The 52,222-nt window shown below is 62.3% G+C and carries 48 protein-coding genes, 1 tRNA gene and 1 pseudogene; 24 read left to right on the top strand and 26 right to left on the bottom strand.

Features of this window, described 5'->3' with window-relative positions; all coding sequences use genetic code 11:
- Positions 1-563: 563 nt before the first annotated feature.
- From ACI94_RS09345 to ACI94_RS09370, 6 genes are all read left to right on the top strand, one after another.
- Positions 564-710, top strand: coding sequence for a hypothetical protein (locus tag ACI94_RS09345; RefSeq protein WP_286681358.1), 147 nt, complete (start codon positions 564-566; stop codon positions 708-710).
- Positions 711-761: 51 nt separating this feature from the next.
- A complete protein-coding gene (locus ACI94_RS09350) occupies positions 762-1,109 on the top strand; it encodes a hypothetical protein (protein WP_286681359.1) in 348 nt (115 codons plus the stop codon).
- Between the two features lie 174 nt (positions 1,110-1,283).
- Positions 1,284-1,799: a hypothetical protein gene (locus ACI94_RS09355; protein ID WP_066956083.1), complete on the top strand. Its 516-nt coding sequence runs from the start codon at positions 1,284-1,286 to the stop codon at positions 1,797-1,799.
- Entirely contained in the window at positions 1,796-3,016 is a 1,221-nt protein-coding gene (locus ACI94_RS09360) for an ABC transporter substrate-binding protein (protein ID WP_224732715.1), read from the top strand. The genes ACI94_RS09355 and ACI94_RS09360 overlap by 4 nt, the downstream gene beginning before the upstream one ends.
- 11 nt (positions 3,017-3,027) lie before the next feature.
- Positions 3,028-4,080: an iron ABC transporter permease gene (locus tag ACI94_RS09365; protein WP_066956086.1), complete on the top strand. Its 1,053-nt coding sequence runs from the start codon at positions 3,028-3,030 to the stop codon at positions 4,078-4,080.
- Entirely contained in the window at positions 4,080-4,868 is a 789-nt protein-coding gene (locus ACI94_RS09370; protein WP_066956089.1) for an ABC transporter ATP-binding protein, read from the top strand. Before ACI94_RS09365 ends, ACI94_RS09370 begins: the two co-directional genes overlap by 1 nt.
- 82 nt (positions 4,869-4,950) lie before the next feature.
- Here ACI94_RS09370 and ACI94_RS09375 read toward each other — a convergent pair whose 3' ends face one another.
- Positions 4,951-5,427 carry a PRC-barrel domain-containing protein gene (locus tag ACI94_RS09375; protein WP_066956939.1) on the bottom strand — a complete coding sequence of 159 codons (477 nt, stop codon included), beginning with the start codon at positions 5,425-5,427 and terminating at the stop codon, positions 4,951-4,953.
- Positions 5,428-5,653: 226 nt separating this feature from the next.
- Between ACI94_RS09375 and ACI94_RS09380 the strand changes: the two genes are divergently transcribed.
- From ACI94_RS09380 to ACI94_RS09400, 5 genes are all read left to right on the top strand, one after another.
- Positions 5,654-5,983, top strand: a complete 330-nt coding sequence (locus ACI94_RS09380) for a hypothetical protein (RefSeq protein WP_224732716.1) — start codon at positions 5,654-5,656, stop codon at positions 5,981-5,983.
- Positions 5,984-6,078: 95 nt separating this feature from the next.
- A complete protein-coding gene (locus ACI94_RS09385) occupies positions 6,079-6,573 on the top strand; it encodes a hypothetical protein (RefSeq protein ID WP_066956092.1) in 495 nt (164 codons plus the stop codon).
- Positions 6,574-6,973: 400 nt separating this feature from the next.
- Positions 6,974-7,657, top strand: a complete 684-nt coding sequence (locus ACI94_RS09390; protein ID WP_286681360.1) for a hypothetical protein — start codon at positions 6,974-6,976, stop codon at positions 7,655-7,657.
- Between the two features lie 20 nt (positions 7,658-7,677).
- Positions 7,678-8,571 (top strand): hypothetical protein, encoded by an 894-nt coding sequence (locus ACI94_RS09395; RefSeq protein ID WP_286681361.1) that lies wholly within the window; start codon positions 7,678-7,680, stop codon positions 8,569-8,571.
- A gap of 99 nt (positions 8,572-8,670) precedes the next feature.
- Positions 8,671-9,933, top strand: a complete 1,263-nt coding sequence (locus ACI94_RS09400; protein ID WP_066956104.1) for a hypothetical protein — start codon at positions 8,671-8,673, stop codon at positions 9,931-9,933.
- Positions 9,934-9,971: 38 nt separating this feature from the next.
- On the opposite strand, the gene ACI94_RS09405 is transcribed toward ACI94_RS09400, so the two are convergent.
- Both ACI94_RS09405 and ACI94_RS09410 read right to left on the bottom strand, forming a co-directional pair.
- Entirely contained in the window at positions 9,972-10,466 is a 495-nt protein-coding gene (locus tag ACI94_RS09405) for a GNAT family N-acetyltransferase (RefSeq protein WP_066956107.1), read from the bottom strand.
- Positions 10,467-10,617: 151 nt separating this feature from the next.
- On the bottom strand, positions 10,618-12,957 hold the full coding sequence (locus tag ACI94_RS09410) for a PAS domain S-box protein (RefSeq protein WP_066956110.1): 2,340 nt from the start codon (positions 12,955-12,957) through the stop codon (positions 10,618-10,620).
- 377 nt (positions 12,958-13,334) lie between these two features.
- Between ACI94_RS09410 and ACI94_RS09415 the strand changes: the two genes are divergently transcribed.
- Positions 13,335-13,484 carry a hypothetical protein gene (locus ACI94_RS09415; RefSeq protein WP_169795894.1) on the top strand — a complete coding sequence of 50 codons (150 nt, stop codon included), beginning with the start codon at positions 13,335-13,337 and terminating at the stop codon, positions 13,482-13,484.
- Positions 13,485-13,842: 358 nt separating this feature from the next.
- Entirely contained in the window at positions 13,843-14,397 is a 555-nt protein-coding gene (locus ACI94_RS09420; protein WP_066956113.1) for a DUF2115 domain-containing protein, read from the top strand.
- Between the two features lie 89 nt (positions 14,398-14,486).
- Here ACI94_RS09420 and ACI94_RS09425 read toward each other — a convergent pair.
- The 7 genes from ACI94_RS09425 to ACI94_RS09455 all read right to left on the bottom strand — a co-directional run bounded on the left by ACI94_RS09425 (position 14,487) and on the right by ACI94_RS09455 (position 23,727).
- Positions 14,487-14,569: transfer RNA gene (locus ACI94_RS09425), tRNA-Leu, on the bottom strand.
- A 52-nt stretch (positions 14,570-14,621) separates the two neighbouring features.
- Positions 14,622-15,449, bottom strand: a complete 828-nt coding sequence (locus ACI94_RS09430) for an alpha/beta hydrolase (protein WP_066956116.1) — start codon at positions 15,447-15,449, stop codon at positions 14,622-14,624.
- A gap of 6 nt (positions 15,450-15,455) precedes the next feature.
- The gene (locus tag ACI94_RS09435; RefSeq protein ID WP_286681362.1) at positions 15,456-19,319 is read right to left on the bottom strand and encodes a DNA-directed DNA polymerase II large subunit; all 3,864 of its coding nucleotides are present in this window, start codon (positions 19,317-19,319) and stop codon (positions 15,456-15,458) included.
- 95 nt (positions 19,320-19,414) lie between these two features.
- Positions 19,415-21,292, bottom strand: coding sequence for a PAS domain-containing sensor histidine kinase (locus ACI94_RS09440; protein WP_286681363.1), 1,878 nt, complete (start codon positions 21,290-21,292; stop codon positions 19,415-19,417).
- A gap of 27 nt (positions 21,293-21,319) precedes the next feature.
- Positions 21,320-21,856, bottom strand: a complete 537-nt coding sequence (locus ACI94_RS09445; protein WP_066956129.1) for a HEAT repeat domain-containing protein — start codon at positions 21,854-21,856, stop codon at positions 21,320-21,322.
- Positions 21,857-21,882: 26 nt separating this feature from the next.
- Positions 21,883-23,082: a HEAT repeat domain-containing protein gene (locus tag ACI94_RS09450; protein ID WP_066956133.1), complete on the bottom strand. Its 1,200-nt coding sequence runs from the start codon at positions 23,080-23,082 to the stop codon at positions 21,883-21,885.
- A 90-nt stretch (positions 23,083-23,172) separates the two neighbouring features.
- Entirely contained in the window at positions 23,173-23,727 is a 555-nt protein-coding gene (locus tag ACI94_RS09455) for a type 1 glutamine amidotransferase domain-containing protein (protein WP_066956136.1), read from the bottom strand.
- A gap of 181 nt (positions 23,728-23,908) precedes the next feature.
- Here ACI94_RS09455 and ACI94_RS09460 point away from each other — a divergent pair, with 181 nt between their 5' ends.
- Both ACI94_RS09460 and ACI94_RS09465 read left to right on the top strand, forming a co-directional pair.
- Entirely contained in the window at positions 23,909-26,644 is a 2,736-nt protein-coding gene (locus ACI94_RS09460) for an HAD-IC family P-type ATPase (RefSeq protein ID WP_273259153.1), read from the top strand.
- Between the two features lie 217 nt (positions 26,645-26,861).
- On the top strand, positions 26,862-28,145 hold the full coding sequence (locus ACI94_RS09465) for an SLC13 family permease (RefSeq protein ID WP_066956142.1): 1,284 nt from the start codon (positions 26,862-26,864) through the stop codon (positions 28,143-28,145).
- Positions 28,146-28,150: 5 nt separating this feature from the next.
- On the opposite strand, the gene ACI94_RS09470 is transcribed toward ACI94_RS09465, so the two are convergent.
- The 3 genes and pseudogenes from ACI94_RS09470 to ACI94_RS09480 all read right to left on the bottom strand — a co-directional run bounded on the left by ACI94_RS09470 (position 28,151) and on the right by ACI94_RS09480 (position 30,108).
- Complete coding sequence (locus ACI94_RS09470; protein ID WP_224732737.1) at positions 28,151-28,480, bottom strand: HEAT repeat domain-containing protein; 330 nt, start codon at positions 28,478-28,480, stop codon at positions 28,151-28,153.
- Between the two features lie 34 nt (positions 28,481-28,514).
- Complete coding sequence (locus ACI94_RS09475; RefSeq protein WP_066956945.1) at positions 28,515-28,778, bottom strand: HEAT repeat domain-containing protein; 264 nt, start codon at positions 28,776-28,778, stop codon at positions 28,515-28,517.
- 105 nt (positions 28,779-28,883) lie between these two features.
- Positions 28,884-30,108: pseudogene (locus ACI94_RS09480) on the bottom strand (glutamine synthetase family protein).
- Between the two features lie 123 nt (positions 30,109-30,231).
- Here ACI94_RS09480 and ACI94_RS09485 point away from each other — a divergent pair.
- Together ACI94_RS09485 and ACI94_RS09490 are read left to right on the top strand one after the other, a co-directional pair.
- Entirely contained in the window at positions 30,232-31,287 is a 1,056-nt protein-coding gene (locus ACI94_RS09485) for a glutamine amidotransferase family protein (protein WP_066956948.1), read from the top strand.
- Entirely contained in the window at positions 31,284-32,795 is a 1,512-nt protein-coding gene (locus ACI94_RS09490) for a glutamate synthase-related protein (RefSeq protein ID WP_066956152.1), read from the top strand. Before ACI94_RS09485 ends, ACI94_RS09490 begins: the two co-directional genes overlap by 4 nt.
- Positions 32,796-32,809: 14 nt before the next feature.
- Here ACI94_RS09490 and ACI94_RS09495 read toward each other — a convergent pair whose 3' ends face one another.
- From ACI94_RS09495 to ACI94_RS09510, 4 genes are read right to left on the bottom strand one after another with little or no spacing between them, the layout of a single operon-like run.
- On the bottom strand, positions 32,810-33,970 hold the full coding sequence (locus ACI94_RS09495; protein WP_066956155.1) for an aconitase X catalytic domain-containing protein: 1,161 nt from the start codon (positions 33,968-33,970) through the stop codon (positions 32,810-32,812).
- Positions 33,970-35,211 carry a UbiD family decarboxylase gene (locus tag ACI94_RS09500; protein ID WP_066956158.1) on the bottom strand — a complete coding sequence of 414 codons (1,242 nt, stop codon included), beginning with the start codon at positions 35,209-35,211 and terminating at the stop codon, positions 33,970-33,972. The genes ACI94_RS09495 and ACI94_RS09500 overlap by 1 nt, the downstream gene beginning before the upstream one ends.
- A complete protein-coding gene (locus tag ACI94_RS09505; protein WP_066956160.1) occupies positions 35,204-35,758 on the bottom strand; it encodes a UbiX family flavin prenyltransferase in 555 nt (184 codons plus the stop codon). The genes ACI94_RS09500 and ACI94_RS09505 overlap by 8 nt, the downstream gene beginning before the upstream one ends.
- A 15-nt stretch (positions 35,759-35,773) precedes the next feature.
- Positions 35,774-36,982 (bottom strand): HD domain-containing protein, encoded by a 1,209-nt coding sequence (locus tag ACI94_RS09510; RefSeq protein ID WP_066956163.1) that lies wholly within the window; start codon positions 36,980-36,982, stop codon positions 35,774-35,776.
- 35 nt (positions 36,983-37,017) lie between these two features.
- On the opposite strand from ACI94_RS09510, the gene ACI94_RS09515 reads away from it, so the two are divergent.
- On the top strand, positions 37,018-37,938 hold the full coding sequence (locus tag ACI94_RS09515; RefSeq protein ID WP_224732717.1) for a 2-phospho-L-lactate transferase CofD family protein: 921 nt from the start codon (positions 37,018-37,020) through the stop codon (positions 37,936-37,938).
- A 72-nt stretch (positions 37,939-38,010) separates the two neighbouring features.
- Positions 38,011-38,913 (top strand): 2-phospho-L-lactate transferase, encoded by a 903-nt coding sequence (cofD, locus tag ACI94_RS09520; RefSeq protein WP_286681364.1) that lies wholly within the window; start codon positions 38,011-38,013, stop codon positions 38,911-38,913.
- A 5-nt stretch (positions 38,914-38,918) separates the two neighbouring features.
- Here cofD and nifU read toward each other — a convergent pair whose 3' ends face one another.
- From nifU to ACI94_RS09540, 4 genes are all read right to left on the bottom strand, one after another.
- A complete protein-coding gene (gene nifU / locus ACI94_RS09525; protein ID WP_150468676.1) occupies positions 38,919-39,308 on the bottom strand; it encodes a Fe-S cluster assembly scaffold protein NifU in 390 nt (129 codons plus the stop codon).
- A 146-nt stretch (positions 39,309-39,454) separates the two neighbouring features.
- Positions 39,455-39,814 (bottom strand): DsrE family protein, encoded by a 360-nt coding sequence (locus ACI94_RS09530; protein ID WP_066956173.1) that lies wholly within the window; start codon positions 39,812-39,814, stop codon positions 39,455-39,457.
- 111 nt (positions 39,815-39,925) lie between these two features.
- A complete protein-coding gene (locus ACI94_RS09535; protein ID WP_066956176.1) occupies positions 39,926-40,177 on the bottom strand; it encodes a sulfurtransferase TusA family protein in 252 nt (83 codons plus the stop codon).
- A gap of 9 nt (positions 40,178-40,186) precedes the next feature.
- On the bottom strand, positions 40,187-40,429 hold the full coding sequence (locus ACI94_RS09540) for a sulfurtransferase TusA family protein (protein WP_083524760.1): 243 nt from the start codon (positions 40,427-40,429) through the stop codon (positions 40,187-40,189).
- A 430-nt stretch (positions 40,430-40,859) separates the two neighbouring features.
- Between ACI94_RS09540 and ACI94_RS09545 the strand changes: the two genes are divergently transcribed.
- From ACI94_RS09545 to ACI94_RS09555, 3 genes are all read left to right on the top strand, one after another.
- The gene (locus ACI94_RS09545; protein WP_273259086.1) at positions 40,860-41,402 is read left to right on the top strand and encodes a pyruvoyl-dependent arginine decarboxylase; all 543 of its coding nucleotides are present in this window, start codon (positions 40,860-40,862) and stop codon (positions 41,400-41,402) included.
- A gap of 144 nt (positions 41,403-41,546) precedes the next feature.
- The gene (gene aspS / locus ACI94_RS09550; protein WP_066956187.1) at positions 41,547-42,836 is read left to right on the top strand and encodes an aspartate--tRNA(Asn) ligase; all 1,290 of its coding nucleotides are present in this window, start codon (positions 41,547-41,549) and stop codon (positions 42,834-42,836) included.
- The gene (locus tag ACI94_RS09555; RefSeq protein WP_066956190.1) at positions 42,833-43,735 is read left to right on the top strand and encodes a methionine synthase; all 903 of its coding nucleotides are present in this window, start codon (positions 42,833-42,835) and stop codon (positions 43,733-43,735) included. Before aspS ends, ACI94_RS09555 begins: the two co-directional genes overlap by 4 nt.
- Before the next feature lie 48 nt (positions 43,736-43,783).
- Here ACI94_RS09555 and ACI94_RS09560 read toward each other — a convergent pair whose 3' ends face one another.
- From ACI94_RS09560 to ACI94_RS09570, 3 genes are all read right to left on the bottom strand, one after another.
- Positions 43,784-44,368 (bottom strand): ATPase domain-containing protein, encoded by a 585-nt coding sequence (locus tag ACI94_RS09560; RefSeq protein WP_286681365.1) that lies wholly within the window; start codon positions 44,366-44,368, stop codon positions 43,784-43,786.
- Between the two features lie 75 nt (positions 44,369-44,443).
- The gene (locus ACI94_RS09565) at positions 44,444-45,988 is read right to left on the bottom strand and encodes a class I adenylate-forming enzyme family protein (RefSeq protein ID WP_066956196.1); all 1,545 of its coding nucleotides are present in this window, start codon (positions 45,986-45,988) and stop codon (positions 44,444-44,446) included.
- Positions 45,989-46,177: 189 nt separating this feature from the next.
- Positions 46,178-48,598 (bottom strand): CDC48 family AAA ATPase, encoded by a 2,421-nt coding sequence (locus ACI94_RS09570; RefSeq protein ID WP_286681366.1) that lies wholly within the window; start codon positions 48,596-48,598, stop codon positions 46,178-46,180.
- Positions 48,599-48,644: 46 nt separating this feature from the next.
- Here ACI94_RS09570 and larC point away from each other — a divergent pair, with 46 nt between their 5' ends.
- Both larC and radB read left to right on the top strand, forming a co-directional pair.
- Complete coding sequence (gene larC, locus ACI94_RS09575) at positions 48,645-49,838, top strand: nickel pincer cofactor biosynthesis protein LarC (RefSeq protein WP_066956202.1); 1,194 nt, start codon at positions 48,645-48,647, stop codon at positions 49,836-49,838.
- Complete coding sequence (gene radB / locus ACI94_RS09580; RefSeq protein ID WP_066956206.1) at positions 49,835-50,512, top strand: DNA repair and recombination protein RadB; 678 nt, start codon at positions 49,835-49,837, stop codon at positions 50,510-50,512. The genes larC and radB overlap by 4 nt, the downstream gene beginning before the upstream one ends.
- Here the strand turns inward: radB and dapF are convergent.
- Both dapF and ACI94_RS09590 read right to left on the bottom strand, forming a co-directional pair.
- On the bottom strand, positions 50,499-51,317 hold the full coding sequence (dapF, locus tag ACI94_RS09585) for a diaminopimelate epimerase (RefSeq protein WP_066956950.1): 819 nt from the start codon (positions 51,315-51,317) through the stop codon (positions 50,499-50,501). The two genes, radB and dapF, sit on opposite strands and share 14 nt — an antisense overlap.
- Positions 51,318-51,610: 293 nt before the next feature.
- On the bottom strand, positions 51,611-52,222 hold a 612-nt coding region (locus ACI94_RS09590; protein WP_286681367.1), incomplete at its 5' end, for a DUF4367 domain-containing protein.

A 52,222-nucleotide genomic window follows, 5' to 3' on the forward strand; every position in this document is an offset into this window, starting at 1 on the left:
TGATGGCCCGGGAGATCCGGGCGTTCTTCCGCCCGCTCCGGGATCTCCCGGCGTCTGCCTGACGGGCATGGGGGTTCAGCGCCGGCGGGCGTACCGGAGCCTCCGCTCTTCAGCGCTCGCACACCCTCATCGAAAAGTCTTGTTCGTCCGGCAGGGTTACTTAGCCCAGGGGGACCGACCCGATACCAGGAGCCTCTCCGACCCGCGCCCCTGCGTCTCTGTTGCCGCCCGGCACTCGGCGCTACAGAAAGGCACGCCTTCGCGCGTGTTTCGCTCTTCCACCAGGAATGCGCGCCCGCAGTGTCCGCAATAAACCGTCTCAGGCATATGACCTCACCTCGAGGTAGAGAGGGTATGCCTGACGATAAACTTTTCTAGACACCTCAGAAGACTGCTTTTAGGGATCCGGTCTCAGACGTTCTCCTGATGGGCCCGGAGACGGCGCCGTGAGGGTTGGCTGAACTGCAGCAGCCGGATCCGGCGGAGCCATCCCGCCACCGGCACGAAACCAAACCTTCCTAACCCCGGGGACCAAATTCCATTCATCGACGGGGATGGTTGAGGTGCCGAGGCTGGTACTGATCGACGTGGAGACCGGGACCCGGGTCCGGCACCGGATCCGGAGCATAAAGCAGGCCTTAAAGCAGCAGGAGTGGTACGAGACGGTGCTCGGGCGGCGCGTCCGGATCGAGAAGGTGTTTGAGCGGTAGCGCTGCTCCGGGCGGGAAAGACTGATACTCCCGACCGGCGCACCTGATACCATGCGCGGAGAGGCGACGGAACCGGTCTCGATCAGGGAGGCTATTGCGGCCGCGGAGGTCTCNNTTGGTCAGGCATACAACGGGCAGTTCGCACGAGGCGTCCTGGTGCTGCTCGGGAGCCTCCTTGGCCTCTTTGTTCTGATCGTTCCGGGCGTGGCGATCTGGATCTGGGGCGTCTACGATGCCTACCGGACGGCGAAAGGGATGAACGAAGGGCTCATCCCCTACCGGGAGACGAGTCCCCTCATGATCGTGGCGTTCGTGGTCGTCTGGGCGGCGACGATCGTTCTGCTCTCGGCGGCTTCGGCGATGCTGCTCGCCGCGCTGGCGCTGCGGGGGATGCTGTAATGAGGCCCTTGCGTTCAATATCCTCAGCGATGGGACGAAAGGATAAGGAGATCTCGACCCTGCGTTGCATCACTCCGTCCAGGCTCTCGTCCCGATATACTCCCCACCCCTATTCTTCAGACTTGTTAGCACAATAAGAAACGTTCATATTACCAGATCGACAATAAAAGACCCATGATTGGTCTCCCGGCGAATCGCCTCTTCTGCATTGCTCTCCTGTTTCTTTTCATCCCGGCTGCGGTCTGCGGCGTCCCCGTCACGCGCACGCTCTCGACTGCGGAGCCCGGGGCTGGCGAGGTATTCACCGTCTCGCTCTCGATCGACGGCATCCCCCTCGGCGGGGTTGTCGAGACGCTGCCGCCTGGTTATGCCTTCGCAGGAACCGATCACCCGGAGGACCGGGTCATTCTCCGGGGGCAGCAGATAGGATTTGCCGTGATGAACGATACCCGCATAACCTACTCTGTTGCGGCCCCCGCCTCCGGGAGCGGGGATATCACCGGGACATGGGAGGACTTCCTTGGCGAATCGTACGGAGAGGTGGCCCCGTCGCACGTTGCAGTGGACGGCATCGAGACGGTGGCAATGAGCGCCGGGGAGAGACCTGCCTCGCAGGAGGCCGCCCCACCGTTTGCGGTTCTTGCAGCGATTGCCGCCCTCCTCATCGCCGGGTGGGGTGGTCGGCGGTGAAGCCCATTCCCATCCTTGCTCTTGCCCTCCTCCTGGTCCTCGCCGTCCCGGCGTCGGCCTCGACTGGTGGGGGCATCGTGGGGGACGCCGATGGCGACGGGGTTCTTACCAGCGCCGAGTACGCCTCGGCGACCCTCGCCTACCTCGACGCCGCCTATATGGGCGGCACCGGAGTTCTTGACCGGACCGATATCCAGGACGCCGCCTGGGTCTACACCTACTGGGATGGGAGACCCCTCACGATCACCGACTCGTCCGGGAAGACGATGACTCTCTATCGGCCCCTGCGCCGGGTCGTGACGTTCAGCGGCGAGTCTCTCGAGACCCTGCGGTCGCTCGGGTTCGATATGGAGAAGGTCGTCGCCGTCGACAAATACAGCCACGAGAAGAAGACCTTCTTCCCCGAGTGCCAGGGTAAAGCGAACGTCGGTTCGGTCTGGTCGCCCGACATGGAGAGGGTCCTCTCCGTCCGGCCGGATGCAGTCTTCCTCTACGCGACGATCAGCGTCTCCGCCTGCGACGATATCCAGAAGCGGCTCGAGGCGAGCAGCCCCAATATCCGAGTCTTCCGGTTCGACTGCTTCAAGCCTGCGACCTATGCAGGCGAGATCCGAACAATCGCATCGATGATCGGTCGCAAGGATCGAGGCGAGGAGTTCGCATCGTTTTACGAGTCGACGATGGACCGGATCCGGGACGGCACGGCGGGCGTCCCGGACGGCGAGAAGACCAGGGTCTACTTCGAGTACTGGTACGACTACACGACGGTCTCGGCCGGGTCGGGCTACAACGAGAAGATCGGACTTGCCGGAGGAGTAAACCCCTTCTCCGTCGGGACCACGGAGTACCCAACCGTCGACCCCGAGGCAATCCTCCTTGCGGACCCGGAGGTCGTCGTCAAACTGGCCGGGCAGGGTCTGGCCGTCGGCGGATACGCGGGGCACGATCCTGAGGCACTCGGTGCAATCCGGTCGACGCTCATCGAGCGGCCGGGGTGGTCGAGCATCTCCGCGGTGAAGGACGGCCGCGTTTACGTCATCCACTCCGACATCCTCGGCGGCGCCCAGCACTTCATCGGGACGGCCTACCTCGCGAAGTGGTTCTACCCCGACCGGTTCGCCGACCTCGACCCGCACGCCATTCACCAGCGCTACCTCACCGAGTTCCAGGGGATCGATTTCGACCTCGCATCCAAAGGGACATTCGTCTACCCGTGACCGGTGCAGCCATGGAGCAGAACGTCACCATTCAAGAAGGATATGCCCGGCTGAAGAAGACCCGGGCCCTCTTCATCGGCGGACTCCTCATCGCCCTCGTCATCCTCATCGGCGTCGCGGTCACGCTCGGATCGGCCGACTACACCATGGCCGAGTCGTACATTGCGATCCTTGCCGGGCTCTTCCCCGGGAGATTCACCGCCCCGGAGATGGCCGAGATCATCGTCTGGGACTACCGGCTCCACCGGGTGCTCTTTGCGGTCTGTGCCGGGTTCGGGCTTGCGGTGGCGGGCTCGATCATGCAGGGGATTCTTCGAAACCCGCTCGCGAGCCCCTTCACCCTCGGGATTGCTTCAGCAGCCACGACCGGCGCCTCGATCGCGATCGTCCTCGGCGCCGGGGTTGTCGGAGGGGAGTACCTCGTCATCGGCAACGCCTTCCTCTTTGCCCTGCTTGCCGCGCTTGCCATCTACGGGATGGCCCGTTACCGCGGGATAGGATCCGAGACGATGGTCCTTGCCGGTATCGCCATTATGTATCTCTTCTCGGCGGTGACGTCGCTCTTGCAGTACGTCGGCAGCGCTGAACAGCTCCGGGCGGTGGTCTTCTGGACCTTCGGTTCGGTCGACAAATCCACCTGGCCCAAACTTGCCATCGTCAGCCTCGTCCTCGCCTGCACCATACCCTACCTCCTCTACCGCGCCTGGGACCTCAACGCCCTCGCCGAGGGAGACGAGGTGGCGGCAAGTCTCGGGGTGCCCGTGGAGCGCTCGATGATCCTCTTCATGATGATCGCCTCCCTGATCACCGCGGTGATCATCTGCTTCACCGGGACGATCGGGTTTATCGGGCTTGTGGCTCCGCACATCACCCGGATGGTCATCGGCGGGGACTTCCGCACGCTCATCCCCGCCTCCGGTCTCGTGGGAGCTCTCCTCCTCCTCGGTGCCGACAGCATCGCGCGCAGCATCCTTGCGCCGCAGGTCCTCCCCGTCGGGATCGTGACGGCGTTTCTCGGGGTGCCGTTCTTCATCTACCTCTTCATGCACCGGAGGAATGCCTGATGGCCCGGCTCTCGGTCGAAGACCTCTCGTTTGCCTATCGTGACCGCCAGGTGCTCCGGGGGATCACCTTCTCGGTCGACGCGGGCGAGGTCCTTGGGCTCGTGGGGCCGAACGGGTGCGGGAAGACGACGCTCATCCGGTGCATCGACGGCATGCTCACCCCCCGGAGCGGCAGGGTGGTGCTCGACGGTCGGGAGACCCGCGGGATGCACCGGCGGGAGGTCGCGCAGGCGATGGCCTACGTGCCGCAGTCGGCCGGGAACCAGACCGCAGCGACGGTCTTTGAGACGGTCCTCATGGGGAGGCGGCCTTACCTGAACTGGACGGTGAGCAAGACCGACGAGGAGAAGGTGATTGCCGCGCTCGATGCTCTGGATCTCGGGGGGCTTGCGCTCCGCAGAGTCGGCGAACTCTCCGGCGGGGAACGCCAGCGGGTGATGATCGCCCGGGCCCTCGTGCAGGAGACGGGGGTGATCCTCCTTGACGAGCCGACGAGCAACCTGGATCTCTGCCACCAGATGGGGGTCATGGAGGTCCTCCGAGGCCTGGCTGAGAGGACGGGTCTTGCGGTCGTCATCGCAATCCATGACCTGAACCTTGCAGCCGCATACTGCCACCGTCTCATGGCGCTCAAGGCCGGCTCGGTCTACAGTTACGGGACGCCGGAAGAGGTGCTGACCGAGGAGATGCTCCGGTCCGTCTACGGCATCGAGGCGGTGGTGAAACGGGATCTTGCGGCGCCCTATGTGGTTCCTGTCCGGGGAGCGCGCCTGCAAAAAGAGGTGTAGGGTCGCCCCTCCCCGACAGAAAATCGATCCTTCCGTCTGCTTGCAAAAATAGAGTGGTTTTCCAGCCCGTCGGTATTCTGGTTTACCTCGGGGGTGTCCGCCGCTCGACCCGTTCTGTTGTGACGATCTCGGATGGTGGGGGCTCTTCCCTCCTCATGGCCTCCGCTTCCTCCCTGGTCGGGGGAGTCATCGTCCCGGCCGACTGGATCAGGCTGTAGTCCGCTTCCTCTGGCCAGTTGTCCTCCTCGAATCCTGGCTCATTGTCCAGCCGCTGTTTGTCGATGTTCACGACAAAGTTGTCCTCCCCCGGGCGGTAAACCACGGACTCGGGTGGGACCGCAAACCTCTTTGCCGCCATGCCGAGGATGCCGCCGTACCTGAGGACCAGGTACTGGACCCGGCCTTCGGGGAACCCGATCCGCATATCGGATATCTCTCCAAGGTCCTCGCCCAGCTGGTTGACCACGTTCTTTCCCAGGATGTCGTCAGCCGACATGAACCATCGCTCTCCGGCTGCCCGAGTCCTGCGCTCAAGAATAACTTCCGAACGTTCCTGCATCTTCCTCATCTCCACTGCCCCACTCTCGGTAAGGCTGATATGCCTCCAGATCTTGGGCGTGCACTGAGTGCCCGTCCCCCATAAAATGATTACGCTGTAAGTACGAGATCCGCCGGCAAGGGCTAATCCGGCGGTATGGGCAATGATGCGGGCTCTCATTCCAATCAGAGTTATCAGCCCTGTCAATTGCCAAAATAATGTTCAAATTGGCCCTGGAGTCAAATGGATGAAGTTATGTAGTGCTTACATCAATCCCCTCTCCATGGGACCAACCGTCAGATTGAATCTTACCAAGATTCTCGAGGCAACAGGTGAGTTGCAGAACTTTCTCGACCTTGGTAACGCCCGCCTGAAGGCGGAGGGAGCGTTATCGCAAGAAAGTTCTGAGGCTTTGATCTTTGGCATGGCTGACGAGCTTGAGGATCACCTTCGGGCGATGCGTGACAGACAGGGGTCTGCCAGCATCAAGGATCTCCGGATCTGGACCCGGGCCTGGATTGACGAGCGTCGGGAGATGCTCTCGAAGGGTTCTCCGCCGCAGGAGGACCGGGGATAGGCATCCTGGGTGATATCCGCCGGTGTTCAGGGGTTGGTTGACCCGGGCTAGGGATGACATTACCCTTTATTATTTCCCGGATCAATGCGGCCCCGATGCCTCACTTCGAACTCTTCTTCAAAACCGAGGAACTGCGGCGGAGGCTTGAGCCGCACTTGAAGATTATCCCGCCTTTCTTTCAATTCACGGTCCGGACCGGGACGCCGCAAGTCCGCTACTTCGATCAGAAGGATCCGATGTGGAAGGGCTTTCCCTTCCCGGTCCCTGATGGAACCGTCTATGTCTTTGACGATGACATCCCCGCAAGAGCCCTCGGGGGCGGGATGCAGAACCGGGCGAGCATCCGGGTCACTCCGGAGGATAAGGATGACGAGGCGATCGTCCTTCGCATCTGGCACGAGCTCCTGCACGCTATCGGGCAGCCTGCAGACGACATGGTCCGGCGGGCGGACGAATGGCAGAGCATCTCCGATCGACTGATCTGGGCGGCCTGGCAGTCGCTCTCGCGGCCGCTCGACGTGCCGTACTGGCATCGGAAATTTTACTCGTGGTTGACGGATCGGGCGGCCGCAGGTGCTGGGGGCAGGTAGAGCCGCGGGCACTGCCCCCCGTTACTCCTCCCTCAACTCGGAAGCGGCTCCCGCGGTGTGTGCCCTCTTGGGGTTCCGTTGGCCAGCCGGGAAGATGGGCGACGAGATCCCCGGTCGTTCATGACACCCTCTTCATCGCCCGGGTCTTTCCGCGTGGTTCGCATCGGACGGCAGCATCCTTCTCTCCATTGGAGTTCTCCGGGGAGATTGAACTGGATTCCCAACTCCCTGGCGATCATTTTCCCCCCGCCTCCGTTACAGTATCGGGTGTGATACCATAATTGCCTTCTAAAGTCCTATGCTGTCTCATCTAACCGAATTTCTGTATATTTCCCGCAATTTGTAGAAATGTATTCCGAAATCCTCAAAACTCCAGAGGAAAACCTATACTGGTTTCTGGATGACCATTGAACTTCTGATTATCCTGCTGTACCTCGCAGCGATGCTTGCCATCGGTTTCATCGTCCAGCGTCGTGGCGGCGTCGATACGTCGAGGGGTTACCTGGTTGCCAATAAAAGCGTCGGCCCCCTTCTCATCGGCGGGACGCTCTTTGCCACGTTCTGGGGCGGCGGCACCCTTCTCGGGGGCGCCGGAGCGGCCTACAGCGGCCATATGCTCGCCACCATCGCGGATCCGTGGGCCTCGGGCGTCACGCTTATCCTGATGGCGATCTTCTTCGTGACGATTCTCCGGAAGTTAAAGATCGCATCTCTCGGTGAGATGTATTTCCTGCGGTATGGGACGCGGGGCGCACACCTCGCCTCGCTCCTCTCCCTCCCCACGCTCATCTTCTGGACCTCGGTGCAGATCCTTGCCATTGGTAAGATCCTCAACGTCCTGGTTGGTCTACCCGGTGTCGAGAGCGCCATCCTCGCGGGGCTGATCGTGATCATCTACACCTACCTCGGCGGGATGCTCGCTGTCATCATCACCGACAATATCCAGATGGTTCTGATCCTCCTCGGCCTTGCGATCTCATACCGACGGGTATCACATTCGTCGGCGGCATCGATGTCATCGCCGAGAACACCCCGACGGACTTCTGGTCGATCCTCCCTAGCGACGCTTCCCCGAGTGGTCTAGGGTGGACCTTCACCGGTATCATGGCCTGGTTTGCTGCATGGTGCGGCATGGGGCTTGGCAGCCTCGCATCGCTCGATATCTCCCAGCGGGTCTTCTGTGCACGCGACGACCAGGCCGCAAGGCAGGGTCTTGTCCTTGGCGCGGGGCTCTACTGGGTCGCCGGCCTCGGGCCCATATTCCTTGGCCTGCTCGGGATCGTGATGGTCAACACCGGCATGATCGACGGCGCCATCCTGGCCGAGGACCCCGAGCTGATCGTGCCCTTCCTGGCAAAGACCCTGCTCTCCCCCTGGATGATGGCCCTCTTTGTTGGCTCCCTGATGGCGGCGATCATGTCCACGGCGAGTTCCGCCATCTTCGCGTCGGCCGCCGTGATCTCGACCACCATCGTTCACGGGGCGGTCTCCGATCATGCCCGGGACGACAAGAAGGTTCTGAGGCTCACCCGTGCTCTCGTCGTCGTCATCGGGCTCTTCAGCATCGGGATCAGCTTCGTTGCGCCCGGCCTCTACGACCTGATGATCTTTGGGTTCACCCTGCTCTTTGCCTGCCTCTTCTGGACGCTCGTCTGCGGTCTCTTCTGGAAGCGGGCGAACGCACCCGGCGCCATAGCCTCGATGGCGGGCGGTTTCCTCACGACGGTGGCGGGCGTCGTCGTTCTCTCGGTGCAGCAGGGGACGCTTACCCTCGTTCCGCCGGATAACGAGTGGACGGTCTTCTTCACCTTCGTCCCGATGGTCGTTGGCGGGATCCTGATGTACACGGTCTCGATGCTGACGCAGAAGATTCATCCCCCCGTCCCGCTGAAGGATACGGATGGGGTCGTCCTCAAGTGGCCGGACCTCGAGGAGACGACGATCGTGACGGAGAAGGGGTATCCCGTCGCCCAGGTGGCGGCCGGCGATGAGGATTGAGGGTCTCCCCTCGCCTCATGACGGCGATCGGGGTGGTTCGGGCTCTCGGCCCCCGATTCACCTGCTTTTTTATAGATAATCCTGGAGAAATTATGATCGATGAGACTGCCGCGTGGGAGCCGGTCCGGGAAGGATAGCGAGGCGGGGGTGCCGGCGATCTCGCCGGACGAGTTCTCGCAAAGGCTTGCATCCACCCGGATCGAGGCGGAGAAGGTCATCGCCGCGGCAGAGAGCGACCTGGTCACCCTCAGTCGGGTGAAGTGGAGCCTTGAGTACACCTCGCCCATCCTCGGAGCGGCGCTCCTGATCAACCTGGGGCTTTTAGTCGCATACACCGGGGAGTATCTCTTCTACTGGATCATGGCGTCCTTTCTATTCCTGATGGTAAACCCCTTCCTCCTCCTGCTTCCGACCGATACGGAGGCTCTGAAGTCCTACATCAGGTATCTCATCGATCTTGGGAATCGAAAGAGAACGAGTCTTGAAGAGATCATCTCATGGGAGCGCCTCGGAAAGGGCGCCGCCATCCCTGCCGAGGCGATAGAGACGGCTCGGAGGCTCACGCAACAGAGGAATTCCCTCTACGAACTCGGCTGGAACCTCTTCTTCATCAACTGCCAGCCGCTCGCCCCTGGCTTTCTCGTGCTCTTTTCCCTCTCCTCGATCTTCTCACTTGCAGGCTGGCTTGTGAATGGAGAGTTTACGCCGCACTCCGCCGTGATCGTCACCGTCCAGTCCGCCGCAATCATCGTCTTCTATCTCGCTATCGTGTATGTGCAGCCGTACTCGCGGGGCTTTTTTGCCGGGATCCTCGGCATGCAGTCCCGCATCAAAGAGCGGTATAACGAGGCATGGACCAAGGGACTGAAATACGCGCTCACCGTCGCCGTCGTGACGACCGTTGCCGGCATCATCACCATTGCGGCGATCGTCCTCCCCGGGGTGACCTACGCGAGTTTCATCTCCGCCGAGGCCGATATCGAGTTAGGGGCCGGCATGTTCGCTCTTATCTTCCTTTCGCAGATGATCGTCGTGCGGCACCTGCAGGGAGGTTACAGCCGCACGCTCGTCGACTCCCTCCTCTCATCCAGGATCGAGACGATCCGCAAGGATGTGCTCCAGGCCGTCGAAAACCTCGCCCCAGCTGTGCGGGGCGGCACCGTGACAGTGCAGATGGTGCAGGACCTCGAGAGGATCACCCTTGACCTCGCCCGGTACCGGGCGCTCAAGATCGATTACGCGTCGCTCTTCGGTTACTTCCCCGTCTGTATGGTGACGCCGGACGTCGGTGCCATCATGCGTATCGCCTGGACGATGGACGTCGACCGCAATAGATCCCAGGTCGAGGTGGCGGCAGCGTAGGTTTCCGCGGCGACGGACCAGAATCACCGCCGGGTGGATTACCCTTGAGAACTGAGAGCCCGGCTCATTTGTCGACCTTCTGCAAACCTTCTCGCCTCATTGGGCGTGAACGCATACTCCGGTTCATGCGACCCCGCTCGTTGACGAAAGCGCATCCCGATCCGGCAAAAGAGGCGTTGCCCCTCGGCCGTTGGGAGTGCGACGACCCCCTGACCTTTATCGGCGGCGATCTTTGCCACTTCCCGCATGAGTCGTTGCCCGTACCCGCAGCGCTCCCGGATGACCCCTATGCGGGAGACATAGATGTTCTTCTCATCTCCGTAGCGCGTGCAGAACGATAATGCTCCAAGGAGTTTCCCATCCGGTGCCTCAAGTACTAACAGGTCTTCGTTAGCATCTGCGATGGCGTCCCACGCGTAACTTGCTCCGCTGCTCGAGTGAATTATCTCGGCCCACTCTCGGTTGGCTCTCTCTAAAATTGCCTCTCTCTCCTTACTATCGCCGCAAATGAATTTAATCGTCACATCGTCCATATTTACTGATAAAGAGTATTCTCTGCTTCTTCTTTTTAAAACAGGCCCCCGATGCCGTTGTGATACGAAATATTCTTGATTGCCGCTTTATTCTTGAATCCTTAACGCCGATCGGCCTTGATGCATTCTCGGCCGGGAATATCCCTCTCGCTCATTCATCGACCTTCTTGAGCGTAAAGCGAAACGCAGCTCCCTTTTCGGGGTGACCGGCCACCCGATCTTCGACCCAGACGCTGCCGCCGTAGCGCTCAACAAGGATCTGCACGAGGTAGAGCCCGAGCCCCTCGCCGACACCCCGCTTCTTCTTCTCGTAGCGGCGAAAGATCTCGCTCTTCTCAGCGTCCGGCACACCGGGGCCCGTATCCTCGACCGTTACCAGCACTTTGTCGTTCTGCTCCTCGGCCTTGACGGCGATCTCGACATCCGGCCCTCCGAACTTGACGGCATTGCCGATGAGGTTGTCAAAGATCACCGAGAGGAGGTCATCCGCCCAGACCTGGCAGCGAACTGCGTTATAGTGGATGGCACTGCCCGGGAAGTTCTCGATCACTCTGCTGACTGCCGCGTCGAGATCCAGTGGTTTGAGTTCGCGGGATGCCTGATGAATCCGGCGGATGGTGGAGACGGTGCCCAGGATCTCGATGCTTTTTTTGATGCTCCGCCGAAGGTTCTCTGCGTATCTGCCGGCCTCACCATCCAGAACATCGGCGAGCAACTCGGCGTAGAGGTTCGAGACGTTCTCCGTGTTCTTGATGTCGTGCGTGAGGATATCCAGATAGAGGTTTGCTTCTCGGTTCGCAACCACCAGGTCGTGATGGAGCCGGGCCCTCTCCTCCTCGATTCGCTTGCGCTCGGTGATGTCCTGCGCGAACTCAATGAGACCGATAAGTTCCCCCGCTTCATCGATGACGGGATACCCGCGGAGGAAGAAGACCCTCCCGTTGGGTGCGGTGATCTCGGCCTCTTGAGGCTGCCCGGTCTCCCGGGCAATGACAACCGGGCATATGTCGCAGACACTTGTACGGTTGTGCCATATCTCGTAGCATCGGTATCCGACCAGGTCCGCCGGTTCTCTGCCGATGAATGCGGCGGCGGCGCGGTTGACCCAGATTACATTGAGATCTCTGTCGTAGTAGGTGAACATCTCGACCGTCGAGTCGAGGACAAGGGCCTTTTCCCGTTCTGCCCGCCGCAGGGCATCTTCTGTCCGCTTCCGCTCCGTGATGTCCCATGCGTTTACGACAAAGCCCCTGATATGGGGGTCTCCCAGGAGGTTGGTCACGATCGCCTCGATCACGTGCGTGCCGCGCGGGCCCCTGAAGCGAACCTCGACCTGCATGCTTCCTCCCGGCCTCCCTGTCAGGGTCGATACCACCTCCTCCACCAGCGGGAGGTCCTCGGGCTGGATCATATCGAACGCATGCCGGCCAACCAGCGCCTCGGGCGGGAAACCGTCTATCTGCTCGATAGGCGGGCTTGCAAACCGGATCGTCAACTGCTCGTCGATGATGAGGATGAACTCTGAGCCCTTCTCGATGAGGGTCCGGAACGTCTTTTCGCTCGCACGCAGTTCGGCCTCCGCCCGGTGCCGCTGGAGGGCGATCGAAGCGAGGTTCCGGAGGACCTCGACGGCCCGGAGATTGATCTCTCCTTCCTCCAGCCGGGTGAGGATCACGGCGGTCCCAAAGATCTCGCCTTTCCAGGTAAACGGAATGCAGTAGATCGGCCCGAACCCGGCAATTGCCTCGAATTTCCGGCAGGCTTCCTGGAAGATCCGTTCGGGGATGATCTCCTGCAGGCCCCCCTTCACCTCCTCGATCTCGCCGCTGATCATGATCTCCCTGATGTACGGCGGGATCTCGACCGTGATCCCGGTGAGGTTCTCCCCGAAGACCTCGATGATCTCCGGCAGGAACGGCTCGATACCGAAGAACGCCCGCGGGCTCAGGGTCCCCGCCTGGATGTCGGCGGCGCTCACGACGACGATGGAACCGGGCGCGAGTTCATGGAGGTGGGCGCCGATTGCGGAGAAGACGTCGGCTTCGGGCGGCATCCCGGCAAGTTCGGTCGCCGCCCGGGAGAGGAGAGCCTGATCGGCCGATATCCGCCGCACCTCTTCTTCGGCGATCGTTTGACGGGTGACGTCGCGGAAGCGGATGATCCAGTCGCCGGTCTCCGGCACCTGCCGGGAGGAGACGGCGTACCATCGCTCCCCGGCCTGGACCGTGACTTCCCCGGACCCTGTGCGGGTGGAAAGTAGCGCGAGGACCGGCCCTCGCTGGCCGGTGTCCGGGAGGATTCGGTTGGCGACGATATGGGCCGCATCCGCACCACGGACGCCGTCGGCGGAGATCCCGGCGAGGCGCTCCATGGATGGGGTGATGGTCCGGATCTTCATCCGGGAATCGGCAAGGATGATGCCATCCTCAATGGCTTCCAGTATCTGCAGTACCTCGGGTCGCACCTCCATGTTCGGCTCAGTGGTCTGCATACGGCCCAGCCCCGTCCGGGCAGGAGCGCCATAGGGAGATCCTCGTTGCAGGGCTCTTCATGAGGAGAACGTCATGGATGATATATATAATAGTCTGTCGGCTCGTCCGGGCTCCTTCCTCGTCCGTATTGCGCATCGCAATGGTCTTGCCGGGGCAGGAGGTTCGCTCCGCCGAAATTCCACTGTTGCCCGGCAGGTGATGGTTGGGCATTCATGACTGCACGGCTTTGCCCCTCGGATCTGTCCACCGGGATTTGCACTCCGTGGAACGCTTTGAAATGAGTCGATTTTTCACGTATTTGAGGCTATTTCGGCCGGTACGACGATAGAGGATATATAGAAAAACGGCAAATAGAATCAATCATAGTCACAGTGAGATGACTGACTGTATGGCAATGAGCAAGAAACAATTGGAGAAACATAACAGAGAGAAGAAGGCCAAAGCAGAAGAACTTGCAGCGCAGGCGGCCGCCGGCAACCAGGCCGCCAAGAAGAAACTCAAGAAGCTTGAGAAGAAGATCAAGTGAGTTGCCCTGGGCTTTCAGGTGTTTTCTTTTTTAGTTTAGGGTCGATAGAGCACGTAGTCATCCGTATCACCATCTACTGGCCCTCTAGATCACGTTTTCAATATCTATCAGAATGTAACAAACTGATAGATAGTGATAGGAAGTACCTGCCAAATCAGTATAGTAGTTGAGGGCTCGGGACCCTGGCCCCGCTCCCCGGAAGACCGCCCCTGATCTACCCGGATCACATCCTCTTGCTTGTGATGGACTGAACGCCGGTCTCTAACCCCCGCCAGATTAATGGAATATTATCAATAATTCATACTGGAGGGGGTTCGATCCGATCACGGCAGAGGGCGAAGCGGACGCAATCCATCAAATGGCCCGGCGGATGGCGGCCGCGGCGACAAAAGGCGATCTCGGGTTGATCCTCGGCGAAGAAGTCAGTCGTTACTCGCTTGCGGACCTCCAGATCATCGGAGGACGGCTGCACGCGGAGATGGTCCGGCTGCCTGAGCCCTACCGAAAACAGGTGCACCCCTACATCACCGAACAGCTGTTCGGCGCTCATCACCAGCTTCTTTCCATGTACCGGTCGGGCCGATTCCTCTCCATGACCGAACCGATCACCGATTGTGCAACGTTCGTTGAGTTCTGCAATATGATCCCCGACGGATGCCTCCGGTGGGATGAATCCACACAACGGCTCCCGTTTCGGTATACACCCCGACATCGGGCCTTTTATTACCTGATCTCGGCTTTTACGATCTTCGTGCTCGACCGCCCGGGCCACCCGGTGGGGACGCCGTTTCCGGGAGGGTTCCGGGTCGAGGAGCGCAACGGGTCCTACTATTGCATCATTCGCGACCGCGAAAAGGACGTCCCGTTCTCGATCTGCAACTTCTGCCCGGCTCTGCAGACCGAGGAGGGGTAGGTTCCGGGCGGGCTGAATGAGTGTGGTGGTGACGTCTGCGTAATGGATGGGCGCAGGGCAAAGCGGGGCAGATTTTTCGAAAACCAGAATGCGAGGGGAGGGATTCGAACCCGCGAACTCCTTCGAGAGTCGATCTTGAGTCGACCGCCGTTGACCGCTTGGCTACCCTCGCGCCTGTACTGATTGGACCTCCGGGGTAATGAGCTTGATGGCGGCCTGCCTCTTTATCCCTCATCCGGCACGTGCCGCCGGATGAACGCACCGACCCGCTCGACCGCCGCCGCGCCCTCGGGGAGGACCGCGGCGAAGACCTGCCAGCAGTGAAACATCCCCTCGACGCAGTCGAAGGCGACCGGCACCCCCTGGAGCCGGGCGGCGCTCACGAAGGCCTCTATCCCGTCGATCAACACCTCCCCGCCCCCCGCCTGGACCAGGAGGGGCGGCAGACCGGCGAGATCCGCATAGAGCGGCGAGGCCAGCGGGTCTGTCGGATCGCGGTCGGGGAGGTAGGCGTCCCGCATCGCCGCGAGGGTCTTTGGCTCAAGCCAGTCCGTCTCCTGATTGAATATGACCGAATCGCCGAGGAAGAGCATATCGACGGCCGGGGAGAGGCAGACCCCCGCCGCCGGCATCGGGAGCCCCGCATCGCGGGCGGCTAGAAGCATCGAGACAACAAGCGTCCCCCCGGCCGAGAGCCCGGCCGGCACCACACGCTCGGGAACGTAGCCGCTCGTGAGCAGGTGGCGGTAGGCGAAGAGAGCGTCCTCGACCGCCGCCGGGAAGGGGTGCGCCGGGGCGAGCCGGTACTCGACCGAGATGATCTCGGCCTCTGCAGCATCCGCGATCCGGGCGCAGAGGTCGAGGGAGTCGAATGTCGAGCCGCCGGTGGACCCCCCGCCGTGGAAGAAGAGGACCGTCCGGTCGGGCCGGGAGGCCGCCGTCGTCAGCCGGTATGCCGGGATCCCGGGCAGCGGCTCGACATCCGGCCGCCGGCAGTCTCCCGCAACGGGGCGGCCGGCCTTGATGGCCGAGAGGATCTCTCTGGCCTTCATCGCGCCTCACATAAAGTCCGCGAGCCCGAGCTGCCGCTCCGGGGGCTCGCCGAAGGTCGACTCGATCTGCATGAAGAGCACCTCAACCCGCTGCTTCGTATACTCCGATATCGCGTAGGTTGCGCAGATCTCGCGCGACATCTCCAGATACTTCTTCACCGAGCCCTCGTGAACCGTCGGGATGATGTTCCCCCCGCAGCGGGTACACTTCCCGGCAAGCGGCATCCGCCGGTACTTCGCGTTGCACTTCATGCATCGCACTTTCTGCTTTGAGAATGCGTTGAGATTGCCCTGGAGATCGCGGATGAAATGGGTATTTAAGACCCGTTCGGCGACATCATCCTCGTCCACCGCCCGGATCCTCTTTGCGAGGTCGAGTTCCGCCTCGAGTTTCTCAAGCATCGACCCGAGTTTCGTGTACGTGGACTCAAGCGGCCCCGCCGAGATGTCCGATGTCTGGTGGGTGAAGAGGAAACCCTCGCACTGCGCCGGGGTTCCGAGCCGCCGCTCCACCCGGTCGACGTACTCGTCAAGGTCTTTTGGGTGGGTGTAGGCAAGGCAGCCGTTGTAGACCTCGAGGGGGTAGTGATCGCAGACATCGACGTTGAGGCACTCCTTATCGACCTCCGCCGGGTCGATCCGGGTCGTCAGGACGAGCGGCGCATCCATCGACCCGCCCCGGGTCTCGGGGAGATAGGAGCGGGAGAAGTTGATCAGCCCGTCCAGGAGAAGCATCACGCAGTCCTCATCACCGTCGCACTGCCCGCAGAAGATACCGTTTGCGATCAGAGTGTGGTTATCCGCGACCGTTAGACAGTAGACCCGGTCGTCGAGCGCCTGAACGATCTCGCGGGAGACGACCTCGTCCGCAATGACAAGCCCCCCTTCCTCCGCCGGAACCCGGTCGCCTATCCGAACCTCGAGCGCCCGGATCTTCCTGAGATAATCGGTGTCCCAGACGAGCATTGCGTGTTCAGGCGTCACCGTGAGGATCTTCCCCCGCCGCGTCACGAACCGGATCAGGTGCGCCGGAGCCCGGTGGACGGAGACGGACGTCACCTTCTTTAGGCTGACCCTCCCCTGGGTATCGATGCTCTGGACGTAGAACGGCTGCCGGGGGTCCGAATAGAATGTTCCCACGTGATCGATCCCGGGCTTCGATACATCGAAGTTCTCCACCACGAACTGCCGGATCGGGACCGTCATCCATCGCCGTCCGTCCGAGACGGTTATCTCCGTGTCGCCTGCAAAGCAGTTGCGCCGTTTCGCTGCGTGGAAGAACGGGTGGCCGTATCCGACCGGGGCCTTCGAGAATCCGATCAGCCGGGCGAGAACCCCGGCGCTTGTGTGGGGAGCAAGCCCTATCAGGAGCTGGCCGACGAGATCGAGCGGTCTCTCCGCACGGTAGAACGGCTCAAGTCCGTAGACCTTCACGAGGAGTTCGTCGACGAACTTCGCCACCCGGACCAGCCACTCGCCGCAGTCCTGAGAGACCAGGATATCCTGCGGACGGAGTTCCAGCACCTGGTCGGCGCTGACGAGCTCCCGGCCGTAGGTGTCGTGGGTGTAGCCGAGTTCCCGGAGCCGCTCGACCGGGACGCCGACCTCGTCCGGCCGGAAATGAGTCAGGGGAAGGTCAATCATATCGTAGCGGACTGTCCCGTCTTTGAAGACATAAAGGTTCTGCAACGCCCGGAGAATTCCCTTCTCGATCGGCTCCACCGGCCGCTCGCGTGAGATCAGCCCTTTGACCCCCTTGAGGAGCGGGACTGCCGTATCCCGGACACCAAGGTTCGCGAGCGCTGCCATATACTCGTCTTTTACGTTGATCTTGATCTTCTGGAGGCAGACCGTCGAGACACCGCACCGGGGGCAGAGGTCTTTCCCGATATCCTGCCCGCACTTCGGGCACCGGAGGATCGGGACCGTGTGCGTCCCGCACGTACAGAGGTTCTTATAGGTGTGTGCGCCGCAGGCGGGGCAGCGCCGCTCCCCGACCTCAACCTCAATCACTCCGCCGTCGGTGTTGGACCGTGGTTTTGAGGTGCAGGCGGCCTGGAACGATCGGCGTGCGCCACCATCGTCGCCGATCGGAAAGAGCGAGTGCGGCGGCGGTTTCATCTCCCGCGGCTTTGACTTCCCCGGCCGTCCCATCCGCCCGCCGACCCGGGTGCCCGCCCTCGATCGCAGGGTAAAGCCCGAGAGGTGCATCACGAGGTCCATGGAGTTCTCCATCGGGGCGTCCTGCCACGTCGGCCGCTTTTCAAGTTGGAGCGTGAGCCCCAGACACGCAAGGAGGACAAGATACTCCTTGATTGCGATGCAGTCGCCAGAGAGGTGGTGGGGGACCAGGAGTTCCTCGAGGATCGCTTTGACCTCCACGCTGTTAGGGACCAGCAGCACCCCGTCCTCGATCCTCCCTTCGGCGCTGATCCGGTCGGCAAGGAGGGCGATATCGGCCGGGGCGATATCGTCCCACATGTAGGTATAGTCGGGGTGGAGCGGAATCCCGTCGAGCGCGAACTCTATCGCCTCGAGTTCGTTTTCGGGGTGGCGGGGGCCGCCTTCAAGCCGCCACCACTCCTCGCAGTAACTGGGAGGCATCAGCGGGTGGTTGTTCTCCATGAACTCCCCGAAACTGATCAGGATCTCGCCGACGTCCAGGATCTCCTCGACCTGATCAGCGATCCGCTTCGCCTCCTCCTCGTCGTCCACCCGGCGGACCTCACCGCTCCGGAGTTTGACCGTCGGACCCTGGATCGAGTCCACCGGTACGATCCCGGCAGCCTTTCCCGGGCGTTCGACCTTCATCTGGGTCCCGACCGCGAGGAAGTCCCCGAGGATGTGCATCGTCGCAGGGTTCAGGCCCGCGGCCGCAAACCCGGTGTTTCGCGCCCGGCCGAGGCGCAGCCGGAACCCGCCCTTGCGCATCGGATACGAAAAGACCGGGCGGCCGCCGATCAGGTCGCGGATGTACTTGTCTTTCGGCTTGATCGCGGCGCTCGCATCATCGTCCCCGCTCTTTGCCGATGCGCCGCCGCTGATCAGGTCCTCGAGCCAGTCCCAGCCCTGCATCTTCATCTTCCGGACGTTCTTTAAGATCTTCGGGGCCTTCAGGGCCAGCCCTTCCGCGACGACGAGCGCCATCCCGCCCCGGACGGTGTTCGTCTCCACCCGCTCCAGGTTCCGGTAGCCGCTCACCTCCTGCTGCTCGGTCGGTTCGCCGTCGATACAGACCGGGCAGTTCTCGATGATCATCCGGAGTTCCTTTTCGCTCGGGAGATACTGCAGGCTCATGATGCTGTTATACTGCCGGATCTCCTCGATGTAGCGCTCCACCTCCTCAGGGCGGGGGATGTAACGGTTGATCCCGAGGGCCTGGCGGACGTAGTCGCCCACCAGCACGGAGAGCGCCTGCGCCGTCCCTCCGGCGCTCCGGATAGGGCCTGCGTAGTAGATCTTCAGATACTCCGTCCCGTCGTCGTTCTTCCCGAGACCGACCTTCGCGATCCCCTCCGTCGGCGCGGCCACCACACCCTCGGTCAGGAGTGCCATCGCCGCCCGGATAGCGTGATCGAGGATCTCCTCAGGCGTCGTCTCGCCGAACTTCCGTGCCACAAAATCGTCGCCGATGCGGAGCGCCACCTCTTCCCGGGACATCTCCTGCTCGAGTTCCCGTATCCTCGCTGCAATTCCTTTGTAGCCGAGGAGCGCCTCCACGCGGTCGGCGAGGTCGCTTGCTATCGGGATCTCGATCTCCGTTCTCGGGTCGAGTCCGCGAGCCCGCGCGGCAGCGGCGATCTGCATCGCAGACTCAAGCCCCGCCTCGAGGTTGGCGAGGTATTGAGCGATAGCAGGTGAGACCTCCATACATCACTGTATGGGCCCTTCATGCATTTAGAAGGCTCGGGGTCGAGTGAGATGGTCGGTCAGAATGTAACTTTTGCCGGATCATCGATCCCCTCTTATACATCCTCCGCCGCTTCCAGGGCGAAGAGGATGGCTGATCCCGATCCGTCTCCCGCATTCCAGGCCCAGACCTGCCCTCCATGCCGCTCGACGATCCGTCTGCAGATGGCGAGGTCAAGACCGGGGGTCTCGAGGTCGCGGTGGGAGGAATCGGCAGTGAAAACCTCATCAAAGACGCGTTCGAACTGATCCCGGGTCAATCCGGCTCCGGTGTTGCTTACCGCGACGATCACGACCCCGCGGTCGCGGGCGGCGGTAATGCTGATGGTCCCTGTCCCGTTCGGCATACCCCTGACGGCGTTGGCGATCAGGTTGTCGAAGACCTCGGTAAGGAGGACCCGGTCGGCCCTGACGGTGATCTCCGCCGGGATGCTGGTGTCGACCGTTATGGCCTTCGCCCCGAAGGGGACGGTGTAGTTTCGGAGAATCGTGTTCAGTTCGGTGCGCAGGTTCAGCGCCTCAAGTTCGAGCTCGATATTCGAGGTGTTCATGCGGGCCAGTTTCAGTGTCTTCTCGACCAGGTCTTTCATGTAGTTGACGTTGCCGCCGATGATCCCGAGGAGGCGCCGGAGAGCCGGGTCCTGCTCAAGCTGGAGGATCCGGGGCATGAGCGCGACCAGGGAGACCAGCGGAGCCTTGAGGTCGTGGCCGAGTTGCGATATGAACTCGTTCTTCTGGTCAAGAAGCCTCTCCACATCGGCAGTCCGTTCTCTTACCGCGGCGTCGAGGTCCCGGTTGATGGTGGAGAGCTCGTCCCGCAACATCTCCAGTTCCTGGTTCTTCGCCTGGAGGTTCTTTGCAAACTCTTCAAGCGCTTTCTCCGTCTGCACGCGCCCGGTGATCTCGACACCGAGCTGCAGCATCAGGTTCGACCCGTCCGTATCGGTGAACGGGTAGGCGTGAACCTCGTAGACCCTCCCGTCCGAATGCCTCCACGTCCACTGTTGTGGAATCTTACGGGAAAAGACCAGCGAACCACGGCAGGGATCGCATGGCACAAGAGAGGCTTGCTGCACCATGTAGCAGGGCCGCCCCTCCGGCTCGCCGAACGTCTCTCGAAACGCCCGGTTGACGAACTGGAACATGTGGTCCTCTCCCTGCAATGTGACATAGGCGGGAAGGGTGTCCAGGACCGAGAAGAGGCGGGAGCGTTCAGCGTTCAGGATCGCTTCCATCTCTTTGTATCGGGTGATCTCTGAGATCCGGCAGGCGACTGTGGCGCGATCGAGGCAGAGTCCCGATATGGCGAACCAGCGGGAGACGCCGTTCCGGTCAAGAAACTGCGTCTCGATGACCGCGACCTGCTCGCCAGGTTCCGCCATGGCAATGAACCGCTTGCGGTCTTCGGTGCAGGGCCAGATCCGCGATATCGGCATGTTCTTGAGTTCGTCGTGCGTATAGCCCAGTGCCTCTGCGAACTCACGGTTCGCGTCTGCAATTGCACCGTCTTTACGCCTGAGAAGGAACGCTCCTCCGGCCCCCCTCACCATGCCTTCCCGCCGCCGGGCCCGTTCGCGGGTCGAGTACCCGAGGGTTGAAGCGATCGAGGCGAGAGCAATCATGCCGACGAAGGGGAGGAGCGCCGCGAAGATAGGTGCAGCCGTCTCGGGGTATGCACGGAGCGACCCGACACCGAGCGAGGCGAGCCCGAGCAGGGTGGCTGCGATGATTCCCTTCTCATGGTAGTGGTAACCGGCAAGTATGGCGGAGATGAAGAGGAGGGGCCAGAGGATGAGGCTTGTTGCGGGGGACTCCACGAGGGCGGCGGTAATGACCGAAGTAACCGAGATCCCTACAATCAATACCGCCCGGGGGTTCCCGGAAAGCCCCTCCCACAGGACCCGGATGGGCTGTTCAACCGCATGAGGTGCCATCAGACTCAGTGTCTGAGGGCTTTTGGATCATTTATGCTTCGCGGATCGCCCCGTACCTCTGCTCTTCTCCAGAGCTTCGGTGAGGGGCCCGGCGCCGGGCTCTCCCATCTTCCAGAGAAGAAGGGCTGCTCGCTCCTGCGTCTCCGGGTCAGGGCTCTTCATCAACTGGAGGAGCGGCTCAACTGCCGGCTCACCAATCCGGCAGAGGGCAACTGCGGCGAACGGCTGGAGATCCGGATCGGCGTTCCTGACGATATCGATGAGGGGATCTACCGCGGCCTCCCCGATCGTCACCAGAGCTGCTGTGGCGTAGCGCAGGAAGTCCCGGTCTTTCTCAGCGCGCAGGGCTGCGAAAATGGGGCCGATTGCAGGTTTGCCGATCTGTGAGAGCGCGCGAGCGGCGTACCACCGGAGATCATTGTCCCCCTCCTTCATTGCGGCGATGAGCGGCTCGACCGCCGCTTCTCCCATCATCCCAAGCTCGGCGGTCGCCGCCCGGCGTCTTTCGAGAGGGCCCCGCCGGAGGTCGGCGATCAGTTCATCAATCCGGGTATCAGCAGTCATAGCGTTCATGTGTTCCTTCGCGGGTGTTAACTCTTCCTGATGCTGCCAAGCGCCTCCCGGGCCGCCTCGCGCACTTCCGTTCGCTCATCCTGCAGTGCCATGATCAGGCCATCAACAGATCTGGCGTCACCTATCTCCCCGAGGGCCGTTGCTGCTCCCGCACGGATGCGCCAGTCATCATCCCGGAGCGCCGCAATAAGCGGGGCCGTGGTCCCCTCCCCAATCCGGCCGAGCGCGGCGATCCCCCCCTTGCGGAGCAACTCGTCGTCCGTCCGGAGCGCGGCAAGAAGCGCGGGGACGGCGGTCTCCCCGATATCCCCAAGTGCACTCGCGGCCCGCTCCCGAACCCCCTCATCGGGGTCAAGAAGCGACCCGATGAGGACGGCAACGGCCTCTTCACCCCCGATCTTTCCAAGCGCCAACGCCGCCCCCTGCCGGACGCGCCCGTTTTTGGAGCGAAGAGCCGTGATAAGCAGATCCCGTGCAGGCTCGCCGATCGCAGAGAGCGCGAGGGCCGCGCGGCTCCGGACATAGGAGTCCTCGTCGTCGAGCGCCTCCATCAGCGCCGGGACCGCCGCAGGATCACCGATATCCCCGAGAGCGACTGCAGCCATCCACCGAACATCGACGCTCTCGCTTTTCAGGCTCTCCGTGAGCGGCCCAACGGCGGGAGGACCCAGTTTTCCGAGCGCCTCTGCCGCCTTCCAGCGGACGCCGCTCTCGGGATCCGTGAGGAGGGCGGCAAGCGGTCCGACCGCTGCCGGATCTCCGGCATCGCCGAGGCATCCGGCAGCCTGATAGCGAGTATCCGGGTCTCTGCTTCTGAGTCGGGCGATTTGTCGTTGTATGTTGCGGTTGCACGCGGGTGTGCCCGGCTCGCCGATGCGGAAGTGCAGGCCGTCGGCACGCCGTTGCGCGGCGAGATCGAAGAGGTAGCCAAGGACGTACGAGACGACGACGAGGAGCCCCGCACGCACGAGAGTACTTGCCCCTGCGTCCCCGATGATGTAATCGAGGGCGATATGGAGGGATGCAATCAGGATCCCCAGGTATACTGCTTGCCTCCGATACCAGAACGCGGCAGGGATGAGCACGAGGTAGAAGAGATCGGCGTACTCAAGACCGTTCCCGGAGAGCAGGTGTGTCGCTGTCTCAAGGATGACGATGATCCCGGTGGCAAGGACAATGATCGCAAGTCTGCCCCATGCCGTTTCTGTGAGCCTCATCCCTCATGAAAAGAGGTGCCGGCCGCCCTGATAAAATCATGTGATGGGCGGTTATGGGCGGCCGGGAGGCTGCATCCCGCCCGGTTAGCCTTACCGCTGCTCTGCCGCCGCAGTTTTCGCTTTCCCGCCGCCGACCTCTTCGAGTTTGGCTAGCGAGGCCTCAATGAACGCGGGAATATCGTCCGGCTTACGGCTCGAGACCAGGTTCCTATCCACCACGACGTCCCGGTCGATATACTCCGCACCGGCGTTCTTGATATCCTGGATGATGGACTTCCAGCCGGTGATCTTTCGGCCCCTGATCACCTGTGCGGTGATCAGGAGCTGCGGCGCGTGGCATATGGCAAAGACTGGTTTGTCGCTCTCGACGAACCGCCGCACGAACTCGACGGGCGCATCGTGGGCCCGGAGTTTGTCGGGCGAGTATCCGCCGGGTATGAAGAGCGCATCAAACTCGTCCGGCGATACATCCGAGGCGGCCCGGTCGATCGTGACCGGTGTCTGCTCCTTCTTCCCGTGCACGGTCTCGCCCTGGGTGAGGCCCACATGGACAAGGTTATGTCCGGCCTTCCGAAACGCCTCCGCCGGCTGCGTATACTCGACGTCCTCAAACATATCCGTGATCAGGACCGCTATCCTGCTCATCACCTTTCCTCCTTGGGCCGGGCAGATGCCCGGCACCGGATCAACTCGGCCGTGAGATAATAAGTTTGCCGGGCTGGATGCCGATCCTGGAGTTCCCCGTCATAGCCGTCGTTGCGGTCTTCTTGGTGATACCGAAACGATCTCTATACTTTTTTATAGACCGGCACAAAATCGGGAATATATGGGCGTGTTGGACCGGGAGGCGGGAGAGGCTTCGATCGCCGAAGAAGGGCCTCTGCCCGACTGGCACACTCTCATGAGAGAGGAGATCGAGCAGCGACTCGGCACCGGTCCATCCGGCTTGAGCACCGAGGAAGTGGAGGCGCGACTGGAGCGCTACGGCCCAAACGTCCTCCAGAGAGAAGCCCGTGAGACTCGTCTTACGGTCTTTCTGCGGCAGTTCAAGAGCGTCTTGATCATCATCCTGATCATCGCCGCAGCGGTCTCGTTCCTCGTCGGCGAGGCAATCGATGCATTTGCTATTCTCATTATCGTTGCATTGAATGCCGTACTCGGTTTTTCCCAGGAGTGGCAGGCAGGAGAGGCGATCGAGGCGCTCAAAAAGCTGCTTGTCCAGCATGCCGTGGTCGTTCGCGGTGGAGAGCGGCGGGAGATCGATGCCTCCGGGATCGTTCCGGGAGACATCGTCGTCGTTGAGATGGGGGAACGGGTGCCTGCCGACCTCTTCATCATCGAGGCGACGTCGCTCCAGGTGGACGAGGCGCCATTGACGGGCGAGTCATCCCCGGTCAACAAAGCGCCGGGGTCGCTTCCTCCCGAGACTCCGCTTGCCGAGCGGAGCAACATGGCTTTTGCGGGCACGACGGTGGTCAACGGCCGTGGATACGGGATCGCGGTCGCCACGGGGATGAAGACCGAATTCGGGAAGATCGCCGGCCTCTCCCAGCAGGTTGCGGATGTGACGACGCCGCTTGCACGGCAGATGGACCGGCTCGGCCGCGACCTCGGGCTGATTGCCATCGGTATAGCGGTTCTCGTCGTCATCGTCGGTCTCCTGCAGCAGCGTGGGTTCCTGGAGATGTTTTTGATCGGCGTCTCGCTCGCGGTGGCGGTGATCCCCGAGGGTCTCCCGGCGGTCGTGACGCTGACGCTCGCTCTCGGCATCAAGAGTATGATGCGGAGAAACTGCCTGATCCGCCACCTCCCCGCGTCGGAGACGCTCGGTGCGGTCTCGGTGATCTGCACGGACAAGACGGGAACCCTCACCCGGAACGAGATGACGGTCGTCCGGGTGAGGACGCCGGGGGAGGAGGTCACGGTGACCGGGGCCGGATATGCCCCGGAAGGCGAGTTCCTCGTCGGGGAGAGAACCATCGACCCTCTTGCGGATCCGGGGCTCCGGCAGTATCTCCGCACCGTCCTCCTCTGCAACCACGCGACCCTCGCTCTCGAGGAAGGCGGGTGGCGGATCTTTGGCACCCCGACCGAAGGGGCGCTCGTCGTCGCGGCGGCAAAGGCCGGCCTCTCCCGGGATGACGCCCCGGAGACGGTAAAGGAGTTCTCGTTCAACTCCACCCGGAAGCGTATGACGATCATCTACCGTGAGGACGAGGGTGACGTTGCCTATGTGAAAGGAGCGCCGGAAGTGCTCCTCTCCCTCTCGTCCCGGGCTCTCCTGGCCGGTTCGGTCGTGCCGCTCACAGAGGATCTTCGCGCCAAACTTCTTGCCGAGATCGAGGAATACGCATCGCAGGGGCTCCGATTGCTCGGAGCGGCATACCGCCCGCTCCCCGCGGGCCTTGAGTGGACCGAGGATTCGGTTGAGCAGGACCTGATCTTTCTTGGGTTTGCCGGGATCGTCGATCCACCGCGCCCGGAGGCGGCGGAGGCGATCCGGCTCTGCAAGAGCGCCGGGATAGACGTGATCATGATCACGGGCGACAACCCGCTGACCGCGTATACCATCGCCAAGAACCTCGGCCTCTCGAGCGAAGGAGCGCTGACCGGGGCCGATCTCGAGTCTATGAGCGATGAGGACCTTGAGCGGCGTCTCCGGACGACGAAGGTCCTCTCCCGGGTCACGGCGGAGCATAAACTCCGGGTGATCGATGTTCTCTCCAAAGACCAGGCGGTCATCGCCATGACCGGCGACGGCGTCAACGATGCACCAGCACTAAAGAAAGCAAGCATCGGGATAGCCATGGGGATCAAGGGAACGGACGTGGCGAAGGAGTCAAGCGACATGGTGCTCGTGGACGACAACTTCGCAAGCATCGTCGCCGGCGTCGAGGAGGGACGGCGGGAGTACGACAACATCTCCCGGTTCACCCGCTATCTCCTCTCCTCGAACGTCGGGGAACTCGTCGCGATCGTCGGGGGGATCCTCCTCGGCCTGCCCCTCATCCTCATCCCCGTCCAGATTCTCTGGATAAACCTCGTCACCGACGGCCTTACAGCCCTTGCTCTCGGCCTTGAGCCTGCCGAGCGGGACGTCATGCAGAGAAAGCCGCGCGATCCGGGAGAGGCCATCCTCACACGGAGCGCATATCTTGTCATCTCCATCCTCGGGATATGGCTCGGTCTTCTGACCATCTATGTATTCTCCGGCCTCTATGAGATCGACCTCGACCGTGCACGGACGATGGCGTTCACCGGGCTTATCATATTCGAACTCTACAACGTGCTGAACTTCCGGTCGTTTCGGTTCCCGCTCCACCAGATCGGGTTCTTCTCAAACCCCACCCTGCTCCTTGCGATCCTCGGGAGTCTCGCTCTCCAGGCAGTGGTCGTCTACGTCCCTATCTTCAACACCTTCCTCGGGACCGCGCCGCTCACCCTGGCCGACTGGGGTCTGCTTGCACTCCTCGGCCTGCCGGTCCTGATCGCGGGAGAGGCCTACAAGGTCATCCGGCTGCGGGCCGGAAAGGGGGCCGAAGCCCCTCCCGTTCCGGCCTGAGCCTATTTACTTAAAAATCCTGCCGAACCCGGGTTTTGCTCTTCCGGAATGGCGGGTTTGCCTTTACGAGGGCAGAGCAGACCGGCATGATTATAGGAAGACCGTGCCTACTTGAATTTTACAGTCTGACCTTCTTGGGGAGTTCTATGTTTGTCCTTCAGTCTCTCTCAACGTGTCATGCCAAACTGGGTTCCTACCGTTGCCGGGGTGGCGGATCATGATCGTCGGCCCGGAATTGATCGCCATCGCGGTCTTCCTCTTCACTTACGCGCTCATCATCGACGAGCGGATCCACCGTGCGGTGGTCGCGATGCTCGGCGCCTCGATCGTCGTCCTCCTCCACATCGTCCCCTGGGAGATGATTCCGGAGTACATCGATCTCGGAACCATCTTCCTCCTGATTGGAATGATGATCATCGTCAATACCGCCCGTGGAAGCGGTCTTTTTGAGTATATCGCCATCAAGACCGCAAAACTTGCAAAAGGGAGCCCGATGCGGGTGCTGATCCTCTTCTCGATCGTAACCGGCCTTACGAGCGCGTTCCTCGACAACGTCACGACGGTCCTCCTCATCACTCCGATGCTCCTCTACGTCGCAAGCGTCATGAAGACCAGCCCCATGCCCTTCCTGATCGCCGAGATCTTTGCTTCCAACATCGGCGGCGCGGCGACCCTCATCGGTGATCCCCCGAACATCATGATCGGTTCGGCCGCCGGTCTGACGTTCAACGAGTTCATCATCAACATGGCGCCGATGATGGCCGTCAACCTACTTGTCGTCCTTGGGCTCCTCGCCCTGATCTATCGAAAAGATCTCCACGTCTCTCCCGATGAACGGGAGAGTATCGAGAGGACGTTTGCGGAGTTGAAAGATCGGGAGGCCATCCGCGACTGGTCGCTCTTTAAAAAGTCGGTCATCGTCATCGCGCTCGTCATCGGGATGTTCTTCATCCATGACCAGCTTGGTCTTGAGCCCGCTCTCGTCGCCTTGATCGGTGCATCGATCCTCCTCTTCTGGAGCAGGCAGTCGCCGGAGGAGATCTTTGAGAAGATCGAGTGGCCTGCCCTCTTCTTCTTCGGCGGGCTCTTCGTCGTCGTCGGGGCCCTCGTCGAGACCGGGGTCATCGCGAGTGTCGCCCAGTTCGTTGTCGAGAACGTCCACTCGGAGGGCGAGGCCATCCTGATCATCGCTTGGTTCTCGGCGATCGCTTCAGCAATCGTCGACAACATCCCGCTCACCGCCACCCTGATCCCCCTGATCCAGGATATGAGCGTGGCGATGGATATCTATCCGCTCTGGTGGGCGCTTTCGCTCGGCGCCTGCCTGGGCGGGAACGGCACGGTCATAGGGGCGTCGGCAAACGTCGTCGTCCTCGGGATTGCCGCACGGAATGGTTACTCCATCTCGTTTATGGAATTCTTGAAGATCGGAATGCTCGTGCTCTTCATCACGGTTGCCATCGGGACGGCATTCCTCTGGTTCAACTACGTCGTCCTCTGATCCGATCAGGTCCTCGGGGGCCTGGACTCCAGGCTCCCCCGGGCGGCCTCAACCTCCTGGATCCGGCCGACGACCCACTTATACGCGGTCGAGGCCGCCTCCCGGGCTGAGGCGCTCGGGTCCTCTTCTCTCATCTTCGCGAGCGGCTCTCTTGCCTTGGGGTCTGCAATCGTCCCGAGGGAGAGGGCCGCCTGCGCCCGAACGAACTCGTCCGGGTCCTGGAGTGCACGGATCAGCCCGTCGACGTCCCGGGCATCCCGCATGGTGTCGATATCATCGATGGTCGCCATGAGAACCTCCTGGTCGTTTCGTCTAGGCGTCCCGGCGGTATATATGCCTTACCGGGTGGAGCGCAGGTTGCCCGACCGCTTACTTCAGGCCCCCCACTGCCCTCTGGCCGGCAAGCCTCGCCGCCACCTGGGTGTGCGCGAGAGACGCCGCCCGCCGGACACCCGCGTCCGGATCCAAGAACTTCAGCCTCGCCAGCGGTTCGATCGCCCGTTCGTCTCCGACGAGTCCGAGGGCTTCGGCGGCTGTCTGCCGCACGATCTCTTCGGGGTCCGAGAGGGCGAGAATGAGTCCATCGACATCCCGGCTCCTCCTCATTGCATCGATATCTTTCCTCTGCGCCATGATCATCACCAGCTCTCTGATACGGCGCACTTTGGGCACTTCGTGTTATGAACGTTGCGAAAGAACCGCTTTCAGGGCAATCCTGAACAGCCGGCCAAAAAGGGGTTAGTATGTTGCGAGGTAGCGGTCGATCTCCCAGGGGTGGACCGCCGTCCGGTAGGCATCCCACTCAGCGTTTGCGACGTTCGTGAGGGCCTCGACGACGTGGGACCCGAGCGCCTTGCAGATGAGTTCGTCGGCGAGCAGGGCCCGGTGCGCCTCGGCGAGATCGCCGGGCAGAGTCTCAATCCCGTTGCTGCCCCGCTCGGTGGTCGTCATGTGGAAGATGTTCTTGTGAACCTCGGCCGGGGGCTCGATCTTACGGCGGACTCCATCCATCCCGGCGGCGAGCATCGCGGCAAACGTGAGGTAGGGGTTGCAGGTGGGATCGGGGCTTCGGAACTCGACCCGGGTGCTGTTGCCGCGCGGCGCCGGAATCCGGATCAGGGCCGACCGGTTGCTCGTGCTCCAGCTGATGTAGCAGGGGGCCTCATATCCGGGGACGAGCCGCTTGTAGGAGTTGATCGTCGGGTTCGCGACCCGGGTGATCGCCGGCGCGTGTTCGAGCAGCCCGGCGATGAAGTGCATGCAGGTCTCTGAGAGCTGGAGGGGNNTGCAGGCCGCGCATCAGCGCCATCGTCTTGACCGCGAACTTGAACGTGATGACGTTGTCGGCGGTATGGAGAGCGTCGCTGTACTTGAAGTCGATCTCGTGCTGGCTCTCGGCGACCTCGTGGTGGGAGGCCTCGATCTCGAACCCCATATCGGTGAGCGCGAGGATGATCTCACGCCGGAGGTCCTCGGCAAGGTCGGTTGGGGCCAGGTCGAAGTAACCGCCGGCATCCTGGAACTGTGTCGTCGGCCGCCCATCGAGCATCTTGAAGAGGAAGAACTCGAGCTCCGGCCCGGTATTGAAGACGTAGCCATCTTTCGCCGCATCCTCCATCGCCCGTCGGAGGACGTAGCGTGGGTCGCCCTCGAACGGTCTGCCGTCCGGTTTGCAGACGTCGCAGATGAACCGGGCGACACTCTTCTCCCGGGGCCGCCAGGGCAGGAGCGTGTAAGTCGAGAGGTCGGGTTTGAGCACCATGTCTGACTCCTCGATCCGGACGAACCCCTCGATTGACGACCCGTCAAATCCAATGCCGTCGGTGAGAGCTTTCCCGACCTGTTTGGCCGGGATGGCGACGTTTTTGGGCATGCCAAGGAGGTCGGTGAACTGCAGTCGGAGGAATCGGACGTTGTCTCGTTCGATTCTCTCGAGCATCGCCGAGATGTTGTCTGGTGTCATGTAGAAGGAAACTTCCTTCCAATAGTATTTATACTTGTCTGATCTATACTGATCAGAGCGTTCCCTCACCCCTCCGGACCACGAGGGTATCGGATGGGGGGGAGCGGGTCGACCGTGATGGTTATGTGCGGTATAATTGGCGTAATGGATAGATCTCGCCGGACGATGGACGGTTCCGGCATCCGAGAAGCCCTCTCCATAATGAACGAGCGCGGCAGCGGCGAGGGGGCGGGCTACGCAGCCTACGGCATCTACCCCGATTACCGGGACTGCTACGCCCTCCATGTCTTCTTCGACAACCCTCGTGAGAACAAGCCCTTCCTTGACGCGGCGCTCGCGCAGTGGGGGACGATCGAGCACGATGAGCCGATCCCGACCTACGACCGGCCAAATCTCCGGGCGGTTCACACCCCCTGGCGCTATTTCTTCCGACCCGATCCCTCCCTCGCGGTGCCGGGGAGCACGATGCCGGAGGATGATATCGTCAGCGCCCTGGTGATGCAGGTCAATGCCGCCCGCCGCGGCGCGCTCATCATCTCCTCCGGCAAAGACCTCGGGGTCTTCAAGGCCGGCGGGTTGCCTGAGGACGTCGCGGACTTTTACCGGATCGAGGACTACGAGGGCTACATATGGCTAGCGCACAACCGTTACCCGACCAACACCCCCGGATGGTGGGGCGGGGCGCACCCGTTCAACCTCCTCGACTGGAGCGTCGTCCACAACGGTGAGATCACCTCCTACGGGACCAACCGGCGCTACATCGAGAGTTTCGGCTACAAATGCACGATGCTGACGGACACCGAGGTCGTCGCCTACTTGATCGACCTTCTGGTGCGGCGGCACGGGCTCGACGTCGACCTCGCTGTTCGGGCGCTTGCTCCCCCGTTCTGGGAGGAGATCGACCGGATGCCCGGGGCGGAACGGGAGTGGAACTCCGCCCTTCGGCTTACGTACGCATCGGCGATGATGAACGGACCGTTCGCCATCGTGGCTGCAAACCGCGAGATGATGGTCGGATTCACCGACCGGACCAAACTCCGGCCGATGGTCGTCGGCGAATGCGGCGACCGGCTCTTCATCTCAAGCGAGGAGGCGGCTATCCGGGCGATGGAGCCCGACGTCGAGTCGATCCGGATGCCGGCCGCGGGAGAGCCGGTGATCGGGAGGGTTGTCGGATGATGATCGGGAGCCTACCCCCACGCTACCGGGTCACGATCGACCCCGTCCGATGCATGGAGTGCGGGCGGTGCATCGAGAACTGCTCCTACGGTGTCTTTTCACGAGACGGAGACCGGATCTTTGTCAACCCCCGAAACTGCACCGCCTGCCACCGATGCATCGCCTGCTGCCCGAGGGATGCCATCCTCCTTGAGGAGCAGCCCTGCGACTACCGGAGCCATCCCCTCTGGACCCGCGAGGCGCGGGAGGCGATCTACAACCAGGCCCGGACAGGAAAGATCATCCTCGCCGGGATGGGCAACGCCCTCGACTACCCGGTCATCTTCGACCGCCTGGTCCTGGATGCCTGCCAGGTCACGAACCCGAGCCTCGATCCCCTGCGCGAGCCGATCGAACTGGTGACCCACCTCGGGAAGAGGCCGGTAAGGCTCGATCTCCGCCGTAAAGATAGCGGCGACGTCGAACTTCGGACCCGGCTCACCCCGAACCTCCGCCTTGAGACCCCGGTGATGATCGGGCACATGAGCTACGGAGCGATCAGCCTCAACGCCCAGATGGCCCTGGCCCGGGCGGCAAAAGAGGCCGGGACCTATATGGGCACCGGAGAAGGGGGCCTGCACTCGGCGCTCCACCCCTATCAGGACCGGATGATCGTCCAGGTCGCCTCGGGGCGGTTTGGCGTGGAGATCGACTACCTGGAGCGCGGCGCTGCGATCGAGATCAAGATCGGCCAGGGCGCAAAGCCCGGCATCGGCGGGCACCTCCCCGGCGAGAAGGTCTGCGATGGGATCTCCCGGACCAGGATGATCCCCGAGGGGTGCGACGCTATCAGCCCCGCGCCGCACCACGACATCTACAGTATCGAAGACCTCGCGCAGCTCGTCCGGGGGCTCAAGGAGGCGACGGAGTGGAAGAAGCCGGTCTTCGTCAAGATCGCCGCCGTCCACAACGCGGCCGCCATCGCCGCCGGGATCGCCCGCTCGCCGGCCGACGCCGTCGTCATCGACGGGTTCCGGGGCGGCACCGGCGCAGCCCCGAAGGTCTTCCGCGACCACGTCGGCATCCCGATCGAGGCGGCGGTCGCAAGCGTCGATGCGAAACTCCGTAGTCTTGGGATCAGGAACGAGATCTCGATCATCGCGAGCGGCGGCATCCGGGGAAGCGCCGACGTTGCAAAAGCGATCGCCCTCGGCGCGGATGCGGTCTACATCGGCACCGCGGCGCTTGTGGCGATGGGCTGCCGGGTCTGCGGGAACTGCTACCGCGGCCTCTGCCCCTGGGGGATCGCCACCCAGCGCCAGGATCTCGTGGACCGCTTGGACCCCGACGAGGCCGCACGGCATGTCGCGAACCTCATCCACGCCTGGACGCTCGAGCTCTCCGAACTCCTGGGTGCGGCCGGGATCAACAGCATCGAGAGCCTGCGGGGCAACCGCGACCGGCTCCGGGGCTACATGCTCGACGAGGGCCTGATGGAGGTCCTCGACGTGAAATCGGTGGGGGCGTAACGCCGCCCCCTCTCTTACGACGTCGCGACCTCGACGCACTCTTTCCTTGTCCCGATCCGGGCGAGCGCGCCGCACATCCCGGGGACATAGGCAAGGGCCTTGCCCGAGTCGACCATGATCGAGGCGAACTCATCCATCCGTGGCGAGACGACCATGCAGGTATCCGTGATCACCCGGGCGCCGCTCCGCTCGATGGCGTCCACGAGGTCGGGATTTGCCGCCGCGACCCCGCGGGCCGCGAAGATGTAGAAGGGTTTTGTCGTCGTCTTGCCTCTGAGAAGTTCGGCGAGGTCGCGGAGTTCGTCCACCGAGCAGTGGGGGCACCCGACCGCGACCGCCTCGACCTCGGTCTCTGCAAAGAGAGCCTCGACCTCGTCCCGGGATACCGTCACCCGGTCGAGGTCGTCGGTCGGGAAGTTGAAGACCCGGGTCTCGGGGGTGATCTTATCGACGTGGAAGAGCGCAACCGCCCCTGTCGCGGCCATCGCGGCCCCGAGCGCCTTGAGCTGGTCGCGGTTCGGCCGGATATCCGTAAAGATCGGGATTCGGTTCCCAACCTTCTTTCCGGCGATATGCCCGATCGCGCCCCAGTGGTCGGACCGCGGGCTCGTGCCGCCCTCGACCTCGACGACGACCTGCGGTCGCCGGTTCTCGACGATGTGAAGACCGTAATAGGGGGTTTTTCCGATAATCGCCGCTGCAAGGGCGCTCGGCCCGCCTTCCCGGTTCGTCCGGGCGCCGAGGACAGAGTTCGCGTAAGCGACCGCCGAGGACTCCGCCCATGCCAGGTGCTCGCCGTACTCCGTGATCCGGAGGTAGTAGGGGGTGCAGGTGCACTCGATCTTGATCCCGAGCCTCCGGCAGGCCTGGACGACCTCCATCTGGTGGCGGGCGAACTCTTCGTCGATCCCGAACTCCTGCCACCCCTCCTGCGGCATTCCGATGGGGTTTAAGACCGTCGGGACCGCCACCCGGGCGTCGAGGCTCTGCAGCCAGGCAAGCCCCCATCTCCCGATGGTCTTGTAGGACGCACCGCTCACCTGGGCGCTCGTGATCGGGATGAGTCTCTCGGCCCCGTAGACCCTGCCGAGCGCAACCAGGATCTCCATCATCTTCTGGCGTGTCTCGCCGAACTCGCCGGCGAGCACCCTCTCGTCATCCTTCTCGAGATACATTACGGCCACTCCGCTCTCTTGAATTCGTCCTCTCGCCCCATAACCATCGTGGCATCGACTCCGACCTTCACGTTCGTCCCGTCTGCAAGGCGGGTCGGGTCGAGCGACGAGCCCCGCACCCCGGTGACGATCATGATGTCGGTATCGCCCCTAACCCGGGTCGCGATCGCGTACTCGACGTCGTGGGGGTCGTGAATGTCGATGTCCTCGTCGACCACGACGACGTGTTTGAGGGAGGTATGGGCCGCGAACGCCGCCATGATGGCGTTTTTGGCATCGCCTTGCGTGTTCTTGCGGATCTGGATCACCGCGTGGAGGTAGCCCGCGCCGCCTTTTGTGAGGAGGACGTCGCGCACCGTCGTCACCTCGGCCACGGCGCGGTAGATCTTCGGTTCGTACGGCGCTCCCATCAGGAGCTTGTGCTCGTCGCCGGCGGGAAGGATGCCGTGATAGATCGGGTCCTCCTTGCAGTACATCTTCTCAAACTCAATGATGTGCTGCTGGCGCACGGGGTCGTAGGTCCCGGTGATATCGACAAAGGGGCCTTCCGGCGCCATTTCGGCGGTGATGTAGCCTTCGAGCACGATCTCGGCATCGGGGACCCTAACACCGTTCTCGCACTCCCGGAGTGCTAGTTCCCCGCCCATCAGTTCCGCGGCGTAGGCGAACTCCTTGCCTTCCGGAACACGGGTGCAGGCGGCGAACGTCACGAGGGGATGGGTCCCGATGGTGACCGCGACCGGGAGTTTCTCTCCCCGGGCGAGGGCTGCTTTGAGGAGCGTATGGGTATGCCGCCCCTCCACCAGGCGGGCGACGACCCTGTGATCGTCGAGGACCATCATCCGGTGGATGGAGGCGTTCTCGACGCCATTGTAGCGCGAAAAGACGATCCCGGAGGTGATGTAGCGCCCTGCATCCCCCGGGAAGTGCTTCATGATCGGGAGGCGCGAAAGATCGGCGGGGACGCCGCCCTCGAGCCGCCCGTCATCCACGACGCGGCCGCTGTAGGTCATGGCCGCGAGGTGCCGGACGAGGTCCTTCTCCTCCACGCCGAGCGCCGCTGCAAGCGCCCCGCGGCTTGAGAGGAGGTTCATCACCGCCCTGTGCCCGTCGAGGTCGTGGAAGAAGAGGATCTTATCGGTCCGGCTTGCCATACGGGGAGCCTCGTAGACGGTCGAGCAGGGCCGCTCGATCTCCTCGACCCTGCCGAGCTCCCTCATCCGTTCAATGAAGTTACGCATCGTATCCGCTCCATCGAGTGCCGAGATTATGTTTGACCCCCAGATGATCGAGCACCCGGGCCACCACCATATCGACGAGGTCGTCGATCGTCTCCGGGCGCTGGTAGAAGGGGGGGCTTGCGACCATCACGGTCGCGCCCGCCTCGTCTGCGGCGAGCATGTTCTTTAGATGAATCCGGGAGAGCGGCATCTCTCGCAGGAGGAGGAGAAGGGGCCGCCTCTCCTTGAGGCAGACGTCCGCCGCCCGGCCGATCAGGTTCTCGGCGAGGCCGTTGCTGACCGCTGCAAGCGTCTTCATGCTGCAGGGGACGATCGCCATCCCGTCGTAGCGAAACGAGCCGCTCGCGATATCGGCTGCGAGGTTGCTGTTCTCGGCGTATATGGCGTTGAATCCGTCCAGATCCACGCCCTCGAGCTCGGCTATCTGCCGGGCGGTATCGGAGATGACGATATGCACCGTTGCCTGATCGCAGAGCACCTCGAGCAGGCGGCGGGCGTAGATGACCCCGCTTGCCCCGGTGATCCCGACGACGAACTCTTTTGTCATGGGCTCCTCATGAGTTTATGTCACTGCAAGTTTATCCTGTTTTGTCGCCCGCTTCACCCTGAGCACCTCCATCGCCGCCTGCTCCACGGCCTCGCGGTTTCTCTTCGTTGTGTAGACCCCGAGCCGCCACTGCTGCCGCCGGGTGTCGTTTAGGGTGTTGATGAGCGGGGAGACCTCCTCGATATCGACCATCGCATGGCTGTTCCTGACCCGGACCTCCATCGAGAGGGCTCGCGGAAGCCGGGGGATATCCACAAGGACCTCGTCCTCGGGGACACCGGCGGTCTCGGCGATGGCGGCGGCGATCTCCCGCTCCCGGGCGGGCCCGAGGTCCTGCTGGAGGGCTGCGACGTTCACCCGGTCTTCGCCGACATAGAGCGCCCGTTTGTAGAGGTCCCGGACGTAGACCCGGCGGGCAAGATCGCGGGTGATCGGATTGGTCGAGTGCTTCAGCCGCTCCATGCAGGCCGCGTCGTCCATCCGGGCGAACGCCTCCGGATCGGCGTCGGGGGCGTTTAAGATCTCTTTTCGGAGGGCGTGGACGAACATGCTCGTCGCGATCCGGCTCACGTGGTGGAAGTAGACCGCCGGGCGCATCAGGGTCCGGGCGATGAGGAGCGACTCGGCGGCGTTGATCCCGCCTTCGTGGAGCGCGACGCCGGAGTCGGTCAGGATCGTCGACCGGATCAGCCGGTGGGCGTCGACCGTTCCGTAGGGCACGCCGGTGTAGTGGGCGTCCCGCATCAGGTAGTCCATCCGGTCGACGTCCAGGCTCCCGTGGATGATACTTGCGAGGCGGTGCTCGCCCGAGACGACGGCGCAGACCTCGGCGGGATCGATCCCCTCCGCTTCGAGGATCCCGGCGATCGTCCCCTCCCGGACGAGGTGTTCGATCTCGTGGTGGCTCCGCCCGGTGAACTCCTCCATCACCGGCTCGGTGACGTGGGAGAAGGGGCCGTGGCCGACATCATGGAGGAGGGCGGCCGTGGTGACGAGTTTCGTCTCCTCGTCGTCGAGCCCAAGCTGCTGCGACATGAGCCGTGCAAGGTGCATCGTCCCGAGCGAGTGCTCGAAGCGGGTATGGTTCGCCCCGGGGTAGACGAGGTTTGCAAAGCCGAGCTGGGAGATGTGGCGGAGCCGCTGGACGACCTCCGAGTCGAGCAGCCGGAGCGCGAGCGCGTCCGCCTCGACGTAGCCGTGGACCGGATCTTTGATGATCTTCATCCGTTCTGTTAAGATTCTTGGGAGAGGGGTGATAAATGTATGGAGGAATGATCACCTTCCTTTCCGCCACCCCGGGCTCCCTCCCGTTCATCCAGGGCGTCCGGCAGATCCTCTACGACACCGAGATTGCCGTCGTCGCGTCCACCGCCGGGGACTGCCGGATCTCGGGGGGCCACGTGGCCCCCGAGGTCGATGCAGCCCTCTTCCTCTTTGCCGGCATCCTCGATACCAACCGGTGGTGGGGGATCAAGGGTGACACCTACGCCACCCATAACTACCTCCTGAAGGTGGCGGGGGGCGAGCCCTTCCCGATCGGCGACCGCGCCCGGGCCGTCCAGATCGCCCGGGCGGCGCTCCTCGATGCCGGCCTGACCCTGACGGAGGCGGTTCGGGCGCAGTCCTCCTCGCTCAAGATCGGGGCGACCGTCCTCCCGGTGACCGACGAAGAGTGCGGCCTCCTCATCGACACCGGGACCGAACGCCTCCCGCTCCTCACCTACCTGATGACCGCTCCGTCCGATACCGAGGTGCGGGAGATCGTCTCTGCCGCACCCGCCCCTCCGGCGGTCACGGACGAGGTGCGGGCGGTGATCGAGGGAAGCGACGCCGTCGTGATCGGACCCTCAAGCCCGGCCGCAAGCGTCCTTCCAATCCTCGAGTGCGCCGGGATGCGGGACCTCCTCCGCGACCGGTTCGTCGTCGCAGTCTCGCCGTTCCGCGGGGGCGTCGCGCCGGACCCGAAGGACGCCGCGCTCATGTATGCCGCCGGAGAGAAACCGACCTCCCCGGGGGTCTCCCGGCTCTACGGGGATATCGTCGACGTCTTTGTCCAGGACCGCCACGACCCCGACGAGGTCCCCGGCTCGCTCCGGCTGGAGACCAGCCTCCTGCACCGCCGGCAGGCCGAGTCACTCGCCTGGGACGTCATGGCGGTCATACGGCACGCGGTTTCATGAACCGGCGGGTCTATAGCGCACACGCGATTGGAAACAATCATATAAGGATGGACCTGATACGCTAATTATCCAATGATTACCTTCCTCTCAGGCGGGACCGGGACCCCAAAGCTCCTCCGCGGAATGCGCGAGCTGCTGGAGGAGCGGGAGATCGCGGTCGTCGTCAACACGGCCGAGGATATGTGGTTCTCGGGCAACCACCTCTCTCCCGACGTCGATACGGTCATGTACCTCTTTGCGGGCATCCTCGACACCAGCAAGTGGTGGGGAATCCACGGCGACACCTTCATCACTCACGACCTTCTCAAAAGACTCGGCATCAACGAGTTCATCGCCGTCGGTGACCAGGACCGGGCGATCCACGTCGCACGGGGTGAGATGCTCCGGAACGGAATAAGCCTCACCGAGGCGACGAAGGCCCTCTGCAAGACCCTGGCCGTCCAGGCAACGGTTCTTCCCATGACCGACTCCCCCGTGACGACCTACGTCCGCACGAAGATGGGCGAGATGCACTTCCAGGAGTACTGGGTGAAGCACCGGGGGGATGTGGCGATCGACGGCGTCGTCCGCAGGTTCAGCGAGCCCCCGGTCGCGACAGAAGAGGTTATCGAGGCGATTGAGAGAAGCGATGCCGTGGTGGTCGGGCCGAGCAACCCGGTCACGAGCATCTCCCCAATCCTCGAGTGCGCCGGTGTGAGGGAGGCGCTCCGCCGGCAGCGTGTCATCGCGGTAAGCCCCTTCATCGGCGATGCGCCGGTCAGCGGCCCGGCGGCGGCTCTGATGCGTGCGTTTGGAAAGGAGGCCTCCTCCGCCGGGACCTGCAGTCTCTATGAGGACTTCGTGGATGTCTTCATCCAGGATATCCGGGATCCGGTCGCGATCGAGGGGGCTCTGCGCCTCGATACCCTCATGGTCAACCGGGGCAAGAGCCTCGATCTCGCTAAAAATATCCTCTCTTTGATTTACGGGTGCTAGATCCTTCACCCACTCTTCTGCTTTTTGCGGTAGTCTTCTATCGCGGCGTGGAGCGCCTCTGCCGCGAGGTTCGAGCAGTGCATCTTCCGGGGCGGCAGCCCATCGAGTTCGCTCGCCACGTCGTCGCGGGTGATCTTCATCGCTTCGTCGAGCGTCTTCCCTTTGGCCATGTCGGTCACCATGCTGCTCGTGGCGATTGCCGATCCACACCCGAACGTCCGGAACTTGATATCCTCGATGACGTCGTCCTTGACCTTGATGAAGATCTCCATGATGTCCCCGCAGACCGGGTTGCCGACCTTGCCGTAGCCGTCCGGGTTCTCAATCACCCCGACGTTGTGCGGATTCATGAAGTGCTCCATCACCTTCTGGCTGTATCCGATCTGTTCTGCCATAGTGTTACCGTCCTATAGCGGTGTAACAACCTGTAGGAGTTTAACTGTTTCTCTGGCGGCCTCGGCGATCCGGGGCACCTCGTCCGACCCATTGCCGCGCCCGGGTGTTGGGTCGTGATAGTGCCCCGGATCCTCTGGAATCCTCCCTAAAACGTAATGACTGCATCGGCATCGATGGCGAGGTCGTTTAGGGTAAGGGAACCGACGACCCGCCCCTCCTCGATGAAGTCCCCTCGCTCGAGGCCGAGAGTCTCGGTGCTCTGCTCGCAGATGTAGATCTTTGCTCCCGCGGCGATCGCCTGGTCCCTCATCTCAGAGAGTTTCGGGAAGTTGCCGGCCTGGATCTCCTCCGCCGCCCCTCTCTTGACGACCGTCACCCCTTTGATCATGAAGAAGATGTCCACGTCCACGCCCATTGCTCGCGCCGCGGTAGCGAGAACGAACGGCGCATACAGCCTCTCGGGAGTGTCGATACCGCTGGTCTGGATATAGAGTATCCGTGCCATACATCAAACTCCTGCCCGGATGGAACGGAGGCCCCCTCCCCGGCCGCTCTCTCACGGCTCATCTGCTCGGCCGGCGCCTGTCAGCCACGCAAGCCTCCAGTCTCCATCCGATCACTTCGCTTCTACAGGCGCCACCCTCCCCTTGCGCAGGATGATGGTCGTAACACCCGAGGTGACATGCTCCTCCTCGATCGTATGTCCGCTCTCACCGGCCCAGTTCCGAACCATCTCGACAAGATCGGGTTTATCGGTCGTTACCTGCAGGATCTGCCCCTCGTTGAGCGCCTTCATCTCCGTCTCGATCGAGAGCATGGGCGACTGGCAGATGCCAACGCAGCTGACTGTCTTATCCGCATACATCATCCCTATCACCTACTTCATCTTCCGGATGCAGAACCTCATGACTCCGTCAACCTTTTCGAACTTCACGATCTCGTGACCCATCCGGTCTGCCCAGCGCCGGATGTCCTCCTCTGCGGCAGGGTCGTCCGCCTTGACCATGAGCACCTCTCCGACGTCGAGTTTCTCGATGGCCTCTTTTGTCATCGTGACCGGCATGGGACAGTAGAGCCCGATACAGTCCACGACCGCCATGGGTTTATTCTCCAATTCCATCTCTGTACCTTCCTTTGGGGTGCGCGTGTGGGAATCCGAGCATCGTAGCGCGTCATGGGCAGACTCCCGGCCGCACCGGATCATGTACCGATGGCATATATGCGTTTCTCTGACAAACGTCCGGTACGAAAAACCGCATAGATCGGCCATGATTGCCGGGGATTTGGAGAATCCCCCGCTGTCTCGCCTCGATTAGGGGATCCGTTTGCAGGGTGACGACGGGTACCTGGAAACCCTGTTCTTTTGGTCTATCGGTAGTCCCCTCCCCCTCAGTTGAGCATGACTAAATATCCATTTTTAACGCGCTTTTTTCTAATTTGGTGGTATATTCGGGGGCTATTCCTAAAAATAGGAAAAATTTTGCCCCATTATTAAATTTATGGCTGTTATAACCGAAAACATTAAAAAATCAAGTGATAGATGATCTCTAATGTTTGTTCCGACCAAGTGTTTCTTTACAAAAGGTGTGGGGATCCACAAAGACAAACTGGCATCGTTTGAACTGGCCCTCAGGCAGGCAGGCATCGAGAAATACAATCTTGTTTACGTCTCGAGTATCTTTCCCCCGAACTGTCAGCTGATATCGAAGGAGGAAGGCTTAAAGGAACTCTCTCCGGGCAGCATCGTCTACGTCGTCATGGCCCGGAATGAGACCAATGAACCGAGCCGGCTTGTCTCTGCCGCCATCGGACATGCAATGCCCAAGGAGAGCGACGCCTACGGCTACCTTTCCGAGCACCATGCCTTCGGAGAGACCGCGGAAGTGTCGGGCGAGTACGCCGAGGACCTTGCGGCGACAATGCTCGCGACAACGCTCGGCATCGAGTTCGATCCCGACCAGGCATGGCAGGAACGCGAGCAGATCTACAAGGCGAGCGGACGGATTATAAGCACGACGCATATCTGTCAGGCGGCGGAAGGGGATATGTGCGGCCGCTGGACCACGGTCATTGCTGCGGCGGTCTTCCTGTAAGTCCACACCACCCCGGGCGGCCGCCCTCTTTTCCCGCGGCCGTCCGGGTCCAACCATATCAACCCCTCTTGGCGGAGCGTTCCTCCGGGCTGGAGCGCAAGACAAAATACCTCCCGGGGCCCACACTGTATCCAGGTTTTTCACATGCGTCAACCAATACAGGCCGTAACCCCCAAGACCGAATATGCTGAGGTCATTGGATGGGTGCACGAGGTCCGCGACCTCGGTGGACTTGCGTTCTTTGTTATTCGTGATAGATCCGGCATCATCCAGGTGACTATCCCGAAGAAGAAGGTCACGGCTGAGGTTCTTGAGACTGTCCGGAACATCTCAAGAGAATCCGTGGTCCGGGTCCGTGGCCAGGTAAAGGCGATCGAGAAAGCACCCGGCGGACGCGAGATCGTCCCCGAAGAACTTGAGATCATCAGCCTTGCGGAGAGCCCGCTCCCGCTCGACGTCGCCGAGAAGGTCCCGGCCGAGCTCGATACTAGGCTTGACTCCCGGTTCCTGGACGCGAGAAAACCGCGTGTCCGCGCCATCTTCTTCATCCGCTCTGCGGTGACCTGCGCCGCGACCGCGTTCCTTGCCTCACGGGGCTGCATCAATATCACCACCCCGAAGATCGTCGCCGCCGCGACCGAGGGCGGTACCGAGCTCTTCCCGATCGCCTACTTCGAGAAAGAGGCCTTCATGAACCAGAGCCCGCAGCTCTATAAGCAGATGATGATGGCTGCCGGGTTTGAGAGCGTCTTTGAGATCGGTCCCATCTTCCGGGCCGAGGAGCACAATACCGTCCGCCACCTCAATGAGGCGACGAGCCTCGATGTCGAGGTCTCGTTTGCGGACCACAACGACGTCATGGAACTCCTGGAAGACCTGATCATCCACGTCTACGAGACGGTCGCAAAGACCTGCAGCAACGAACTCGCGGAGCTCGGGATCGAACTTGCGGTTCCGAAGAAGCCGTTCCCCCGGATCCCGTATATCGAGGCGATCGAGATCGCAAACCGCACCATCGAGGAGAAGATTGCCTTCGGCGGTGACCTCTCCCCGGCGGCCGAGCGGGCGGTCGGCGATGCGGTCGGGACGCACTACTTCATCGTCGATTGGCCGACCGATACCAGGCCCTACTATGCGATGCCCTACCCGGACAGGCCTGAGTTCTGCAAGGCCTTCGACCTGATGCACCCCAGGATGGAACTTGCCTCCGGTGCCCAGCGTATCCACGACTATAACCTCCTGGTGGAGCGGATCCGCGCAAAGGGCCTCTCCCCCGAGAGTTTCGAGTTCTACCTAAAGACGTTCCGCTACGGGATGCCTCCGCACGCCGGATGGGGCCTCGGCATCGAGCGTCTCGTGATGACGATGCTCGATCTCGGAAACATCCGCGAGGCGGTGCTCTTCCCGCGCGACCGACACAGACTGACCCCATGACCCTGACGAGCGTGCGTCTCCCGACCACCGTGGTCGGGAGCTACCCGGTGGTGAAAGGCTCGGGGCTTTTTGCCCGCATGAACCCGCTCAAGCATGCGGTGGAGGTAGCGGTCGCCGACCAGATCAGTGCCGGGATCGATATCATCTCCGACGGCCAGGTCCGGGGCGACATGATCCGGGCCTTCACCTCCCACCTCCCCGGTATCCGGGGGTCTTCGGTCGTCGGAAAGGTCCAGCCGGCACAGCGTCCCATAACGCTCGCGGACACAAAGTACGCCCTCTCCCGGCACCCGAAGGTGAAGGGGATCCTCACCGGTCCGAGCACGCTTGCACACGGTCTTGCCATCGAGACGTCGTTCTACCGGAACAAGGAAGAACTGGTCCTCGATCTTGCTCAGGCGCTCGCAGTCGAGGCGAGACACCTCCAGGACGCCGGGGTTGCCCTCATCCAGGTCGATGAGCCCATCTTCTCGACGGGGGCGGCAAACATCGCCGTCGGCCGGGAGGCGGTGAACGCGATCGCCGGGGTGCTGCGCACTCCCGTCTGTCTCCACGTCTGCGGGAACCTCGAGACTGTCATCGATGATATTCTCAGAACAAACGTCGCCATATTCGATTTTGAGTTCGCAAACAACCCCGGAAATCTCGAGGTGCTCTCGGAGAAGGATCTCCGGGGCCGGATGGTCGGCTATGGGTGCGTCGACTCGGCAGATCCGGGGATCGAGAGTATTGAAGCGATCAAAAAGAGGATCGAGGCCGGGGTCGATATCTTCTCGCCGGAGGCGATGCTCCTTGATCCTGACTGCGGTATGCGGATGCGGACGCGGGATGAGGCGTTCGGCAAACTGAAGAATATGGTCGCTGCGGCGAAACTTGTCCGGGCCGAGTATACGGACTAGGCCGCCGGCGTCCCTCTCCCGGATGTCGCGCCAAAAAGAGTATTCTCCTTAAACCACCCTGCTCGTCGTCGAGAGTTCAAGCCCCTTTGCTATGATATGGTAGGGGATCACCCGCTGCGGCACCTCCCCGCCTTTGAGTTTCTCGACGGCGAGCGTCCGCTCGACCTCGTTGCCGTGGATCTCGTGTCTGAGAACGATGAAGACGTCGGCGGCGCGCATCATTCGCGCCTCCTCGAGGGGCGTGTGGTGGTTGGTGTAGAGGAGGTAGACGATGTTTGCCCCTCTATCGATGATCCCGCGAGTATCCTCGAGGACGAACCTCGTGGCCGCATCAATCCCCCAGGCGGTGATCAGTGTGGAGAGAGAGTCCACGACAATCCTCTCCCCCTGCATGGCTCCGGCGAGCGCCGCGGCATCCATCCCCCGTGCGTCGGTCATGCCCTCCTCGGGCACGGCATCGAGCATCAGGTAGGTGCCTCCCTCCTCTCCCGCCTGCCAGAACTGTTGCGCCAGGAGTTCGAGACCGCTTAGTGGGGATCCGGAGATGATGATGCGGGTGCCTGACGGGACCCCCCCGTTGAGCACAAGATCCAGGCCTGCGATTCCTGTAGAGCGCTTTATGATTTCTGCCAAATCGTTACCCCGGAGAACTCCTCCAGCGTATCTATATGCCGCCTTCTCCTTAAAATACTACCCCCGGGACGTGATTCAGCACGCGCCGCCGGTGTTGCAGTATTCCTCCCGGAGACGCTTTCGGAGGAGTTTCCACCCGTTCACCCGGGGGATCTCGTCGACAAGGATGACCCGGCGGGGGACCTTGTAGCCTGCAAGGCGTTCGCGGGCGAAGGCTATGATCTCTTCGGGTGAGATGCCATTTCCGGCAGGGACCACCACCGCCACCGGCACCTCTCCCCGATGCTCGTCGCTGCACCCGAATACCGCCACGTCGCGGATGCCCGGGTGCTGGACCAGGACGTCTTCCACCTCGGTCGGGTAGACCTTCCAGCCCGACATGACGATCATGTCCTTCTTGCGGTCGGTGATATACAGCATGCCCGCTTCGTCCAGGTGGCCGATATCGCCGGTCAGGAACCAGCCGTCGGGGAGGAAGGCCGCGGCGGTCTCTTCCGGCATCTGCCAGTAGCCGAGCGCCACCCCCGGCCCCCGGAGCGCGATCTCGCCGTCAACGCCTACGCCCAGTTCCCGGCTTGGATCGTTTACATCGACGATCTTCACCTCCGAGAACCCGACCGGGGTGCCGACACTCTTATACTCGTCCGCAGTCGCGTAGTGTTCGGGACGGATGGCGGTCCCGGTTCCGACGACGACCGTCTCCGAGAGGCCGTAGGCGTTGACGATGGGTATGCCGAACCGCTTGTGGAACGGTTTCCAGACCCCGGGGGTCAGGGGGCCGCCGCCGCTGATCATCACCCGGGCGGTGGCGAGGGCCGCCTCGGTCCCCGGCGGGGTCTGGATGAGGGAGTGGATCACCGGCGGCATTCCGGCGACGACTGTGGCCCGGTATTCCCTTGCGAGTTCGAGGTAGCGGTCGAGGTCGAACCGCTCCATAATGACGTACGTCCCGCCGGCCCGGAGGGTGGCGATCCCCCAGCTGATGCCGACGTGGCCCATGGGGTAGATCCCGAGGTAGATGTCGTCCTCGGTGAGCCGCAGGACATCCCGCTCGGCATCCATCGCCGCGATCCAGTTCCCGTGGGTGAGCATCGCGCCCTTCGGTTTGCCGGTGGTGCCGCTCGTGTACTGGATCTGGCAGAGGTCGTCGAACCGGCAGTGGGCGGCCCGGAGGCACGGTTCAGCACCAAGGAGGTCGGTCCATGGGACAGCGCCCGCAGCCTCTCCGCCGACGGAGATGACGTTTCGGAGCATCGGTGCCTGATCCCGGATCCGCTCGACGAGGGCCGCACCCTCCACGTCGGTGATGACGGCGGCGGCCCCCGCGTTATGGATGGCATAGAGGACCTCGCCCTCGCGGTAGACCCGGTTCGTCGGGACCGCGACGGCCCCGATCCGCCAGAGGGCAAGGTAGGCGATGAGGTATTCCGGCGAACTGTCCAGATAGATGCAGACCCGCTCCCCGTGTTCGATGCCGAGCGCGAGGAGCCCGCCGGCAACCCGGGCGACCCGGTCCCGGAGGTCGGATCGGGTATAAGACTCCTTCCGGGAGGGGACGATGAGAGCGATTTTATCGGGGTTACAGGCGTTGGCATCGAGGAATGTGGTACAGTTCGGCATGTGGATACTCCGTGTTGCAGGGTTGAACTTCGGTGTATATACTTGTCCATAACGGTGTAAATAGGTTGCCCAAGGGGAGGTTTGCGATCATGGGTCGCCACCGGAATAAGGGTGAGGAGGCCCCTCTGCCCGCAATTATCCCAATATCAAGGACGGATCGCCGCAAAAAAAAGAGTTTTGATCTTTCGGTTACTGGTATTCCAGCGGCTGCGTCTCTTTCGGCAGCCCGCCCTTGAAATGCTGCTGGATCTTCTGGTAATACTGCCGGAGCCGATCGTTCATCGTCGCGTGCACCCTCTCCCGTGCCCGCTCGAAGTGCGCCTGGTTCACGAGGGGGGCCCCTTCCCGCATGGCAAGCATGGCCGCCTCTCTGCCGAGCGCCTCGAGGTCCGAGCCGACGAACCCCTCGGCATCGGCCGCGACCTTTCGCAGGAGCTGGGTCCGGGCGGGGTCGTCGATGGTAATCTTCTGCTCGGCGAGGAGGTCGACGATCTTCTTCCTCCTTACGTGGCGGGAGAGCCCTTCTTCTCCCTCGCTTGCCGCAATCGCGGCACGCTGGGTCCTGAAGTCCTCAAGGCTCGCCTGGCGGTTGGTCCCGACGGCCAGGATCAGATCCTCGATCTCGTTCTCCGAGAGCCCCTCCGTCATGGCCACGAGGTCCTCGATCACGGAGCCCTCGATCGGCATGTAGCGGGTGTGAATCCCGAGGATCTTCTCCCGATCATCCCGGCTGGGCTCGCCGATATAGACGAGCCGGTCGAACCTCCCCGGCCGCAGAAGCGCCGGGTCGACCATATCCGGCCGGTTCGTTGCGCCCATCACCACCACGCCGCGGAGTTCCTCAAGACCGTCGATCTCGGTCAGGATCTGGTTTAAGACGCTCTCGATCACGTGCGACTCGGTGCCGGCGCCGCGGGCGGTGGCAAGAGCGTCCAGTTCATCGAAGAAGATGATCGACGGGGCCACCTGTCGGGCCTTCTTGAAGACCTCGCGGACGGCACGCTCGCTCTCGCCGACCCACTTCGAGAGGAGTTCGGGTCCTTTGACCGGCACGAAGTTCGCCCCGCTCTCGCTTGCGACTGCCTTTGCAATGAGGGTCTTTCCTGTTCCCGGCGGCCCGTAGAGGAGGACACCCTTCGGCGGCTCGATGCCGAGTTCCTCGAACCGCTCGCGGCGGGTGAGCGGATACTCGACCGCTTCGCGGATATCCTGCTTTGCCTCTTCAAGTCCGCCCACATCTTCCCACGATATGTGCGGGACCTCAAGGAGGATCTCACGCATGGCGCTCGGGCCTACGTCACGGAGGGCGTCGCGGAAGTCTTTCCCCTGCACCTCCATCTTCTCGAGGATCTCCGGCGGGATCTCCTCGGCCTCCATATCGATCTCGGGGAGGTAACGCCGCAACGCCTTGATCGCTGCCTCACGGGCGAGGGCGGCAAGGTCCGCACCGACGAACCCGTGGGTCTGCTGGGCGATTGAAGAGATCACCACGTCGTCCGCAAGCGGCATACCGCGAGTGTGGATCTGGAGCACCTGAACCCGGTCGTCCTCCGAGGGGACCCCGATCTCGATCTCGCGGTCGAACCGTCCGGGACGCCGGAGGGCCGGGTCGATGGCGTCAAGCCGGTTGGTGGCGCCGATCACCACGACCTGTCCCCGTTCCTCAAGCCCGTCCATCATCGTCAGGAGCTGGGCCACGACACGCCGTTCGACCTCTCCGGTCACCTCTTCACGTCGGGGTGCGATCGAGTCGAGCTCGTCGATGAAGATGATGGCAGGAGCATGCTGCCGGGCGTCCTCAAAGACCTCGCGGAGCCGCTGCTCGCTCTCGCCGTAGTACTTCGAGATGACCTCGGGCCCCGCAATCGAGATGAAGTGGGCACCGCTCTCGCTTGCGACCGCTTTTGCGATGAGGGTCTTTCCCGTTCCGGGCGGTCCGTAGAGGAGAACACCCTTCGGGGGCTCGATGCCGAGCTTACGGAAGATCTCGGGATGCCGCATGGGCAGTTCGATCGCCTCACGGACGCGCTGCAACTCGTCCTTTAAGCCGCCGATATCCTCGTAGCTGATCCGTTTCACGCCCTCAAACCCGGCAGCAGGTTTGTCGGAGAACTCGATCTTCGTGTTCTTGGTGATGATCACGGCGTTCTCCGGCTCGACCACCACGGCCTTGAATGCAACCAGCTGGGGCTGCATGAACGGGAGCCCGGCCTGGATCGGCACGGAGTCGTTCTTGACGATCGGGAAGTCGATCAGCTTGTTGACGACGCTGCTGTAGTTGATGGGAAGCTGCTTTGGGAGGTCCTCAGGAGGTGCAAGCACGACCCGTTTCGCCTCGACCTCTTCGTCCAGCGTTTTTACCTTTACGCGGTCTCCGATGCTAGCACCGGTGTTGAGCCGTGTAAAATTATCGATGCGGACCTTACCCTGGTGCCAGTCGTTCACCATGGCACGCCAGACTTTGGCCACAGTGCGACGCTTACCCTCAATAGCGACGAGGTCTCCGGGGCTGAGCCGGAGCTGCAGCATGGTGTCTGGGTCAAGACGTGCCTTGCCCGCCCCCTGATCCTCCGGATACGCGCTATCCACCTTCAAGTATATCTCGGGCATTACCTCTAGTTCTTATATTTCGGGGATTTATAAGTACTGGAGGCGCATGAAAGTACTTCTCTTCGACCCGTTCAACGGAGCCGCGGGCGACATGATCATCGGTTCTCTCCTCGATCTGGGGGCGGACGAGGGGTTTGTTCGGGCGGCGATGCGCTCCGTCGTCGGAGAGCCGACAATCGAGCGGGTGGACCGCTCCGGTATCCAGGCCATCCAGGTGAGGACGAACGCACCGGTGCAGCATCGATCGCTTGACGAGGTGCTCGATATCGTGGCAGGAAGCGACGCCCCTGCGGCCGCACGCGAGATGGCCCGCCGGGTCTTCCTCCGGATACACCGGGCCGAGGAGAGCATCCACGGAGAGGGCGCGCACTTTCATGAGGTGGGTGCGGACGACGCGATCGCCGATGTTCTCGGGGCCTGCACCGCACTCCACTCCCTCGGCGTCGAGAAGGTCGCCGTTCACCCGGTGGCCCTCGGCCGGGGTTTTGCGGTAGGTGCACACGGGACCTTCCCCATTCCGGCCCCTGCAACCGTGGCCATCCTCGCGGAGTCCAATCTCGCGACCGTTCCGGGGAACGAGGAGCGTGAACTCTGCACCCCGACGGGGGCCGCACTCCTTGCCGAATTCTCGACGACCCGGTCACAGGATCTCGGCCCTGCGGCAATCCGGGCGGTCGGCTACGGGGCGGGGAGCAGGAACCCCCCGGGGAGGCCCAACGTCCTGCGCTCGATGATCCTTGAGACGGAGGAAAAGGGCCACGGCGACCGGGTGGATATTCTCGAGACGAACGTGGACGACGTCACCGGGGAGGCCCTCGCCTATACGCTCGGCCGTCTGATGGAGGAGGGGGCTAGGGATGCAAGCGCAAGCCCCATCGTGATGAAGAAGGGCCGGAGCGGACACCTCGTCCGTGTCATCTGCCGTCCCGAAGCGACCGATCGCCTCGTCGGCGTGATGGCCGCAGAACTAGGGACGCTCGGGATACGCTGCATACCGATGGTTCACCGCTCCGTCGCCGAGCGGACCGTCGAGCGAATCACGGTCAGCTTGCGCGGGCAAGAGATCGCGGTAGACGTCAAGTGCGGTTGGTCGGGAGGAAAGATCACCTCCTTCAAGGCGGAGTACGAGCAGGCGGCAGCATACGCGAGGGATCTCGGGATTCCGCTCCGGGAGGTCACGGGAACGGTTGAGGCGGCTGCACGCCGGATCTTTCTCGAGCGGGGTGTGCTTGACCCATGAAGTCCGAGCGTGTCAGCACGGGGTGCCGGCCCCTCGACGACCTGCTGGGCGGCGGGCTCGAGCGGCGGGCCATCACCCAGATCTACGGCGAACCGGCGAGCGGAAAGAGCACCCTCTGTCAGATGGCCACGGTGGCCTCTCTCCGGGCCGGGAACTCGGTCGTCTACATCGATACTGAGGGGTTCTCGGTCGAGCGCTTCTCGCAGATTGCCGGAGCGGATGCAGGGACACTTGCGGACCGGCTCTACCTCTTTGAACCGTTCGATTTTGCCCAGCAGGGGGTGATGATCGCCGATGCGGAAGGGCTGCTCAAGAGAGACGGTCACGCCCCCGTCGACCTCATCGTGATGGACTCGGCGACCGCACTCTACCGGACCGAGCTCGATCTTGGGCGGGAAGCACTGCGCAAACTCCTGCGCCATATCATAAAACTCCTCGGGCTTGCGAAGAAGTACGATATCCCGGTCCTGATCACCAACCAGATCTACGTGGACGTGGAGCGGGAACGGGTGGCGGGTCTTGGGGGGACGGCGCTTGAGCACATCTCAAAGGCCATCGTGAAGCTCGAGAAGAAGGATGGTTCCCGGCGGGCGATGCTTGCAAAGCACCGGTCCCGGCCGGAAGGGCTCTCGTTCGATTTTGTGATCACCGAAGACGGGATCAGAACGATATAACGCCGGTAAAGACCGTCTCGGCGGGGCCTTCCATCGTGACGGTCTCGCCAAACCGGATGACGAGCGGGCCGCCTTTTGTCTCGACCCGCACCGTATCACCGGTCTTTCCGAGGTGGCGGGCGACGGCGGCGGACGCCGTGGCCCCTGTCCCGCAGCTGAACGTCTCGTCCTCGACGCCGCGCTCGAACGTCCGGATCCGGAGCGAGCCGTCGCCCGCCTCTTCGACGAAGTTGACGTTCGCACCCTCAGGGAAGGTGGGGTGGTTCCGGATGACCGGGCCGACGGCGGCGATATCGACGGCGCCGATCTCCTTTACAAAGATGACGGCGTGGGGGACGCCGGTGTTTGCGGCATACACGGTGAAGTTCAGGATCTCCTCTTTATATTCGCCGTCCCCGACGGCGGGGATGGCGCTCCGCTCGAAGGCCGGCGTCGGCATCGTGATCGTCGCCGTGAACTCGTCGTCGGTATAACCCATTTTCACCGGGACTATCCCGGCCCCGGTCTCGACCGAGCAGGACTCTTTGACGTAGCCGGCATCGTAGGCGTACTTCGCGAGGCACCGGATGCCGTTCCCGCACATCGCGGCCTCGCTCTCGTCGGGCTGAAAGAGCCGCATCCTGATATCGGCGGCATCGGATGCCTGGAGGAAGAGGACGCCGTCCCCGCCGATGCCGAACCTGCGGTCGCAGAAGAGCGCTGCAAACGCTCCCTTCATCTCCTCGGGGATGGCTTCCTGTTCGAATTCGTCAATCAGAATAAAGTCGTTGCCGTTTCCCTGCAGTTTGGTAAATCCGATCTCCATCTCCATAGTGTAGCCTCTCTATTGTAGGTATTGGGAGCGGCGGGTGATAAACGGTGGTGCCCGGGTGGAGGATGGGGGATCTTTGAGATGGTCCTCTGCCTTCCCGGCATGAGTGCATCTACGATGTCGGAACAGATGATCGGTTCCTACTCCTCCATGTGCCTCTCGGATATAATGAAACAGCGGACAGCAGAATCAACCCGGAGACCAGGTAACGGATGCCTCTTGCATGGGGCATTCCACAGACCGAAGGTAGCAGGAGAGGTCGAAGGCAAAAAGGGGGACGGCGATGATCAGGCCGATCTTCCAGAACCATCCACCGATGCTGCAATCGCCACCATCTCATCCATCTCCTGTGTGCCGGAAAGGCAGTATGCATAGCGGCTATCACTCCAACGAAGCATGTTTTCCCCATCTCCGGGAGTAAACGTTCCGTTTGTCCCGTCGATCGTCACCCCAACAGAACCTGTGGTTTTCTGCCCCGGGCAGGGGTTGCCCGGGACAGGCACCTGCGTGATACGAAGTTCATCCTCGCCTTTCGCGTAGATCAAGGATATTCGGTTGTCCGGTTCGCCATGCTGTAATGCATACGAAAAAGAGTAGCCACCTGGCAGATACGATGGTACCGGGAGATCCGTACCAAACTTTTCATGCGCCTCTTTTAGCGTATACACGATGACGGGTGTTATCGCAAGTGGTGGAGCGGTTGGATCGGTTGTAGGGCCGATAATAGATCCGTTGCTGCCGGAATCGGATTTTTGAGGCTCTTCCCCGTAATCGAGGCATCCTGCAGCAACCAATCCCACAACCAGTAGTACAAAGGTTACTAGAGTAAGCATTTTTGGGTTCATGTCAACTCCTCTTGCAGTTACTGGAATCCTCCATGCGTATCCAGAGTTTTGCAC

It is taken from the genome of Methanoculleus sp. DTU007 (genome assembly GCF_001512385.1).
GTDB classification, from domain to species: Archaea; Halobacteriota; Methanomicrobia; order Methanomicrobiales; family Methanoculleaceae; genus Methanoculleus; species Methanoculleus thermophilus.

What these genes read in the sequence shown, in the direction of transcription:
- ACI94_RS09355 (WP_066956083.1), top strand. Translation starts at nt 1,284, where the DNA reads ATGATTGGTCTCCCGGCGAATCGCCTCTTCTGCATTGCTCTCCTGTTT.
- ACI94_RS09365 (WP_066956086.1), top strand. Translation starts at nt 3,028, where the DNA reads ATGGAGCAGAACGTCACCATTCAAGAAGGATATGCCCGGCTGAAGAAG.
- ACI94_RS09370 (WP_066956089.1), top strand. Translation starts at nt 4,080, where the DNA reads ATGGCCCGGCTCTCGGTCGAAGACCTCTCGTTTGCCTATCGTGACCGC.
- ACI94_RS09375 (WP_066956939.1), bottom strand. Translation starts at nt 5,427, where the DNA reads ATGCAGGAACGTTCGGAAGTTATTCTTGAGCGCAGGACTCGGGCAGCC.
- ACI94_RS09380 (WP_224732716.1), top strand. Translation starts at nt 5,654, where the DNA reads ATGAAGTTATGTAGTGCTTACATCAATCCCCTCTCCATGGGACCAACC.
- ACI94_RS09385 (WP_066956092.1), top strand. Translation starts at nt 6,079, where the DNA reads ATGCCTCACTTCGAACTCTTCTTCAAAACCGAGGAACTGCGGCGGAGG.
- ACI94_RS09390 (WP_286681360.1), top strand. Translation starts at nt 6,974, where the DNA reads ATGACCATTGAACTTCTGATTATCCTGCTGTACCTCGCAGCGATGCTT.
- ACI94_RS09395 (WP_286681361.1), top strand. Translation starts at nt 7,678, where the DNA reads ATGGCCTGGTTTGCTGCATGGTGCGGCATGGGGCTTGGCAGCCTCGCA.
- ACI94_RS09400 (WP_066956104.1), top strand. Translation starts at nt 8,671, where the DNA reads ATGAGACTGCCGCGTGGGAGCCGGTCCGGGAAGGATAGCGAGGCGGGG.
- ACI94_RS09405 (WP_066956107.1), bottom strand. Translation starts at nt 10,466, where the DNA reads ATGGACGATGTGACGATTAAATTCATTTGCGGCGATAGTAAGGAGAGA.
- ACI94_RS09410 (WP_066956110.1), bottom strand. Translation starts at nt 12,957, where the DNA reads ATGCAGACCACTGAGCCGAACATGGAGGTGCGACCCGAGGTACTGCAG.
- ACI94_RS09415 (WP_169795894.1), top strand. Translation starts at nt 13,335, where the DNA reads ATGACTGACTGTATGGCAATGAGCAAGAAACAATTGGAGAAACATAAC.
- ACI94_RS09420 (WP_066956113.1), top strand. Translation starts at nt 13,843, where the DNA reads ATGGCCCGGCGGATGGCGGCCGCGGCGACAAAAGGCGATCTCGGGTTG.
- ACI94_RS09430 (WP_066956116.1), bottom strand. Translation starts at nt 15,449, where the DNA reads ATGAAGGCCAGAGAGATCCTCTCGGCCATCAAGGCCGGCCGCCCCGTT.
- ACI94_RS09435 (WP_286681362.1), bottom strand. Translation starts at nt 19,319, where the DNA reads ATGGAGGTCTCACCTGCTATCGCTCAATACCTCGCCAACCTCGAGGCG.
- ACI94_RS09440 (WP_286681363.1), bottom strand. Translation starts at nt 21,292, where the DNA reads ATGGCACCTCATGCGGTTGAACAGCCCATCCGGGTCCTGTGGGAGGGG.
- ACI94_RS09445 (WP_066956129.1), bottom strand. Translation starts at nt 21,856, where the DNA reads ATGACTGCTGATACCCGGATTGATGAACTGATCGCCGACCTCCGGCGG.
- ACI94_RS09450 (WP_066956133.1), bottom strand. Translation starts at nt 23,082, where the DNA reads ATGAGGCTCACAGAAACGGCATGGGGCAGACTTGCGATCATTGTCCTT.
- ACI94_RS09455 (WP_066956136.1), bottom strand. Translation starts at nt 23,727, where the DNA reads ATGAGCAGGATAGCGGTCCTGATCACGGATATGTTTGAGGACGTCGAG.
- ACI94_RS09460 (WP_273259153.1), top strand. Translation starts at nt 23,909, where the DNA reads ATGGGCGTGTTGGACCGGGAGGCGGGAGAGGCTTCGATCGCCGAAGAA.
- ACI94_RS09465 (WP_066956142.1), top strand. Translation starts at nt 26,862, where the DNA reads ATGATCGTCGGCCCGGAATTGATCGCCATCGCGGTCTTCCTCTTCACT.
- ACI94_RS09475 (WP_066956945.1), bottom strand. Translation starts at nt 28,778, where the DNA reads ATGGCGCAGAGGAAAGATATCGATGCAATGAGGAGGAGCCGGGATGTC.
- ACI94_RS09485 (WP_066956948.1), top strand. Translation starts at nt 30,232, where the DNA reads ATGTGCGGTATAATTGGCGTAATGGATAGATCTCGCCGGACGATGGAC.
- ACI94_RS09490 (WP_066956152.1), top strand. Translation starts at nt 31,284, where the DNA reads ATGATGATCGGGAGCCTACCCCCACGCTACCGGGTCACGATCGACCCC.
- ACI94_RS09495 (WP_066956155.1), bottom strand. Translation starts at nt 33,970, where the DNA reads ATGTATCTCGAGAAGGATGACGAGAGGGTGCTCGCCGGCGAGTTCGGC.
- ACI94_RS09500 (WP_066956158.1), bottom strand. Translation starts at nt 35,211, where the DNA reads ATGCGTAACTTCATTGAACGGATGAGGGAGCTCGGCAGGGTCGAGGAG.
- ACI94_RS09505 (WP_066956160.1), bottom strand. Translation starts at nt 35,758, where the DNA reads ATGACAAAAGAGTTCGTCGTCGGGATCACCGGGGCAAGCGGGGTCATC.
- ACI94_RS09510 (WP_066956163.1), bottom strand. Translation starts at nt 36,982, where the DNA reads ATGAAGATCATCAAAGATCCGGTCCACGGCTACGTCGAGGCGGACGCG.
- ACI94_RS09515 (WP_224732717.1), top strand. Translation starts at nt 37,018, where the DNA reads ATGTATGGAGGAATGATCACCTTCCTTTCCGCCACCCCGGGCTCCCTC.
- cofD (WP_286681364.1), top strand. Translation starts at nt 38,011, where the DNA reads ATGATTACCTTCCTCTCAGGCGGGACCGGGACCCCAAAGCTCCTCCGC.
- nifU (WP_150468676.1), bottom strand. Translation starts at nt 39,308, where the DNA reads ATGGCAGAACAGATCGGATACAGCCAGAAGGTGATGGAGCACTTCATG.
- ACI94_RS09530 (WP_066956173.1), bottom strand. Translation starts at nt 39,814, where the DNA reads ATGGCACGGATACTCTATATCCAGACCAGCGGTATCGACACTCCCGAG.
- ACI94_RS09535 (WP_066956176.1), bottom strand. Translation starts at nt 40,177, where the DNA reads ATGATGTATGCGGATAAGACAGTCAGCTGCGTTGGCATCTGCCAGTCG.
- ACI94_RS09540 (WP_083524760.1), bottom strand. Translation starts at nt 40,429, where the DNA reads ATGGAATTGGAGAATAAACCCATGGCGGTCGTGGACTGTATCGGGCTC.
- ACI94_RS09545 (WP_273259086.1), top strand. Translation starts at nt 40,860, where the DNA reads ATGTTTGTTCCGACCAAGTGTTTCTTTACAAAAGGTGTGGGGATCCAC.
- aspS (WP_066956187.1), top strand. Translation starts at nt 41,547, where the DNA reads ATGCGTCAACCAATACAGGCCGTAACCCCCAAGACCGAATATGCTGAG.
- ACI94_RS09555 (WP_066956190.1), top strand. Translation starts at nt 42,833, where the DNA reads ATGACCCTGACGAGCGTGCGTCTCCCGACCACCGTGGTCGGGAGCTAC.
- ACI94_RS09565 (WP_066956196.1), bottom strand. Translation starts at nt 45,988, where the DNA reads ATGCCGAACTGTACCACATTCCTCGATGCCAACGCCTGTAACCCCGAT.
- ACI94_RS09570 (WP_286681366.1), bottom strand. Translation starts at nt 48,598, where the DNA reads ATGCCCGAGATATACTTGAAGGTGGATAGCGCGTATCCGGAGGATCAG.
- larC (WP_066956202.1), top strand. Translation starts at nt 48,645, where the DNA reads ATGAAAGTACTTCTCTTCGACCCGTTCAACGGAGCCGCGGGCGACATG.
- radB (WP_066956206.1), top strand. Translation starts at nt 49,835, where the DNA reads ATGAAGTCCGAGCGTGTCAGCACGGGGTGCCGGCCCCTCGACGACCTG.
- dapF (WP_066956950.1), bottom strand. Translation starts at nt 51,317, where the DNA reads ATGGAGATCGGATTTACCAAACTGCAGGGAAACGGCAACGACTTTATT.